General features: G+C 75.4%; 38 protein-coding genes and 2 pseudogenes (1 of these 40 only partly in view). 29 read left to right on the top strand and 11 right to left on the bottom strand.

Translation table 11 applies throughout. The features are described from left to right. Positions 1 to 187, bottom strand: a pseudogene (gene purH / locus QNH85_RS07140) (bifunctional phosphoribosylaminoimidazolecarboxamide formyltransferase/IMP cyclohydrolase); the annotation flags it as partial. A gap of 183 nt (positions 188 to 370) precedes the next feature. Here purH and QNH85_RS07135 point away from each other — a divergent pair. The 10 genes from QNH85_RS07135 to QNH85_RS07090 all read left to right on the top strand — a co-directional run bounded on the left by QNH85_RS07135 (position 371) and on the right by QNH85_RS07090 (position 11,971). Then, positions 371 to 1,819: an aminobutyraldehyde dehydrogenase gene (locus QNH85_RS07135; protein WP_282945497.1), complete on the top strand. Its 1,449-nt coding sequence runs from the start codon at positions 371 to 373 to the stop codon at positions 1,817 to 1,819. Between the two features lie 202 nt (positions 1,820 to 2,021). Continuing rightward, the gene (locus QNH85_RS07130; RefSeq protein ID WP_282945496.1) at positions 2,022 to 3,128 is read left to right on the top strand and encodes an ABC transporter substrate-binding protein; all 1,107 of its coding nucleotides are present in this window, start codon (positions 2,022 to 2,024) and stop codon (positions 3,126 to 3,128) included. Further along, positions 3,125 to 4,276: an ABC transporter ATP-binding protein gene (locus tag QNH85_RS07125; RefSeq protein ID WP_282945495.1), complete on the top strand. Its 1,152-nt coding sequence runs from the start codon at positions 3,125 to 3,127 to the stop codon at positions 4,274 to 4,276. Before QNH85_RS07130 ends, QNH85_RS07125 begins: the two co-directional genes overlap by 4 nt. Further along, a complete protein-coding gene (locus tag QNH85_RS07120) occupies positions 4,273 to 5,193 on the top strand; it encodes an ABC transporter permease (RefSeq protein WP_282945494.1) in 921 nt (306 codons plus the stop codon). Before QNH85_RS07125 ends, QNH85_RS07120 begins: the two co-directional genes overlap by 4 nt. 101 nt (positions 5,194 to 5,294) lie before the next feature. Then, complete coding sequence (locus tag QNH85_RS07115; protein ID WP_282945512.1) at positions 5,295 to 6,164, top strand: ABC transporter permease; 870 nt, start codon at positions 5,295 to 5,297, stop codon at positions 6,162 to 6,164. Then, entirely contained in the window at positions 6,068 to 7,204 is a 1,137-nt protein-coding gene (locus QNH85_RS07110) for a saccharopine dehydrogenase family protein (RefSeq protein WP_282945511.1), read from the top strand. The genes QNH85_RS07115 and QNH85_RS07110 overlap by 97 nt, the downstream gene beginning before the upstream one ends. Positions 7,205 to 7,293: 89 nt before the next feature. Continuing rightward, positions 7,294 to 8,502, top strand: a complete 1,209-nt coding sequence (locus QNH85_RS07105; protein ID WP_282945493.1) for a GGDEF domain-containing protein — start codon at positions 7,294 to 7,296, stop codon at positions 8,500 to 8,502. A 4-nt stretch (positions 8,503 to 8,506) separates the two neighbouring features. Then, on the top strand, positions 8,507 to 9,823 hold the full coding sequence (locus QNH85_RS07100) for a M50 family metallopeptidase (RefSeq protein ID WP_282945492.1): 1,317 nt from the start codon (positions 8,507 to 8,509) through the stop codon (positions 9,821 to 9,823). 76 nt (positions 9,824 to 9,899) lie between these two features. Then, on the top strand, positions 9,900 to 11,060 hold the full coding sequence (gene ispG / locus QNH85_RS07095; RefSeq protein ID WP_282945491.1) for a flavodoxin-dependent (E)-4-hydroxy-3-methylbut-2-enyl-diphosphate synthase: 1,161 nt from the start codon (positions 9,900 to 9,902) through the stop codon (positions 11,058 to 11,060). 5 nt (positions 11,061 to 11,065) lie between these two features. Next, positions 11,066 to 11,971 carry a GNAT family N-acetyltransferase gene (locus tag QNH85_RS07090; protein WP_282945490.1) on the top strand — a complete coding sequence of 302 codons (906 nt, stop codon included), beginning with the start codon at positions 11,066 to 11,068 and terminating at the stop codon, positions 11,969 to 11,971. On the opposite strand, the gene QNH85_RS07085 is transcribed toward QNH85_RS07090, so the two are convergent. After that, the gene (locus QNH85_RS07085) at positions 11,968 to 13,131 is read right to left on the bottom strand and encodes an LCP family protein (protein ID WP_282945489.1); all 1,164 of its coding nucleotides are present in this window, start codon (positions 13,129 to 13,131) and stop codon (positions 11,968 to 11,970) included. The two genes, QNH85_RS07090 and QNH85_RS07085, sit on opposite strands and share 4 nt — an antisense overlap. Before the next feature lie 94 nt (positions 13,132 to 13,225). Beyond that, a complete protein-coding gene (locus QNH85_RS07080) occupies positions 13,226 to 14,119 on the bottom strand; it encodes a DNA-formamidopyrimidine glycosylase family protein (RefSeq protein ID WP_282945488.1) in 894 nt (297 codons plus the stop codon). A gap of 54 nt (positions 14,120 to 14,173) precedes the next feature. Here QNH85_RS07080 and QNH85_RS07075 point away from each other — a divergent pair, with 54 nt between their 5' ends. Next, positions 14,174 to 15,985: a proline--tRNA ligase gene (locus QNH85_RS07075; protein WP_282945487.1), complete on the top strand. Its 1,812-nt coding sequence runs from the start codon at positions 14,174 to 14,176 to the stop codon at positions 15,983 to 15,985. Positions 15,986 to 16,021: 36 nt separating this feature from the next. On the opposite strand, the gene QNH85_RS07070 is transcribed toward QNH85_RS07075, so the two are convergent. After that, positions 16,022 to 16,765, bottom strand: a complete 744-nt coding sequence (locus tag QNH85_RS07070; RefSeq protein ID WP_282945486.1) for a DUF4439 domain-containing protein — start codon at positions 16,763 to 16,765, stop codon at positions 16,022 to 16,024. Further along, complete coding sequence (locus QNH85_RS07065) at positions 16,759 to 17,058, bottom strand: hypothetical protein (RefSeq protein ID WP_282945485.1); 300 nt, start codon at positions 17,056 to 17,058, stop codon at positions 16,759 to 16,761. The genes QNH85_RS07070 and QNH85_RS07065 overlap by 7 nt, the downstream gene beginning before the upstream one ends. Positions 17,059 to 17,352: 294 nt before the next feature. On the opposite strand from QNH85_RS07065, the gene QNH85_RS07060 reads away from it, so the two are divergent. The 5 genes and pseudogenes from QNH85_RS07060 to rbfA all read left to right on the top strand — a co-directional run bounded on the left by QNH85_RS07060 (position 17,353) and on the right by rbfA (position 23,097). After that, positions 17,353 to 17,940, top strand: a complete 588-nt coding sequence (locus tag QNH85_RS07060) for a ribosome maturation factor RimP (protein WP_282945484.1) — start codon at positions 17,353 to 17,355, stop codon at positions 17,938 to 17,940. A gap of 1 nt (position 17,941) precedes the next feature. Continuing rightward, complete coding sequence (gene nusA, locus QNH85_RS07055; RefSeq protein WP_282945483.1) at positions 17,942 to 19,057, top strand: transcription termination factor NusA; 1,116 nt, start codon at positions 17,942 to 17,944, stop codon at positions 19,055 to 19,057. Beyond that, a complete protein-coding gene (locus tag QNH85_RS19935) occupies positions 19,054 to 19,422 on the top strand; it encodes a YlxR family protein (RefSeq protein WP_346016298.1) in 369 nt (122 codons plus the stop codon). The genes nusA and QNH85_RS19935 overlap by 4 nt, the downstream gene beginning before the upstream one ends. Positions 19,423 to 19,599: 177 nt before the next feature. Then, positions 19,600 to 22,534, top strand: a pseudogene (gene infB, locus QNH85_RS07045) (translation initiation factor IF-2). Between the two features lie 101 nt (positions 22,535 to 22,635). Beyond that, complete coding sequence (gene rbfA, locus QNH85_RS07040) at positions 22,636 to 23,097, top strand: 30S ribosome-binding factor RbfA (RefSeq protein WP_282945481.1); 462 nt, start codon at positions 22,636 to 22,638, stop codon at positions 23,095 to 23,097. 111 nt (positions 23,098 to 23,208) lie between these two features. Here rbfA and QNH85_RS07035 read toward each other — a convergent pair whose 3' ends face one another. Next, positions 23,209 to 24,663 (bottom strand): MFS transporter, encoded by a 1,455-nt coding sequence (locus QNH85_RS07035; protein ID WP_282945480.1) that lies wholly within the window; start codon positions 24,661 to 24,663, stop codon positions 23,209 to 23,211. Positions 24,664 to 24,735: 72 nt separating this feature from the next. On the opposite strand from QNH85_RS07035, the gene QNH85_RS07030 reads away from it, so the two are divergent. The 9 genes from QNH85_RS07030 (at position 24,736) to QNH85_RS06990 (ending at position 34,068) form a co-directional block, all read left to right on the top strand. Next, the gene (locus QNH85_RS07030) at positions 24,736 to 25,434 is read left to right on the top strand and encodes a TetR/AcrR family transcriptional regulator (RefSeq protein ID WP_282945479.1); all 699 of its coding nucleotides are present in this window, start codon (positions 24,736 to 24,738) and stop codon (positions 25,432 to 25,434) included. Next, positions 25,431 to 26,390, top strand: coding sequence for a tRNA pseudouridine(55) synthase TruB (truB, locus tag QNH85_RS07025; RefSeq protein WP_282945478.1), 960 nt, complete (start codon positions 25,431 to 25,433; stop codon positions 26,388 to 26,390). Before QNH85_RS07030 ends, truB begins: the two co-directional genes overlap by 4 nt. Before the next feature lie 109 nt (positions 26,391 to 26,499). Then, on the top strand, positions 26,500 to 27,534 hold the full coding sequence (locus QNH85_RS07020) for a bifunctional riboflavin kinase/FAD synthetase (protein WP_282945477.1): 1,035 nt from the start codon (positions 26,500 to 26,502) through the stop codon (positions 27,532 to 27,534). A gap of 103 nt (positions 27,535 to 27,637) precedes the next feature. Beyond that, positions 27,638 to 27,907, top strand: coding sequence for a 30S ribosomal protein S15 (rpsO, locus tag QNH85_RS07015; protein ID WP_179685891.1), 270 nt, complete (start codon positions 27,638 to 27,640; stop codon positions 27,905 to 27,907). Between the two features lie 254 nt (positions 27,908 to 28,161). Further along, positions 28,162 to 30,399, top strand: a complete 2,238-nt coding sequence (locus tag QNH85_RS07010) for a polyribonucleotide nucleotidyltransferase (RefSeq protein WP_282945476.1) — start codon at positions 28,162 to 28,164, stop codon at positions 30,397 to 30,399. A gap of 1 nt (position 30,400) precedes the next feature. After that, the gene (locus QNH85_RS07005; RefSeq protein WP_282945475.1) at positions 30,401 to 31,729 is read left to right on the top strand and encodes a M16 family metallopeptidase; all 1,329 of its coding nucleotides are present in this window, start codon (positions 30,401 to 30,403) and stop codon (positions 31,727 to 31,729) included. A 139-nt stretch (positions 31,730 to 31,868) separates the two neighbouring features. Next, positions 31,869 to 32,741, top strand: coding sequence for a helix-turn-helix domain-containing protein (locus QNH85_RS07000; protein ID WP_282945474.1), 873 nt, complete (start codon positions 31,869 to 31,871; stop codon positions 32,739 to 32,741). Between the two features lie 11 nt (positions 32,742 to 32,752). Further along, complete coding sequence (gene dapB, locus QNH85_RS06995) at positions 32,753 to 33,526, top strand: 4-hydroxy-tetrahydrodipicolinate reductase (RefSeq protein WP_282945473.1); 774 nt, start codon at positions 32,753 to 32,755, stop codon at positions 33,524 to 33,526. A gap of 5 nt (positions 33,527 to 33,531) precedes the next feature. Further along, entirely contained in the window at positions 33,532 to 34,068 is a 537-nt protein-coding gene (locus QNH85_RS06990; protein WP_428830368.1) for a hypothetical protein, read from the top strand. Between the two features lie 198 nt (positions 34,069 to 34,266). Here QNH85_RS06990 and QNH85_RS06985 read toward each other — a convergent pair whose 3' ends face one another. From QNH85_RS06985 to QNH85_RS06975, 3 genes are all read right to left on the bottom strand, one after another. Continuing rightward, positions 34,267 to 35,997: a putative bifunctional diguanylate cyclase/phosphodiesterase gene (locus QNH85_RS06985; RefSeq protein ID WP_282945472.1), complete on the bottom strand. Its 1,731-nt coding sequence runs from the start codon at positions 35,995 to 35,997 to the stop codon at positions 34,267 to 34,269. 148 nt (positions 35,998 to 36,145) lie between these two features. Beyond that, positions 36,146 to 36,709, bottom strand: a complete 564-nt coding sequence (locus QNH85_RS06980) for a GNAT family N-acetyltransferase (protein ID WP_213283115.1) — start codon at positions 36,707 to 36,709, stop codon at positions 36,146 to 36,148. 5 nt (positions 36,710 to 36,714) lie between these two features. After that, positions 36,715 to 38,187 carry an NAD-dependent succinate-semialdehyde dehydrogenase gene (locus tag QNH85_RS06975; protein ID WP_282945471.1) on the bottom strand — a complete coding sequence of 491 codons (1,473 nt, stop codon included), beginning with the start codon at positions 38,185 to 38,187 and terminating at the stop codon, positions 36,715 to 36,717. Between QNH85_RS06975 and QNH85_RS06970 the strand changes: the two genes are divergently transcribed. Both QNH85_RS06970 and QNH85_RS06965 read left to right on the top strand, forming a co-directional pair. Then, positions 38,110 to 39,384, top strand: a complete 1,275-nt coding sequence (locus tag QNH85_RS06970) for a P1 family peptidase (RefSeq protein ID WP_346016297.1) — start codon at positions 38,110 to 38,112, stop codon at positions 39,382 to 39,384. The two genes, QNH85_RS06975 and QNH85_RS06970, sit on opposite strands and share 78 nt — an antisense overlap. Further along, a complete protein-coding gene (locus tag QNH85_RS06965; RefSeq protein WP_282945469.1) occupies positions 39,381 to 40,205 on the top strand; it encodes a thymidylate synthase in 825 nt (274 codons plus the stop codon). The genes QNH85_RS06970 and QNH85_RS06965 overlap by 4 nt, the downstream gene beginning before the upstream one ends. 4 nt (positions 40,206 to 40,209) lie before the next feature. On the opposite strand, the gene QNH85_RS06960 is transcribed toward QNH85_RS06965, so the two are convergent. Beyond that, entirely contained in the window at positions 40,210 to 40,530 is a 321-nt protein-coding gene (locus tag QNH85_RS06960; protein ID WP_282945468.1) for an AzlD domain-containing protein, read from the bottom strand. After that, positions 40,527 to 41,288 carry an AzlC family ABC transporter permease gene (locus tag QNH85_RS06955; RefSeq protein WP_282945467.1) on the bottom strand — a complete coding sequence of 254 codons (762 nt, stop codon included), beginning with the start codon at positions 41,286 to 41,288 and terminating at the stop codon, positions 40,527 to 40,529. Before QNH85_RS06955 ends, QNH85_RS06960 begins: the two co-directional genes overlap by 4 nt. A 240-nt stretch (positions 41,289 to 41,528) precedes the next feature. Here QNH85_RS06955 and QNH85_RS06950 point away from each other — a divergent pair, with 240 nt between their 5' ends. Both QNH85_RS06950 and QNH85_RS06945 read left to right on the top strand, forming a co-directional pair. Next, complete coding sequence (locus tag QNH85_RS06950) at positions 41,529 to 42,488, top strand: carbohydrate ABC transporter permease (protein ID WP_428830367.1); 960 nt, start codon at positions 41,529 to 41,531, stop codon at positions 42,486 to 42,488. Positions 42,489 to 42,540: 52 nt separating this feature from the next. Further along, positions 42,541 to 43,006, top strand: the 5' portion of a protein-coding gene (locus tag QNH85_RS06945; RefSeq protein WP_282945466.1) for a carbohydrate ABC transporter permease. The gene runs 461 nt beyond the window's last position; the window shows 466 of its 927 coding nt (coding positions 1-466); it begins with the start codon at positions 42,541 to 42,543; the stop codon falls past the right edge of the window.

The following is a 43,006-nucleotide window of genomic DNA, read 5'->3' as shown; positions in this document are numbered from 1 at the left end:
GCCGGATGTTCTTCTTGCGCTGCAGGACCTCCAGCGCCTCGGGCTCGTAGGCGGGGGCCACGACGACCTCGGTGAACACCTCGGCGATCTGCGCGGCCGCGGCCGCGGTGACGGTGCCGTTGGCCGCCCGCTGCCCAGGCAACGAGGAAACCGGCGCGGCCGCGGGGGCGGTGGCGCGGGGGGTCACGCGGTCGATCGTGACCCGGGAGGCGCCGTCCGCGCAAGTGATTCCGCGGCGAAGCCTGCCCTCGGTGACGGATTCACGCGTCGAAACACACTGTTTACAGGGATTTCGCGGTTGCGGTCTGTTTCGGCCGGCCCGCTCGCCGTTAGCGTGCAGCCACCGACGACGCCCTGAGACGGGAGCACCGTGAGCACCAGCACCTCCGGCGGACCGCTCGCCCTGCGGAACTTCGTGGGCGGCGTGGCCGTCGACGCGGCCGACGGTCGCACCTCCGACGTCCTGGACCCCACGACGGGTGAGGTGTACGCCGAGGCCCCCGTCTCGGGTGCCGCCGACGTCGACGCCGCCGTCCGGGCCGCCGCCGCGGCGTTCGAGGGCTGGCGCCGCAGCACGCCGCAGGAGCGCCAGCTCGCGCTGCTGCGGATCGCCGACGCGGTCGACGCCCGCGCCGACGAGCTCGTCGCGGTCGAGTCCCGCGACACCGGCAAGCCGCTGCACCTCACCGCCACCGAGGAGGTGCCGCCGTCGGCCGACCACTTCCGGTTCTTCGCCGGCGCCGCGCGGGTCCTCGAGGGCCTGGCGGCGGGGGAGTACCTGGCGGGGCACACGTCCTTCGTCCGGCGCGAGCCCGTCGGGGTGATCGGGCAGGTCACGCCGTGGAACTACCCGTTGATGATGGCGGTGTGGAAGATCGCCCCGGCGCTCGCCGCGGGGAACACCGTCGTGCTCAAGCCGTCCGACACCACCCCGGCGTCCACGCTGCTGCTCGCCGAGATCGCCGCCGAGTTCCTGCCCGCGGGCGTGCTCAACGTCGTCTGCGGCGACCGGGACACGGGGCGCGCGCTGGTCGAGCACCCGCGCCCGGACATGGTGTCGATCACCGGCTCGGTGCGCGCCGGCACCGAGGTCGCCGGGTCCGCGGCGCGGGACGTCAAGCGGGTGCACCTGGAGCTCGGGGGCAAGGCGCCGGTCGTGGTGTTCGCCGACGCCGACCTGGGGGCCGCGGCCGAGGGCATCGCCGCCGCCGGGTACTTCAACGCCGGGCAGGACTGCACCGCCGCCACCCGCGTCCTGGTGCAGGCGTCGGCGCACGAGGAGTTCCTCGCGGCGCTCGCCGCCCACGCGGCCACGCACCGCACCGGCATGCCCGACGACCCCGGCGTGTCGTTCGGACCCGTCAACAACGCCGCGCAGCTCGACCGGGTCGTGGGCTTCCTCGACCGGCTGCCCGACCACGCGGACGTGGTCGTCGGGGGCCACCGGCAGGGCGAGCGCGGGTACTTCCACGAGGCCACGGTGGTCGACGGGCTCCGCCAGGACGACGAGGCGGTGCAGGACGAGATCTTCGGTCCGGTGATCACCGTCCAGACGTTCGCCGACGAGGCCGAGGCGGTCGCGCTCGCCAACGGCGTCCGGTACGGGCTGTCCAGCTCGGTGTGGACGAAGGACCACGCCCGCGCGATGCGGCTGTCCCGCGACCTCGACTTCGGCGTCGTGTGGATCAACACGCACATCCCGTTCGTGTCCGAGATGCCGCACGGCGGGTTCAAGCAGTCCGGCTACGGCAAGGACCTCTCGATGTACGGCTTCGAGGACTACACGCGCGTCAAGCACGTGATGAGCGCCCTCGACTGATCCCGGCCCGCCCGGTCGCCGCCCGCGGCCCCCACCCCCAGGAGCACGATGTCCCCTCGCCGCCCCCTCCCGGCCGACCCGCGCGCACGCGCCTGATCGCCGCGATGCAGCGCCACGGGCGCCGGCGCCCGCCGGCCGCCCTCCCCGCGGGCCCCTCCCGACGGCAGTTCCTCACCGGCGCCGTCGGCCGCATCGCGCGGGCGTGCTGCTCGCCGCGTGCGGCACCGGCGGCAGCCCGTCCTCGGGGACCTCCGCGACCGCGGCGACCGACCTGTCGGACACCGAGAAGCTCGTGCGCTGGGCCAACTGGACGCTGTACCTCGACCAGGACGACGCCGGGACCGGGTACCCGACGCTCGAGGCGTTCACCGCGGAGTCGGGCATCGAGGTCGAGTACACGGAGGACATCGACGACAACGACTCGTTCTACGGCAAGGTCTCCGGCCAGCTCGCGAACGGCCAGGACATCGGGTACGACATCGTCACCCTGACCGACTGGATGGCGGCCCGGCTCATCCGGCTCGGCTACACCCAGGAGCTCGACCGGTCGGCGATCCCGAACGCCGACAACATCCTGCCGGGCCTCGCCGACGTCGACTTCGACCCCGGCCGCACGCACTCGCTCACGTGGCAGTCCGGGTTCGGCGGCCTGGCGTGGGCGAAGGACGCGGTGCCGTCGGGCATGACGGGCCTGTCGGACCTGTGGGCGCCCGAGCTCGCCGGCAAGGTCGAGGTGCTCTCGGAGATGCGCGACACGATCGGCCTCATCATGCTCGACCAGGGCGTCGACCCGTCGGGCGACTGGGGGGAGACCGAGTTCGAGGCGGCGCTCGCCGTGCTGCGGGAGAAGATCGGGTCCGGCCACATCCGCCAGGTGCGCGGCAACTCCTACGCGCAGGACCTCGTCAGCGGCGACGCGGTCGCGGTCATCGGCTGGTCCGGGGACATCACGGCGCTGAACTACGAGAACGACGACCGGTTCGCGTTCGCGATCCCCGAGGCCGGCGGCACCCTGTGGAGCGACAACCTGCTCATCCCGGTCGGCGCGACGCACAAGGCGAACGCCGAGGCCGTGCTCGACCACTACTACGACCCGGAGGTCGCGGCGCAGGTCGCCGCCTGGGTCAACTACATCACCCCGGTGCAGGGCGCTCAGGAGGCCATGGAGGCCATCGACCCGGAGCTCGCCGCGAACCCGATGATCTTCCCCGACGAGGCGACGCTCGCCACGGCGCACGTGTTCCGCACCCTCACGCCCGAGGAGGAGACCACCTACAACGGCGCGTTCCTGGACGTGATCGGGGCATGAGCGCCACGGCACCCGCCCGCGCCGGTGCGGCGCTCGAGATCTGGGGCGTCACCAAGACGTTCGGCGCCTTCACCGCGGTCGACGACCTCACGCTCACCGTGCCGTCGGGCTCGTTCTTCGCCCTGCTGGGCCCGTCCGGCTGCGGCAAGACCACGACGCTGCGGATGGTCGCCGGGCTGGAGCAGCCGACGTCGGGCGCCCTGTCGATCGGCGGCCGCGAGGTGACCGGGACCGGCGCGCACCAGCGACCGGTGAACACGGTGTTCCAGAGCTACGCGCTGTTCCCGCACCTGTCGGTGCTGGACAACGTGGCGTTCGGCCTGCGCCGCCGCCGCGTGGCCGACGCCGCGCGGCTGGCGCGCGAGGGGCTCGCGCTGGTCCAGCTCGGGCACCTGGCCGACCGGCGTCCCGCGCAGCTGTCCGGGGGGCAGCAGCAGCGCGTCGCCCTGGCGCGTGCCCTGGTGAACAACCCGGCGGTGCTCCTGCTCGACGAGCCGCTCGGGGCGCTCGACCTGAAGCTGCGCCGCCAGATGCAGCTCGAGCTCAAGCGGATCCAGACCGACGTGGGCCTCACGTTCGTGCACGTCACCCACGACCAGGAGGAGGCCATGACCATGGCCGACACCGTCGCGGTGATGAACCACGGGCGCATCGAGCAGATGGGCAGCCCGGCGGACCTGTACGAGCTGCCGCGCACGGCGTTCGTGGCCAACTTCCTGGGGCAGTCGAACCTCGTCGCGGGGGAGGTCGTCGACGCCCCCGGCGCGGACGGCACCATCGGCGTCGCGGTCGCGGGGAGCCGGGTGCGCGTCCCCGCCGACCGGGCCGTCCGCACGAGCGGCCGGGTGCTCGTCGGCGTGCGGCCCGAGAAGATCCGGGTCCTCGGTCCGGGGCAGGACCCCGCGCTCGTGGCGCCGGGGGCCAACGTGCTGGGCCCCGGGACCGTCACCGACGTCGCGTTCGCCGGTGTGAGCACGCAGTACCAGGTGGCGCTGCCCGGTGTCGGCACCTTCGGCGTGTTCGCGCAGAACCTCGTGGGCGGCGCCACGCTGTCCGTCGGCGACGAGGTCCGCCTCGCCTGGGCGGTGGAGTTCACGTTCGGGCTCGATGCCGACGGGGCCGCCGACGGCGACGCGGGGGCGGCATGAGCATCGCCGCCACCCTCACGGACGCCGCTCCGCAGGCACCGGCCCCGGCCCCCACCCGGCGCTCGCGGTCGGGGGCCTTCGGGCTGATGCTGCCGGGCACGGCGTACCTCGTGCTGTTCTTCGTCGTGCCGGTCGGCGCGCTGCTCGCCACGTCGCTGTACGTGCCGGTGCCCGGCGGCGACGTCGGGCAGTTCCAGCCGGCGCTGCACTGGCAGAACTACACCGAGGCGCTCGCGCAGTTCTGGCCGCAGATCGTGCGGTCGTTCGCCTTCGCGCTGCTCGCGACCGTCGCGGCGCTCGTCATCGGCTACCCGCTGGCCTACGCGATCGCGGTGCGCGCCCGGGGCCGGACCCTGCTGCAGGGCGTCCTGCTGGTGCTGGTCGTCGCCCCGTTCTTCACGAGCTTCATCCTGCGCACGATCGCCTGGAAGCAGATCCTCGCCGACGACGCGTTCGTGGTGCAGGCCCTGCGCTGGCTGCACCTGCTCCCGCCGGACAGGCGGCTCACCGCGACCGCGTTCGCCGTCGTCGCGGGACTGACCTACAACTTCCTGCCGTTCATGGTGCTCCCGATCTACGCCAGCCTGGAGCGGCTCGACCCGCGCCTGGTCGAGGCCGGCGGCGACCTGTACGCCCGCCCGGTCACGACGTTCCGCACGGTGACCCTGCCGCTGTCGATGCCGGGCGTCGTCTCCGGGACGCTGCTCACGTTCATCCCGGCGACCGGCGACTACGTGAACTCCAGCCTGCTCGGCAACAGCACGGACACCGCGATGATCGGCCAGGTCGTCGACGCGCGGTTCTTCAAGGTGCTCGACTACCCGACCGCCGCGGCGCTGTCGGTGGTGCTCATGGTGGCGATCCTCGTGCTGGTCGGGCTGTACGTGCGGCGGTCCGGCACGGAGGAGCTGCTGTGAGCGCGCCCGCGGTCGCGCGCACCGCGGCGCCGGTGGAGCGCGCCGTCGCACCGGCACCCGCGCGGCGGCGCCGGTGGCGTCTCGGCGGGGCGGTCGTCCCGGTGTTCGCCGGCCTGGGCTTCGTCTACCTGCTCGTCCCGGTGGCCTCCACGATCGCCTTCTCGTTCAACGACGCGGGCAAGACCAACCTCGTCTGGCGCGGGTTCACGCTCGACGCCTGGCGGAACCCGTGCGGGGCGCCGCAGGTCTGCGAGGCGTTCGCGCACTCGATCCAGGTGGGGCTGCTGTCCACGCTGGTGGCGACCGCGCTCGGCACGCTGATCGCGATCGCCCTCGTGCGCTACCGGTTCCGCGGCCGGGCGCTGGCGAACCTGCTGATCTTCCTGCCCATGTCCACGCCCGAGGTGGTGCTCGGTGCGGCCCTGCTCGCGCAGTTCCTGTCGCTGCGGGTGCAGCTCGGGTTCTGGACGGTCGTCGCCGCGCACGTGATGTTCTGCGTCTCGTTCGTGGTCGTCACCGTCAAGGCGCGGGTCGCGTCGCTCGACCCCCGGCTGGAGGAGGCCGCGGCCGACCTGTTCGCGACGCCCTGGCAGGCGTTCTGGAAGGTCACCTTCCCGCTGCTCGTCCCCGGGATCGCGGCCGCCGCGCTGCTGGCGTTCTCCCTGAGCTTCGACGACTTCATCGTCACGAACTTCACCTCCGGCAGCTTCGCCACGTTCCCGAAGTTCGTCTACGTCTCGGCGACGCGCGGCATCCCGCCGCAGGCCAACGTCATCGGGTCCTTCATGTTCGCCCTCTCGCTGCTGGTGGTCGTGGGGGTCCAGGTCGTGCGCAGCGGGCGGCGCGCACCGTGGCCGCCGCGAGCGGGCGGGACGTGGTCGGCGGGCGGTTCGTGGCCGCGGCCGTCGACGCCTCGGACCCGCGCTCGGTCGAGCGCCTGCTGCGGGAGCACGCCGCGACCCACGTGCTGAACGCGGTCGACCCGCGGTTCGTCATGCCGGTGTTCACCGCGGCGCTGGCCGCCGGGGTCGACTACCTCGACATGGCGATGTCGCTGTCCACCCCGCACCCCACCGCGCCGTACGAGCGGACGGGCGTGAAGCTCGGCGACGCGCAGTTCGCGGCCGACGCCGCGTGGACCGGAGCGGGCCGGCTCGCGCTGGTCGGGATGGGCGTGGAGCCCGGCCTGTCCGACGTGTTCGCGCGGTACGCCGCCGACCACCTGTTCTCCCGGATCGACGAGCTCGGCGTCCGGGACGGCGCGAACCTCGTGGTGCGCGGCGAGGACGGGGAGCCGGTGTTCGCCCCGTCGTTCTCCATCTGGACCACCATCGAGGAGTGCCTGAACCCGCCGGTGGTCTACGACGCGGCCCGCGCCCGGGCGGCCGGGGACCGCGACGCCGGCTGGCACACCGTGCCGCCGTTCCACGAGCCGGAGGTCTTCGACTTCCCGGCGCCGATCGGTCCCGTGGAGTGCGTGCACGTGGAGCACGAGGAGGTGCTGCTCATGCCCCGGTGGGTGGACGCCGAGCGCGTGACGTTCAAGTACGGGCTGGGGGAGGAGTTCATCGGGGTGCTGCGGACGCTGCACACCCTCGGTCTGGACTCGACCGCGCCGGTGCGGGTCGGCGGGGTCGAGGTCAGCCCCCGCGACGTCGTCGCCGCCGTGCTGCCCGACCCGGCGTCGATCGGGCCCAGGATGTCGGGCGCGACGTGCGCCGGGCTCCTCGTCACCGGCACGGGCACCGACGGGCGCCCGCGGGAGGTGTACCTGCACCACGTCGTCGACAACGCCTGGTCGATGGCCGAGTACGGCGCGCAGTGCGTGGTCTGGCAGACCGCGGTCAACCCCGTCGTCGCCCTGGAGCTGCTCGCCGACGGGCGCTGGGGCGGCACCGGCGTGCTGGGGCCCGAGGCGTTCGACGCCGTGCCGTTCCTGGACCTGCTCGCGGCCCCCGAGCCGGCCGGGTACGGGTCCGCGTGGGGGATGGACGAGCGCCTCAGCGGGTGATCTCCGGGTGATCCCGCCCCCCGGACGGGTCCGCGGCGGTCCGGCGGAGGTACCGTGCCAGCACCCGCCGACCCGGAACGCGAGCCGCCATGTCCGCACCGTCCCCGCCGCACCGGGACCTGCCCGTGGCCCGGCGGGCCGGTGACCCCACCCTGGGCCTGATCCGCCGCGTGCTCCTGGTGTGCCTGCTGGTCGGGGCCGTCGCGGTGGTCGCCGTGCTGGTGCTGCGCTGGGACGACCCGCTGCTGCGCGGCGTGTCCCCGGTCCTGCTCGTCGTGGTGCTGCTGTTCGCGTGGCTGGTGCTGCGCCACCCGCGCGCGACCATCCCCGTGTCCCGCGTGGTCCTGACCGGCCTGGACGTGCTGTGGCTGGTGACGATGGGCAGCCGGCTCGCGACCGACGTCGGGGGCGGCTGGTCCGCGCTGTTCCCGACGACGTTCATGGGGCTGGCGCTGTTCGTGGTCATCGGCTACCTCGTGTACCCGAACCGGGTGGCGGCCCTGCACGCGGCCGCCGTGGTGGTGCTCGTGGTGGCGGTCGGCTCCGTGGGGCTCGCGCTCGGTCCGGGGGACGGCAGCACCCGCGGGCACCTCGTCGACCTGGTGCGCTACGCCGTCTACCTGGCGGTGCTCGCGGCGATGGTGTGGGTGCTGTCGCGGACCAAGGAGCACGCGACCCGCGCGTTCCTGGTCGCGGAGCACGCGAGCGCCGAGGCCGCGTCGATGCGCGAGATGGCCTACCGGGACCCCCTGACCGGCGCCGCGAACCGCCGTCGGCTCGAGGACGAGCTCGCGTACCAGGCGGGGGTCGTCGGGTCGGGTCTCGACGTCGCGCTGGTGTACCTGGACCTCGACCGGTTCAAGGCCGTCAACGACGTGCACGGGCACGCCGTCGGGGACCGGGTGCTGGTCGCGGTGGCGCACGCCCTGGAGCAGCACGTGCGGTCCGGCGACCTCGTGGCGCGGCTCGGGGGCGAGGAGTTCCTGGTCGTGGCGCCGGGCATGGGGCTGGCGGACGCGGGCGCCCTGGCCGAGCGCCTGCGGGCCGCGCTGCCCACGGAGGTGCGCCGGGACGTGGCGGTCGACGTGACCGCGAGCCTGGGCGTCACGGCGCTGCGGCCGGGGGAGCAGCCGGCGGAGGCCCTGGAGCGCGTCGACACCCTGATGTACCGCGCGAAGCGCGGCGGCCGGGACCGCGTGGAGGTCGAGGACGCCGGACCCGCTGCGGACGTCCAGCCGCTCTTCAGGCTGAAGGGGCAGGATGGGGGGTCGGCCGTCCCGAGCAGAACGGAGCTGTGACCTGATGGCGTACGCGATCGGCGTGCTCGTCCTCGTCGTGGGCATCCTGGTGTCCATCGCCCTGCACGAGGTCGGCCACATGGTCCCCGCCAAGCGGTTCGGCGTGCGGGTGAGCCAGTACATGGTGGGCTTCGGCCCCACGCTGTGGTCGCGGACCCGGGGCGAGACCGAGTACGGCGTCAAGGCGATCCCGCTCGGCGGCTACGTCCGGCTGATCGGCATGTACCCGACGCCCGACGCGGTCGGGAACCCGCCGGTCCGAGGCTTCTTCAGCCGGATGGCGGCCGACGCCCGCGAGGCGAGCGCGGAGGAGATCCGCCCCGGCGAGGACCACCGGGCGTTCTACCGCCTCTCGACGCCCAAGAAGCTCGTGGTCATGCTCGGCGGGCCGGTGATGAACCTGCTGATCGCCGTCGTGCTGCTCGCGGTGCTGTTCGTGGGCATCGGGACCCAGACCGCGAGCACGACCCTCGCGTCCGTCAGCCAGTGCGTGCTGCCCGCGAGCTCGACCGCGACGGAGTGCTCCGCGTCGGACCCCGAGGCGCCCGGGGCCGCCGCCGGCCTGCGGCCCGGGGACACCGTGGTCGAGTACGACGGCGTCCCGGTCGAGTCCTGGGACCAGCTCAGCGGGATGATCCGCGGCACCGGCGAGGAGGCCGTGCCGGTGGTCGTCGAGCGCGACGGCGAGCGGGTGACCCTGTCCGTCACGCCCGTGGTGGCCGAGCGGCCCGTCACGGACGACGACGGTCAGCCGGTGCTGGACGACGCGGGCGACCCCGTGACCGCCGAGGTGGGCTTCCTGGGCGTGAGCCCCGGCACGGAGCTGCAGCGCCAGCCCGCGTCCGAGGTCGTCTCGGTGACGGCCGACGCCGTGTGGCAGACCGGCAGGGCCGTCGTCACCCTCCCCGCGAACCTCGTGGACGTCGCCCGCAGCGTGACCGGCGGCGAGGAGCGCGACGCGTCGGGCGTCCTCGGGCCGGTGGGCGTGGCGCGCCTGGCCGGCGACGTCGCGTCCTCGGACGCGCCGGGCGTCGGCGTGGTGGACCGGGTCTCCGCGATGCTCGGCCTGCTCGCGTCGCTCAACATCGCGCTGTTCGTGTTCAACCTGGTGCCGCTGGTGCCGCTCGACGGCGGGCACGTCGCCGCCGCGCTGTGGGAGGGGCTCAAGCGCCAGGTCGCCCGGCTGCGGAACCTGCCGCGGCCCCGGCCCGCCGACGCCGCGCGGCTGCAGCCGCTCGCCCTCGGGGTGTTCGTGCTGCTCGGCGGGATGGGGCTGCTGCTGGCGTACGCCGACATCGTCAGCCCCGTGTCCCTGGGCTGACCTCCGGCGGCTGAGAGCGGCCTGAGGCGCGCGCGGCGCAGGGTGCGACGGCGCGCTGCGGTGCGATGATGGCCGGGTGAGCATCCCGATCAGCCTCGGCATGCCCGAGGCCCCCGCCCCGGTCCTGGCACCGCGGCGACCCACCCGCAAGATCCGCGTGGGCAAGGTCGAGGTCGGGGGCGACGCGCCGGTCAGCGTGCAGTCGATGACGACGACGCTCACCTCGGACGTCAACGCCACGCTCCAGCAGATCGCCGAGCTCACGGCGGCGGGCTGCGACATCGTCCGGGTCGCCGTGCCGACCCAGGACGACGCGGACGCGCTGCCGGCCATCGCGCGCAAGTCGCAGATCCCCGTGATCGCCGACATCCACTTCCAGCCCCGGTACGTGTTCGCCGCGATCGACGCGGGCTGCGCGGCGGTCCGGGTCAACCCGGGGAACATCCGCAAGTTCGACGACCAGGTCAAGGAGATCGCCCGGGCCGCGCAGGGCGCCGGCGTCTCGCTGCGGATCGGGGTCAACGCCGGCTCCCTCGACCCGCGCCTGCTCGCCAAGTACGGGAAGGCGACCCCCGAGGCCCTCGTGGAGTCCGCCGTGTGGGAGGCCTCGCTGTTCGAGGAGCACGACTTCCACGACTTCAAGATCTCCGTCAAGCACAACGACCCCGTCGTGATGGTCCGCGCCTACGAGCTGCTGTCCGAGCGCGGCGACTGGCCGCTGCACCTCGGCGTGACCGAGGCGGGTCCGGCGTTCCAGGGCACGATCAAGTCCGCCACCGCGTTCGGCGCGCTGCTGAGCAAGGGCATCGGCGACACCATCCGCGTGTCCCTGTCCGCGCCGCCCGTCGAGGAGGTGAAGGTCGGCATCCAGATCCTCCAGTCGCTGAACCTGCGGCCGCGGAAGCTCGAGATCGTGTCCTGCCCCTCGTGCGGCCGGGCGCAGGTGGACGTCTACTCGCTCGCCGAGCGCGTCACCGCGGGGCTCGAGGGCCTGGAGGTGCCGCTGCGGGTCGCCGTGATGGGCTGCGTCGTGAACGGCCCGGGCGAGGCCCGCGAGGCGGACCTCGGCGTGGCGTCCGGCAACGGCAAGGGGCAGATCTTCGTCCGCGGCCAGGTGGTCCGCACGGTGCCGGAGCACGCGATCGTCGAGACGCTGATCGACGAGGCCATGCGCCTGGCGGACGAGATGGACGCGACGCAGCCCGGTGCGGGCGGCCCCGTGGTCACGGTGGGCTGACACCGGTGCGCGGCGTCTGGCAGGACGTGGCCGGCGGCCACCTGCGGGCCGGCCCCGGGTCGGCCCGGGTGCTCGGCGAGCTCGACGTGCCGCGGGCGCTGGCCGTCTGCGCGCAGGACCCGGTCGCGGCCGTGCTCGCCACCACCCGCCTCGAGCAGGCGGAGCGTGCGGGGCTGCGCCGGGTGGGCGGCCAGGTCTGGGGCTACGAGGTCGACGGCACGCTCGTCGCGATCTGCTGGGCGGGCGCGAACCTGGTCCCGGTCGTCCCCGACGCCGCCCACCGCACCGCGGCCCTCGACGCGTTCGCCGCGTTCGGCCGCACGCAGGGGCGCCGGTGCTCGTCGGTGGTCGGCGACGCGCCCGCGGTGCTGGGCCTGTGGGACCGGCTGGCGCCGACCTGGGGCTCGGTCCGCGAGGTGCGCGAGAACCAGCCCTCGATGGTGATCGACGCCGACCCGGTGGTGGCGCCGGACCCCGAGGTGCGGCGGTCCGCGCCCGAGGAGTACGACATCGTGCTGCCCGCCTGCGTCCGGATGTTCACCGAGGAGGTCGGCTACTCGCCGATCGGGGGCACCGGCGGGGCGTACGAGGCCCGGGTGCGCTCGCTGATCCGCGAGGGGCGGTCGTTCGTGCGCGTCGAGCGGGGCGACTCCGGGCCGCAGGTGGTGTTCAAGGCCGAGCTCGGCGCCGTGGCCGGGGGCGTCGCCCAGGTGCAGGGCGTGTGGGTCGACCCCGTGCGCCGCGGGGAGCGGCTCTCCGAGGGCGGGATGGCGGCGGTCGTCGCGGCCACGCGCCGGGACGTCGCGCCGACCGTGTCGCTGTACGCGAACCACTACAACGAGCGGGCGCTCGCGGCGTACCGCGCGGTGGGGTTCCGGCAGGTCGGCACGTACGCGACGGTGCTCTTCTAGGCGGTCGCGCCCGCGGTCGCCGCGCCGGTCGGGGACCCGGCCGCCGGCGCGTCCGTCAGCGGCCGGTCCTCGCGCAGCCGCTGCCACAGGTCCTCGGCCTCGTCGGTCCACACCACGCGGTACTCGTCCTGCGGCGCGGGGACGGTCGGCACGGTGACCGGGCTGAGCGACGCGGGGTCGACGTCCCGGAGCGTGAGCGCCAGGCCGGCGAGCGAGCGCACGTCCGCCAGGCCCTCGCTGATCGACAGGGACCGCGTCACGCTGCCGAGCAGGGGCATCAGCGCACCCGGGTCCGCGAGGACGTCCGTGCCCTGCACCTGCGCGGCCAGGGCGTCGAGCAGCTGCTGCTGCCGCTCGATGCGCCCGAGGTCGGACCCGGTCTCCAGGCCGTTGCCGGTCCCGGTGCGGGCGCGCAGGAACGCGAGCGCGGTCGTTCCGTCGAACACCTGCGGGCCCGCGGGGACGTGCAGGCCCGCCTTGGGCGAGTCCATCGCCTCGGGCAGGTCCATCGGGACGCCGCCCAGGGCGTCGATCACGTCCCGGACGCCGTCCATCTTCACGACGATGCTCTCGTCCGTGACCAGGCCGGTGTTCTCCTCGAAGGTGCGCCGCGTGCACGCCGCGGCGGCCGCGATGTTCTGCGTCTCGCCGGCGCCGGTCTCGAACGCCGAGTTGAACATCGCCGACTCGCGCGGCTCCGTGGTGCTGCCGTCCTCGAGGGTGCAGGCGGGCAGCCTCACCAGCGAGTCGCGGGGGACCGACACGAGGTCGACGCGGGTGCGGTCGGCGGACAGGTGCACGAGCACGGTCGTGTCCGAGCGCATGCCCTCCTCCTCGCCCGCCAGCGCCGCGTTCTCGCCGTCCCGGCTGTCCGTGCCCATCACCAGGATGTTCAGCGCCCGTCCGGCGTACCCGTCGCTGGGCGGCGCCTCCTCGACGGGCCGGTCGTCGGCGAGGAACGCGTCCACGTCGGCGCCCTCGATCCCGCTCTGCACCTGCCCGTACAGCGCGGCGGCGCCCGTCGTGCCGCTGAGGACCAGGACGCCGGCGGTCAGGGCCGCGGTGCGCGCGACCCGGCGCCCGGCGCGGGTGCGGCGGGCGTGGCGCGCGGGGCGCAGGACGGCACGGCCGTGACGGACGGCGCGGGTGGGGTGGGCCATGCCCCCACGGTAGGAAGTGCCGTGGTCGGGGCGCAGGCGGAGGAGGTGCAGCCTCCGGCCGGATCCTGTGCGCGAGCCGTGAACGCCGCGGGCCTCAGCGCAGCAGGCGGGACATCCGCCGGTCCGCCAGCGGGGTGCCGCCGGTCTGGCAGGTGGGGCAGTACTGCAGCGAGGAGTCGGCGAACGACACCTCGTGCACGGTGTCCCCGCACGGCACGCCGTCCCAGCCCGGGCAGGGCTCGCCGGTGCGGCCGTGCACCCGCATCCCGCGGCGCTTGGCGTCCTTGAGCTCGGCGGCGGGGCGTCCCGCGGCGGCGGCGATCGCCTCGGTGAGCACCGCGAGGGTGGCGGCGTGCAGCCGCGCGACCCGGTCGGCGTCGAACGACCGCGTCAGCGCGAAGGGGCTGGTGCGGGCGACCAGCAGGATCTCGTCGGAGTAGGCGTTGCCGATGCCGGCGATGGTGCCCTGGTCGCGCAGCAGGCCCTTGATCTGCTGGTTGCGGGCCTGCATGAGCGCGCCGAGTCGCTCGGGCGTGAACTCGGGCGACAGCGGCTCGACCCCGAGCGTCGCGATCGGCGGCACGTCCCGCGGGTCGCGCACCACGTGGACCGCGAGCCGCTTGCGGGTGCCCGCCTCGGTCAGGTCGAAGCCGGAGCCGTCGTCGAGCCGCACCCGCAGCGCCAGGGGGGACTTGCCGGGCCGCACGGGCGTCGGGGACAGCGCGTCGGACCAGCGCAGCCACCCGGCCCGGGCCAGGTGGAACACGAGGTGCAGCGGGTCGCCGCCGCCGGCCGGCCGCACCCCGAGGTCCAGCCACTTCCCGTGCCGGTCGGCGCTCACGACGGCACCGCCCTTCAGGTCCGCGGGCGCGGGGCTGAACGTCTTCAGGGCGCTGATCGCGCCGACCTCCACTCCCGCGACGGTGCGCCCCACGGCGCGCTCGCGCAGGAACACGGCCAGCGACTCGACCTCGGGCAGCTCGGGCATGCCCCCATCGTGGCGCACCCGGCCCTCCTCGCGCCGCCCACTAGGCTGCGGGGCATGCTGCTACGCCTGTCCACCCTGTTCGTCCGCACCCTGCGCGAGGACCCGGCCGACGCGGAGGTGGCCAGCCACCGGCTGCTCGTCCGTGCCGGCTACATCCGCCGCGCCGCCCCCGGGATCTACACCTGGCTGCCGCTGGGCCTGCGGGTGCTGGGCAAGGTGGAGCAGGTCGTGCGCGACGAGATGGCCGCCGCGGGCGCCCAGGAGGTGCACTTCCCGGCGCTGCTGCCCAAGGAGCCGTACGAGGCGACCGGCCGCTGGACGGAGTACGGGCCGAACATCTTCCGGCTGAAGGACCGTCGCGAGGCGGACTACCTGCTCGCGCCGACGCACGAGGAGATGTTCACGCTCCTGGTCAAGGACCTGTACTCCTCGTACAAGGACCTGCCGCTGGCGCTCTACCAGATCCAGACGAAGTACCGCGACGAGGCCCGCCCGCGCGCGGGGCTGATCCGCGGCCGCGAGTTCGTCATGAAGGACGCGTACTCGTTCGACGTCGACGACGCGGGCCTGGAGGCCTCCTACCAGGCGCAGCGCGAGGCGTACCAGCGGGTGTTCGACCGCCTCGGCCTGGAGTACGTCATCGTCGCAGCCACCTCCGGGGCGATGGGCGGCTCGCGCTCCGAGGAGTTCCTGGCGCCGATGGCCATCGGCGAGGACACGTTCGTGCGCTCGCCGGGCGGCTACGCGGCCAACGTCGAGGCCGTGACGACGGTGGTCCCGGACGCGCTGCCGTTCGACGACGCCCCCGCGGCGCACGTGGAGGACACCCCGGACACGCCGACCATCGACTCCCTGGTCGCGGTCGCGAACGAGCGGTTCGCGCGCCCCGACCGCCTCTGGACCGCCGCGGACACGCTGAAGAACGTCGTGCTCGCGCTCGTGCACCCGACGGGGGAGCGGGAGCTGCTCGTCGTCGGCCTGCCCGGCGACCGCGAGGTCGACCTCAAGCGCCTGGAGGCGGCCGTCAGCCCGGCCGAGGTGGAGCCCGCCGTCGAGGCGGACTTCGCGGCGCACCCCGAGCTCGTCAAGGGCTACATCGGCCCCGCGGCGCTCGGCCCCAACCCGGACGGTCTCGCGGTGGACGCCGAGGGCCGGACGGCCGTGCGGTACCTGCTCGACCCGCGCGTCGTGCCGGGCACCCGGTGGATCACGGGCGCGAACCAGCCCGGCAAGCACGTGTTCGACCTGGTCGCCGGCCGGGACTTCACCGCCGACGGCACGGTCGAGGCCGCCGAGGTCCGCGCCGGCGACCCCGCGCCCGACGGCTCCGGCCCGCTGGAGCTCGCGCGCGGCATCGAGATCGGCCACATCTTCGCCCTCGGCCGCAAGTACGCGCAGGCGCTCGGCCTGACGGTGCTCGACCAGAACGGCAAGTCCGTCGTCGTCACGATGGGCTCCTACGGCATCGGCGTCACCCGCGTGCTGGCGGCGCTGGCCGAGGCGAACCACGACGACCGGGGCCTGGCGTGGCCCGCGGGCGTCGCACCGGCGCACGTGCACGTCGTCGCGACCGGCAAGGACGCGGCGGTGTTCGAGGCCGCCGAGTCGCTGGCGCAGACGCTGTCGTCCCGCGGCATCGAGGTGCTGTACGACGACCGCCCGAAGGTCTCGCCCGGCGTGAAGTTCGCCGACGCGGAGCTCCTGGGCGTGCCGCTGACGGTCGTCGTCGGGCGCGGCCTGGCGGACGGCGTGGTCGAGGTGCGGCCGCGGGTGGCCGTCGAGGGCGGGCCGCAGGCCGAGCAGGTCCCGGTCGCGGACGCCGCCGACCGGGTGGCCGAGCTGGTGGACGGGCTGCTCGCGCGCTGAGGCCGGCCGCCTGAGCGTGTCGCGCTCAGGCCGTCGTCACTGCGCGGGCAGCCCGGGCAGGGGCGACGGCGCCGCGCCCCACGCGAGGCCCTCGACCGCCGCCGCGCGCAGGCCGTCGACGGCCGCGGTCCGGTCGGCCGTGCCCGCGGACGTCTCCAGCACGGCGTCGGCGTGCACGGCCGCGAGGTCGCTCAGCAGCCCCGCGCAGAACGCCGGGACGCCGGCCTCGCCGGTGAGGTCGCCGCCGACCGCGTAGGTGACCCGCCGGGGGTCGTCGGCGGTGCCGGCGACCCCGGCCGCCGTGGCCCACGCGGTGGCGGCGGCGCGGTGCGCGCGGGCCGAGTCGCGCGCGAGGGCCCGGGCGTCGCCGGACAGGCGCGCGGCGGCGACCTCGAACCCGAAGCCGGTCTGGTCCTCGGCGAGGGCGAGCGCGACGAGCGTCGTCCGGCCGAGGTCGCTGCCGGCGGCGGCGGCGGGCTCCGTGGGAGCGGGGGAGTCCGTGGTGGCCGGGGAGCCGGAGGCCGAGCCCGAGGGTGCGGGGCTCGCGGCGGAGCCGTCGCCCGACCCCGGGCCGTCGGCCGCGCCGCCCCCGGCCGCTCCCGCGTCGTCGGGGTCGGCGTCGACGGCCGGTGCGGGCGTGCCGAGCGCCGCGGCGAGCCGCTCGGCCAGCTGCGCCCGGGAGGCGGCCACGGCGGCGAGCAGCCGCGCCCGCCCGGCGTCCTCGGCGTCCCGGGCGTCGGCGCGCGCCCGGGAGGCGGCGGTGCCCAGCAGGGTCAGCACGTCGGCGGGGTGGCCGGCGCCGCGGTCGCCGTGGCGGTGGGGGTCGGCGTCGGGGTCGCGAGGCCGGAGTCGTAGACGCCGCCGAGCTCGTCGACGTGCGTGGCGGCCGCGGCGGGCACCAGCGCGAGGACCGCGGCGACGGGCTCCGGGGCGCCCGCAGCCGCCTCGGTCGCCGCGTCCGCGAGCTCGAGGGCGTCGTCGACGGCGGCGCGCCGGGCCGTCTCCGCCGCGTCCGGGCGGGGCTCCGTCGGCGCGTCGGTTTCCCAGCGCAGCCCGCAGCCGGACAGCAGCACGGCGGCGACCGTCGCGAGCGCGCCCGCGAGCAGGCGGGTGCCGAGCCGGTGGCGCGGAGGGCGGGGCGCGGGGCGGGACCGTGGACATCGGGTCGGATCCTCCCACGCCGGCCCGGCCGGGAGCCGTACGTCGGGTGCGCGCGGCGGGAGTCAGTACGCTGGTCGCAGCACACGGCCCGTCGCCGTGCGCCGCACCACGCGCAGGACCCGACAACCACACAGCGTCGACGTCCCCGGTGGGGCGTGCGCCCGACGGCGGGCGCACCCGACCGAGGACCGACACAGGAGGTCAACATGCCCGCGCCCACGAGTGCGCAGCGCATCCGGGAGACCATCGAGCCGGTGGTGACCACCGCCGGGCTGTGGCTGGAGGACGTCGAGCTGGCGCGCGAGGGCGGCCGGCCGGTCGTCCGCGTCGTGGTCGACGCGGTCGAGGACGCGGAGGACGCGCTCGACCTGGACGGCGTCGCGGAGGTCTCGCGCTCCGTCTCGGCGGCACTGGACGACCTGGACGGCCTGCCGGACACCTACTCCCTCGAGGTCTCCACGCGGGGCGCCGAGGCGCCCCTGACCGCCCGCCGGCACTACGTGCGCGCCGTCGGCCGCCTCGTCGTGCTGACGCTCGCCGACGGCGGGACGCTGGCCGGGCGGCTGGTCGACGTGGAGCGGGCGGACGCGGGGGCCGCGGACGACGCCGTGGTGGTGACGCCGGTGACGCCGGGGCTCAAGGGCCGGCCCGCGAAGACCGGCGACCCGGTGCGCGTGCCGCTGCAGGACGTGCGCGGCGGCCGGGTGGAGATCGAGATGGTCAAGGACAAGGGCGGGGACGCCGCCGGCGCCGGGGACGGCGCACTGGACGGGCCTGACGGCCGGGAGGACTGACGTGGACATCGACATGCAGGCGCTGCGGCTCATCGAGCGGGAGCGCGACATCAGCCTGGACGTGCTGGTCTCGGCCATCGAGCAGGCGCTGCTGTCCGCCTACCACCGGACGCCGGACGCGCAGCAGGACGCGCGGGTCGAGCTGGACCGGCGGACCGGGCACGTGACCGTGTGGGCGCGCGAGCGCACCGTGGTCCCGGCGCCCGACTCCGAGGGCGCGGACAGCGACGGCGCGGTGACCGCCGTGCCGCCCACGACGACGGTGACCGGCCCGGAGTTCGACGACACGCCGGCCGGCTTCGGCCGCATCGCCACCGCGACCGCCCGCCAGGTGATCGTCCAGCGGCTGCGCGACGCCGAGGACGACCAGGTGCTCGGGCAGTTCCGCGGCAAGGAGGGCGAGGTCCTCGGCGGCGTCATCCAGCAGGGCCGGGACCCGCGCGTGGTCCTGGTGGACGTGGGCGGCACCGAGGCGGTGCTGCCGGCGCACGAGCAGGTGCCCACCGAGGAGTACGTGCACGGCGAGCGGATCCGGGCGCTTGTCCTGGACGTGTCCCGCGGCTCCAAGGGCGCGCAGATCACGCTGTCCCGCACGCACCCGAACCTGGTGCGCAAGCTCTTCGAGCTGGAGGTCCCGGAGGTCGCCGAGGGCCACGTCGAGATCACCGCGCTGGCCCGCGAGGCCGGCCACCGCACCAAGATGGCGGTCCGGTCGCACGTGCAGGGCCTCGGGGCCAAGGGCGCGTGCATCGGCCCGCTCGGCGCCCGCGTCCGCGCGGTCATGGCGGAGCTGCACGGCGAGAAGATCGACATCGTCGACCACTCGGACGACCCGGCCGAGATGGTGGCGCACGCGCTGTCGCCGGCCCGTGTGCTGTCCGTCACGGTCGTGGACGCCGCGGCGCGCGCCGCCCGCGTCGTCGTGCCCGACTACCAGCTGTCGCTCGCGATCGGCAAGGAGGGCCAGAACGCCCGCCTGGCGGCGAAGCTGACGGGGTGGCGCATCGACATCCGGTCCGACGCCCAGGAGGCCCCGGCGGACTCCGGCGAGGCCCCCGAGGCCGCGATCTCGCCCGCCGCCGACGGTGAGGGCCGAGGTCCCGGTCGAGTCCGGTGAGCCCGCGCGCTAGACTGGACTCGGCTGGGCCGGACGCTCGGCTCTCCTCGCCGAGCAGGCGCCACCCCGACACCCACGCAGCGGATCCCGCTGCGGAGGCCGTCGCGGGTCCGGTGCGCACGTGCGTGGGGTGCCGGTCGACCGGTCCGAGGTCGGTCCTGCTGCGCGTGGTCGCGGCGACGACGGACGCGGGAGATCCCGCGGTCGTGGTCGACGTGCGCCGGGCGCTGCCGGGCCGGGGGGCGTGGCTGCACCCCGATCCTCGGTGCCTCGAGCTCGCCGAACGCCGTCGTGCGTTCCCGCGTGCCCTGCGTCTCGCAGGGTCGCTGGACACGTCCGCGGTCCGGCAGCACCTCGGGGTGTGAGGAGGACCGTCGCCGCCAGGGCAACCCGCCCGGGTGGCATGTGCACCGTCGAACAGGGAAAGCGGGTCGAAGAGCCGATGGCTGCCCGATGAGCACGCACCGATGAGTACCCAGCGATGAGTACCCAGCACTAACGACGGTCCGACCCTGTCCGGGCGGACCGAGACAGGGAGAGATGTGGCCAAGGTCCGCGTCTACGAGCTCGCCAAGGAGCTCGGAGTCGACAGCAAGTCGCTCATGACCAAGCTGAACGAGCTCGGAGAGTTCGTGCGTTCGGCGTCCTCGACGATCGAGCCGCCGGTGGTCCGCAAGCTGCGGGACACCTACCCGGCAGGTGGCGGCGCCAAGCCCGCCGCCCGCCCCGCCGCGCCTGCGGCGACCCCGGCGCCCGCGCCGCGCCAGGCGGCCGCGGCCGCCTGGCGCGGCGCCTGCGGCCCCCGCCGCCCCCGCGGCTCCTGCCGCACCGGCCCCGGCCGCGTCGGCACCCGCCGCGACCCCGCGTCCGGCGACCCCGGCCGCTCCGGCGGCTCCCGCCGCGCCGGCACCCGCCGCCTCGGCGACCCCGGCCCCGGCCGCCCCCGCGGCGCGCCCCGGTCCGGCCCGTCCCGCGGCTCCGGCCCCGCGCCCGTCCTCCGGCCGCCCCTCGGGCGACCAGGGTGGCGACTCCCGGGCCCCGCGGCCCGGTGGCGCACGTCCCGGCGCCCCGCGCCCGGGCAACAACCCGCTCGCCCCGTCGCAGGGCATGCCCCGCTCCGGCTGGCCCCGTCCGCCGCGCCCGCGCCACAACCCGTTCGCCCCGCCGCAGGGCATGCCCCGCTCCGGCGGGCCGCGTCCGCCGCGCCCGGGCAACAACCCGTTCGCCCCGTCGCAGGGCATGCCCCGCCCGGGCGAGCGCCGCACCGACGCCCCGGCCGCCTCGGCCGGCGGTCCCCGTCCCGCGGCGCCGCGTCCCGGCGGTCCCCGCCCCAACCCCGGCATGATGCCCGGCCGCTCCGCGAGCGGCGTCGGCCGTCCGGGCGAGCGCCCGGCCCGTCCGGGTGGCGGCGGTCGCCCCGGTGGCGGCGGTGGCGGCGGCTACGGCGGCGGTGGCCGTCCCGGTGGCCCCGGTGGCGGCGGCGGCGGCTTCGCCGGCCGTCCCGGCGGCGGTGGCCGTCCCGGTGCCGGTGGTCGTGGCTCGACGCAGGGCGCGTTCGGTCGCGCCGGTGGCCGTCCCGTCCGCGGGCGGAAGTCGAAGCGGGCGAAGCGCCAGGAGTTCGAGCAGATGCAGGCGCCGTCGCTCGGCGGCGTGCAGGTGCCCCGCGGCAACGGCACGACCGTCGTCCGCCTGCGCCACGGCTCGTCGCTGAACGACTTCGCCGACAAGATCGACGCCAACCCGGCCTCGCTCGTCACCGTGCTGTTCCACCTCGGTGAGATGGCCACGGCGACGCAGTCGCTCGACGAGGACACCTTCGGCACGCTGGCCACCGAGCTCGGCTACGTCGTGGAGATGGTCTCGGCGGAGGAGGAGGACCGCGAGCTGCTCGGGGCCTTCGACATCGACCTGGACGCGGAGCTGGAGGGCGAGTCCGACGAGGACCTCTTCCCGCGTCCGCCGGTCGTCACCGTCATGGGTCACGTCGACCACGGAAAGACCAAGCTCCTCGACGCCATCCGGTCCACGGACGTCGTCGCGGGCGAGGCCGGCGGGATCACCCAGCACATCGGTGCCTACCAGGTCCGGACCGAGCACGAGGGCCAGGACCGGGCCATCACGTTCATCGACACCCCGGGTCACGAGGCGTTCACCGCCATGCGTGCCCGTGGTGCGCAGGTGACGGACATCGCGATCCTCGTGGTCGCGGCGGACGACGGCGTGATGCCCCAGACCATCGAGGCGCTGAACCACGCCCAGGCGGCGAACGTGCCGATCGTGGTCGCGGTCAACAAGGTGGACAAGGAGGGGGCCAACCCCGCCAAGATCCGCCAGCAGCTCACCGAGTACAACCTGGTGGCCGAGGAGTACGGCGGCGACACCATGTTCGTCGACGTCTCCGCCAAGCAGCGGATGGGCATCGACGAGCTGCTCGAGGCCGTCCTGCTGACCGCGGACGCCGCGCTCGACCTGCGGGCCAACCCCGACAAGGACGCCCGCGGTGTCGCCATCGAGGCGAACCTGGACAAGGGCCGCGGCGCCGTCGCGACCGTCCTGGTCCAGTCCGGCACGCTGCACGTCGGTGACGCGATCGTCGCCGGCACGGCCCACGGCCGCGTCCGGGCGATGTTCGACGAGCACGGCGAGAACGTCACCGAGGCGGGCCCGGCACGTCCGGTGCTGGTCCTCGGCCTGGCGTCGGTGCCGAGCGCCGGCGACACCTTCCTGGTGGCGCCGGACGAGCGGACCGCGCGGCAGATCGCCGAGAAGCGTGAGGCCGCCGAGCGCGCCGCCCTCCTGGCCAAGCGCCGCAAGCGCGTCAGCCTCGAGGACTTCACGCTCGCGCTCCAGCAGGGCAAGGTCGAGACCCTCAACCTGGTCCTCAAGGGCGACGTGTCCGGTGCCGTCGAGGCGCTGGAGGACGCGCTGCTCAAGATCGACGTCGGCGAGGAGGTCGAGCTGCGCGTCATCCACCGCGGTGTGGGTGCCATCACGCAGAACGACGTCAACCTCGCGACGGTCGACAACGCCATCATCATCGGCTTCAACGTCAAGTACGCGGAGCGGGTGGAGGACCTCGCCGAGCGCGAGGGCGTGGACGTCCGGTTCTACTCGGTCATCTACCAGGCGATCGACGACGTCGAGGCCGCCCTCAAGGGCATGCTCAAGCCGGAGTACGAGGAGGTGCAGCTCGGTACCGCCGAGGTGCGCGAGGTGTTCCGCTCCTCCAAGTTCGGCAACATCGCCGGCTCGATCGTCCGGTCCGGGGAGATCCGTCGCAACACCAAGGCGCGGGTGCTCCGGAACGGCAACGTCATCGGCGACAACCTCACCATCGAGTCGCTCAAGCGGTTCAAGGACGACGCCACGGAGGTCCGCGAGGGCTTCGAGTGCGGTATCGGCCTCGGGTCGTACAACGACCTCACCGAGGGTGACGTCATCGAGACCTGGGAGATGCGCGAGAAGCCTCGCGCCTGACCAGCAGCGTGACCCGCGGGTCTGCCCCCACGCCGGTGTGCGTGGGGGTGGGCCCGCGGCCGTCTGCCCGCCGTCCGTGCGGGCTTCATGGAGGAGCAGACATGGTGGACCACCCGCGGGCGCGCAAGCTCGCCGACCGCATCCAGCAGATCGTCGCGCAGATGATCGACACCCGCGTCAAGGACCCGCGTCTGGGCTTCGTGACCGTGACCGACGTGCGCGTCACGGGTGACCTCCAGCACGCCGACGTGTTCTACACGGTGCTCGGCGACGAGGACGACCGCGCGGGCAGCGCCAAGGCGCTGGAGAGCGCCAAGGGCCTGATCCGCTCCGAGGTCGGCAAGCAGACCGGCGTGCGGCTGACGCCCTCGCTGGACTTCCACCTGGACGCCGTGCCGGAGACCGCCGCGCACCTGGACGCCGCGCTGCTCGAGGCGGCGCGCCGGGACGCGGAGCTCGCGCGGCTGCAGGAGCAGGCGCAGTACGCCGGCGACGCGGACCCGTACCGCAAGCCCGCCGACGCCGACGAGGACGAGCCGGACGACGAGGGCGCCGGTCGCTGACCGCGCGCCCGACCGCCGCGCTGCCGCGAGGTCGTCAGAACGGCACGAGGTCGTCACTCCTGAGTGACGACCTCGTGCCGTCGTGACGACCTCGTCGCCGGACGCCGTCGGCTAGGCGCGGGCCGGGGCGCGGCCCGTGCGGCGCGGCATCGCCAGGGACGCCACCGCCGCGGCGGCGATGACCCCGGCGCCCACCAGCACCGCGGGCCGGAGCCCGGCGGCGAACGCGTCGGGCGTGAGCGCGCCGTCGGCCGCCTGGAACACCGCGGTCAGCACCGCGACGCCGAGCGCGACGCCGATCTCCCGCACGGTGGAGTTGGTGGAGGACGCGGTCCCGTGGTCGTCGGGCGCCATGTCGGCCAGCACGGCGGTCGCGCTCGGCGCGAAGGTCAGGCCCATGCCGATCCCGGCGAGCAGCAGCCCGGGGACGAGCGCGCCGTAGCCGCCGGTGGCGGTGGAGACGAGCGCGAGCCACACCAGACCGACGGCCTGGAGGACCAGCCCGCCGGTGAGGAGCGGTCGCACGCCGACCCGCGGTGCGAGCATCCCGGCCAGCGGCGCGAACACCATCGGCGCCGCGGTCCACGGCAGCGTGCGCAGGCCGGCCTCGAACGGCGAGTGGCCCTGGACGACCTGCAGGTACTGGGCGAGCAGGAACACCGCGCCGAAGACGCCCAGCGAGAACGCGAAGCCGGTGACGTTGGCGACGGCGAAGCTGCGGGCGCGGAACAGCCGCAGGGGCACCAGCGGGGACGGCGTGCGGGCCTGGTGCCGGACGAAGAGCGCGAGGGCCGCGAGCCCGGCCAGCACCGGGCCGAGGACGCCGAACGAGGTCCAGCCGTCCTCGTTGCCGTGCACGACGCCCCACACCACGCCGAGCACGCCGGTGCCGACCAGCAGCAGCCCGACCAGGTCGAGGCGCTGCGCGCGCCCGCGCTGCTCCGGCAGGGCGCGGAGCACCAGGGGCACGGCCACCAGCGCGACGGGCACGTTGATCCAGAACATCGCCTGCCAGGAGATGCCCTCGACGACCGCGCCGCCGACCACCGGCCCCAGCGCGACGCCGAGCCCCGAGACGCCGCCCCAGACGCCGATCGCCATCGCCCGGCGTGCCGCGGGCACCGCACCCGCGAGCAGGGTGAGCGACAGCGGCATGACCGCCGCGGCGCCGACGCCCTGGACGGCGCGCGCCGCGATGAGCGTGGCGGGGGAGTCGGCCAGGGCGGCACCGACGGAGGCGAGCGTGAACACGGCGATGCCGCCGAGGAACGTGCGGCGACGTCCCCACCGGTCGCCGACCGTGGCCGCGGCGATCATCAACGTGGCGAACGTCAGCGTGTAGGCGTTCACGACCCACTGCAGGTCGGTGATCGAGGCGCCGAGCTCGCTCTGCAGGACGGGCAGCGCGCTGGTCACGACGAGGTTGTCGAGCGTCGCCATGAACATGGGCAGCGAGGCGGCGACCAGCGCCACGGCCACGGGGACCGCGCGGCGGGCCGGGCGCGCGACGGTGGCGGCGCGCGCGGGCACCGGCGGTGAGGGCGGTGCGGGGGTCTGCGTCGACATGGCGGGCTCCTGTATGCATCGACTGATAACTCGTGGATGCGACGCTAGTTATCCGCTGATAACCTGTCAACCGTGACTGCCGACGACCCCACCGCCACCACGGGACCGACGCCGGCCCCGTCGCCGACCGCCCGTGCCCCGCGGATGTCGGGGGAGCAGCGGCGCGAGCAGATCCTCGCCGCCGCCCTGCCGGTGTTCGCCGAGGGCGGGTACGCGGGGACGACGACCGACCAGGTCGCGCGCGCCGCCGGGGTGTCGCAGCCGTACGTGATCCGGCTGTTCGGGTCGAAGCAGCAGCTGTTCCTGGACCTGTACCGCGGTGTGGCGACGCGGATCATCGGGGTGATGTCCGCCGTCGAGCCGGGGCCCGGTGCGGCGGACCGGACCGGGCGGGCCTACGTCTCCCTGATGGCGGACCGCGACCTGCTGCGGGTGCTGATGCACGGGTTCACCGCCGCGTCCGACCCGCAGATCGGCACCACCGCCCGGCACACGCTCGGGGAGGTGTTCGCCTTGTTCCGGGAGCGGGTGGAGCTGCCCGAGGGGGTGGACGACGCCGCCCTCACCGAGGCGGAGCGGTCCGCCGCGCTCGACGAGGTGGCGCGCCGGTTCGTCGCCGACGGCATGCTGATCAACGTGCTGCTCGCCGCCGACGCGTTCGCGCACGTCCGCGAGGACCGGGGGCTGGACGCCCTGCTCGCGTGCGTCGGCGTCGAGGCCGGCGCCGCGGCGGGTGCCGAGATCGCGTCCCGCGCCGGGACCCCGGCATGAGCGCGCCGGAGCGGCCCCGTCGTCCCCGCCGGCCCACCGCGCCCGACGGCCTGCTGGTCGTCGACAAGCCGGCCGGGTGGACCAGCCACGACGTGGTCGCGAAGGCCCGCGGGCTCGCCGGGACCCGGAAGGTCGGGCACGCCGGCACGCTCGACCCGATGGCGACCGGCGTGCTCGTCCTGGGGGTCGGCCGGGCGACCCGCCTGCTGACCTACGTGGTCGGCGCGGACAAGGAGTACACCGCGACGATCCGGCTCGGCGTGGCCACCACCACGGACGACGCCGAGGGCGAGGTGCTGGGGCGCACGGACGCCTCCGGGGTGGCCCGCGCGGCGCTCGACGCGGGCGTCGCCGACCTGACCGGCGCGATCAGCCAGGTGCCGAGCGCGGTGAGCGCCATCAAGGTCGACGGGCAGCGCGCGTACGCGCGGGTCCGCGCGGGCGAGGACGTCGAGCTCGCGGCCCGGCCCGTGACGGTGTCCCGGTTCGACGTGCACGACGCGCGTCCGGTGCCGGACGCGGACGGCTCCGGGGCGGCCGCGCTCGACGTGGACGTCACGGTCGTGTGCTCGTCGGGGACGTACATCCGCGCCCTCGCGCGGGACCTCGGGCGGGCCCTCGGTGTCGGCGGTCACCTCACCGCGCTGCGCCGCACCCGGGTCGGCGGCTACGGCCTCGACGTGGCGCGGGACCTCGAGCAGCTCGACTCGTGGCCCGCCGACGTGCCGCTCGACACGCTGCCGCTGGCGGACGCCGCCCGGGCGACGTTCCCCGTCCGGGAGCTGAGCGAGGCCGAGACCCGCGCGCTGTCCTACGGGCAGCGGATCCCGGCGACCGGCGCCGGGGCGGGCGTGACCGTCGCGGCGCTGTCGCCCGACGGCGTGCTGGTCGCGCTCCTCGAGGACCGCGGGCCGCACGCCCGCCCGGCCCTGGTGTTCGCCCCCGCGTCGGCCTGAGGCCGCGCGGGCCGGGGCACCGGTCGCGGCGTGGCAGGCTTGTCCCCGCGCCGCGGGGGACCGCGGCGCGCCGAGCGCGCCGCGAGGCGCCGGACCGACGGGAGTGCGAGTGCATCGCTGGACGGACCTGGCGCAGGTCCCCGCGGACTTCGGGCCGTCGGTGGTGACGGTCGGCAACTTCGACGGGGTGCACCGCGGTCACGTCGGGGTGCTGACCCGCATGGTGGCGGACGCCCGGGCGGCGGGCGCGCGGTCGGTGGCGGTGACGTTCACCCCGCACCCCCAGCAGGTGCACCGGCCGGAGCAGGCGCCCCCGCTGCTCACCGGCGACACCGACCGCCTGGAGCTGCTCGAGCAGACCGGCCTGGACGCGGTGCTCCTGCTCACCTACACGCTGGAGTTCGCGCAGCAGACGGCCGAGGAGTTCGTCCGCCGGTACCTCGTCGAGGGCCTGCGCGCGCGCACCGTCGTGGTGGGCCGGGACGTGCGGTTCGGCCGGGGCAACGCCGGTGACCTCGCGACGATGGTCGAGCTGGGGGAGCGGTTCGGCTTCGCGGTCGAGGTCATCGAGGACGTCGCGCCCGACGGCGGGGACGAGGACCCGGCGGGCGCCGGCGGGGCCGACCCGCTGGCCGACCCGCTGCGCCGGCGCTGGTCCTCGACGTGGGTGCGCGAGCTGCTCGCCGCGGGCGACGTCCGGCAGGCCGCGCGGGTGCTGGGCCGGCCGCACCGGATGCGCGGCACGGTCGTGCACGGCGACAAGCGCGGCCGGGACCTGGGGTACCCCACGGCGAACCTGTCGCCGGACTCGGCGGGCATGGTGCCCGCGGACGGCGTGTACGCCGGCTGGCTCCGCCGACCGGGCGTCGAGCCGGGCGCGCCCGACGCGGTGCTGCCCGCCGCGGTCTCCGTCGGCACGAACCCCACCTTCGACGGGGTCCAGCGCCGCGTGGAGGCGTACGTCCTCGACCGCACGGACCTCGACCTGTACGGCGAGGAGGTCGTGCTGGACTTCGTGGAGCGGCTCCGGCCGACGCTGCGGTTCGACTCCGTCGACGAGCTCGTCGAGCAGATGGACCGGGACGTCGAGGGGGTCCGCGGGGTGCTGCGCCCCGTCGCCGACCAGGCCGACCAGCAGGACTGAGGTCGGCTGCTAGACTCGGACAGCCGTCAGAACGGCCGCGGACCGAGAGCGCCCGGGTGGACCTGCCCCGGAGCACCGCGCAACGAGACAAACCGGGAGAGTCGTGCCCCTCGACAGTGCCACCAAGCAGTCCATCATGACCGAGTACGCCACCCACGAGGGTGACACCGGTTCCCCCGAGGTCCAGATCGCGATGCTCACGCAGCGCATCAAGGACCTGACCGAGCACCTCAAGACGCACAAGCACGACCACCACAGCCGCCGTGGGCTGCTGCTCCTGGTCGGCCAGCGCCGCCGGCTGCTCGGCTACCTGCAGAAGGTCGACATCAACCGCTACCGCAGCCTCATCGAGCGGCTCGGCCTGCGCCGTTGATCGCCTGACCAGCCCGGACCCCGATCGGGGTCCGGGCTGGTCCTGCGTCGGGGCCCCGCGTCCCGGCACGCACCACCGCACGACCCAGCACCACCCCAGCACCACCCCAGCACCATCCAGCACCACTTCTCACTCCGCGCCGGTCGACGCGTCCGGTCCTCGGTAGTGGCGCTCGGAACGCCTCGGCGCTCCGGGTACCTCGATCGAAGACCGCCGTGACCGGTCCGGCGCCTTCGAGACAAAGGAGGGCACCCGTGGAGGGTCCCGAGATCCAGTTCGCCGAGGCCGTGATCGACAACGGTCGCTTCGGCACCCGCACCGTCCGCTTCGAGACCGGCCGCCTGGCCAAGCAGGCCGCCGGTTCGGCCATGGCCTACCTCGACGGCGAGACCGCCCTGCTGTCCGCGACCACCGCGGGCAAGCACCCCAAGGACCAGTTCGACTTCTTCCCGCTGACGGTGGACGTCGAGGAGCGGCAGTACGCCGCCGGCAAGATCCCCGGCTCGTTCTTCCGCCGCGAGGGCCGCCCGTCGACCGACGCGATCCTGGCCTGCCGCCTGATCGACCGCCCGCTGCGCCCGCTGTTCGTCAAGGGCCTGCGCAACGAGGTCCAGGTCGTCATCACCGTCCTGGCGATTCACCCGGACGACGCGTACGACGTGCTCGCGATCAACGCGGCGTCCATCAGCACGCAGATCTCCGGCCTGCCGTTCTCCGGCCCGGTCGGTGCCGTGCGCATCGCGCTGATCGACGGCCAGTGGGTCGCGTTCCCGCGCTACACCGAGCGCGAGCGCGCCACGTTCGAGATCGTCGTGGCCGGCCGTGTCGTCGGTGACGACGTCGCGATCGCCATGATCGAGGCCGAGGCCCCGGAGAAGTCCTGGAACCTCATCAAGGACGAGGGCGGCGTCGCCCCGACCGAGGCCGTCGTGGCCGAGGGCCTGGAGGCGTCCAAGCCGTTCATCCGCGCCCTGGTCGAGGCGCAGCAGCAGCTCGCCGCGCAGGCCTCCAAGGAGACCCGCGACTTCCCGACGTTCCCGGACTACCAGCCGGACGCGTACGAGGCCGTCGAGGGCGCCGCGCAGGCGAAGATCCACGAGGCGATGCAGATCGCGGACAAGCAGACCCGCGAGGGCCGCCTGGACGAGATCAAGGCCGAGGTGCTCGACGAGCTCGGCGCGTCGTTCGAGGGCCGCGAGAAGGAGCTGTCCGCCGCGGTGCGTGCGGTGACCAAGAAGGTCATCCGCCAGCGCATCCTCACGGACGGCTTCCGCATCGACGGCCGCGGCCTGCGGGACATCCGCACGCTGTCGGCCGAGGTCGAGGTCCTGCCCCGCGTGCACGGCTCGGCGCTGTTCGAGCGCGGCGAGACCCAGATCCTGGGTGTCACCACGCTGAACATGCTCCGCATGGAGCAGCAGATCGACTCGCTGTCGCCCGAGACGCGCAAGCGCTACATGCACAACTACAACTTCCCGCCCTACTCGACCGGTGAGACCGGCCGCGTGGGCTCGCCGAAGCGGCGCGAGATCGGGCACGGCGCTCTCGCCGAGCGCGCGCTCATGCCGGTGCTGCCGAGCCGCGAGGAGTTCCCCTACGCGATCCGTCAGGTCTCCGAGGCGCTGGGCTCCAACGGCTCGACCTCGATGGGCTCGGTCTGCGCGGCCACGCTGTCGCTGCTGAACGCCGGTGTGCCGCTGCGCGCGCCGGTCGCCGGCATCGCGATGGGCCTCGTGTCCGACACGGTGAACGGTGAGACCCGCTACGCGGCGCTCACCGACATCCTGGGCGCCGAGGACGCGTTCGGCGACATGGACTTCAAGGTCGCCGGTACCCGCGAGTTCGTCACGGCCATCCAGCTCGACACCAAGCTCGACGGCATCCCCGCCTCCGTGCTGGCCGACGCGCTGACCCAGGCCAAGGAGGCCCGCCTGGCGATCCTCGACGTGCTCAACGAGGCGATCGACGTCCCGGACGAGATGTCGCCGAACGCCCCGCGCGTCATCACGGTGAAGGTGCCGGTCGACAAGATCGGCGAGGTCATCGGCCCGAAGGGCAAGATGATCAACCAGATCCAGGAGGAGACCGGCGCCGACATCTCCATCGAGGACGACGGCACCGTCTACATCGGCGCGACCGACGGCCCGTCGGCCGAGGCGGCGCGGGCCGCGATCAACGCGATCGCCAACCCGCACATGCCGGAGATCGGCGAGCGCTTCGTCGGCACCGTCGTCAAGACGACCACGTTCGGCGCGTTCGTCTCCCTGTCCCCGGGCAAGGACGGCCTGCTGCACATCTCGCAGATCCGTCGCCTCGTCGGCGGCAAGCGCGTCGACAAGGTCGAGGACGTCCTCGGCGTGGGCCAGAAGGTCCAGGTCGAGATCGGCGAGATCGACCCGCGCGGCAAGCTGTCGCTGCACGCGGTCGTGGCCGAGGACGCCGAGGGCGGCGAGGGTGCGGCCGAGGCCGCCGCTGAGCCGGCCGACGCCTGACGTGCCGCTGGACCTCCCTCTCGTCGCGCCCGGTGAGCCGGGCAGCGACGTGACCGCCGGGCAGGCGGGCGACGGCGACGTCCGTCGCTCCGTCCTGCCCGGCGGGGTCCGCCTCCTCACGGAGCACGTCCCCGGGATGCGGTCCGCGTCCGTGGGGGCGTGGGTCGGCGTGGGTTCCCGGGACGAGAGCGACGGGCACCACGGCTCGACGCACTTCCTCGAGCACCTGCTGTTCAAGGGCACCGCGCGGCGCACGGCGATGGACATCGCCGAGGCGTTCGACGAGGTCGGCGGCGAGGCCAACGCCGCCACGGGCAAGGAGCACACCTGCTACTACGCCCGGGTCCTGGACGAGGACCTGCCGATGGCGGTCGACGTCATCGCGGACATGGTGACCTCGGCGCGGCTCGACGCCGACGAGCTCGAGACCGAGCGCGGCGTGATCCTCGAAGAGCTCGCCATGAACGACGACGACCCGAGCGACGTCGTGCACGAGCGGTTCGCGACGGTCGTCCTGGGCGACCACCCGCTCGGCCGTCCCATCGGCGGCACGCCCGACACCATCCGGGCCGTGCCGCGGGACGCCGTGTGGGAGCACTACCGCCAGCACTACCGGCCCGCCACGCTCGTCATGACGGCCGCCGGGAACGTCGACCACGACGCCCTCGCGGCGCAGGTCGTGCAGGCCCTCACCGACGGCGGCTGGGCGCTGCCCGAGGGGGGTGCCCCCGCCGGCCGGCGGGACGTCCGGGACGCGGTCGCCGTGACGGCGCAGGCGGAGCGGGTCACGGTGCGGCGCTCCACCGAGCAGGCGAACGTCATCGTCGGCGGCACCGGCCTCACCGCCACGGACCCCCGGCGGTTCACCCTCTCGGTCCTGAACGCGGCGCTGGGCGGCGGCATGTCGTCGCGGCTGTTCCAGGAGATCCGCGAGAAGCGGGGCCTGGCGTACTCGACGTACTCGTTCGCGTCCGGCCACGCCGACACGGGCGTGTTCGGGCTGTACGCCGGCTGCGCGCCGGGCAAGGTCGACCAGGTCACCGACCTGCTGGTCGCCGAGCTCGAGCGCCTCGCGGACTCGGGTCTCACCGACGCCGAGCTGCGCCGGTCCGTCGGGCAGCTGTCCGGCAGCCTGGTGCTCGGTCTCGAGGACTCCGGCTCCCGGATGTCGCGGCTCGGCAAGTCCGAGCTCGTGCACGGGGAGCTGCTGTCCACGCAGGAGTCGCTCGACCGCGTCCGCGCGGTCACCGCGCGCGACGTCCAGGAGCTCGCCGCCGACCTCGCGTCGCGGCCGCGCTCGGTGGTGCGCGTGGGTCCCTTCGGGGACTGAGCCACCCGCGGGCCGCCTGGCCCGCGTCGACCGAGCAGGAGCCGGGTCCCCGTCGCGGGGGCCCGGTTCCTGCCGTCGGGGGCCGATCCGGGCCCGAGGTCCCGTTCCCCGCGGCGACCCCCGGGCGGATCATGGACCCATGGCCGCCGTCACGCTCACCCGTCGCTCCGTCGCCGTCCCGCCGCGCTCGCCGGGGCTGGTGGAGGCGCTGTGGGCGGCGCGGGGTCCGCACGGCGCGCCCCCGCGCGTGGCGCTGCCCGACGGGCGCCCCGCGGCCGTCGTGCGCATGGGCGGGCCGGTGCGGTGGGTGGACCCGCTCACCCGCGAGACCGAGGTGATCGGCAGCGTGCTGCGCGGGCCGCGCAGCGTGCCGCAGGTGGTGCTCCCCGACGACCCCGCCGCCCCGTCGTGGGAGGTCGGCGCCCGGCTCGCGCCGTGGGCGCTGTCCGCCCTGCACCCCGAGGGGTTCCTGGTCGACGACCACCGGCCGCTGGGCGAGGCGCTGGGCCTGGGCGCAGGCGTGCTCGAGGACCGGCTGGCCGCGGCGTGGACCGCCGCTGCGACGGCGCCCGGAGCCGACGAGGACGCCGGTGCGCGGGCCGCGGCGCGGGCGCTCGAGGAGGCCCTGGTGGGCGCGGTGCGCCGGCCCGTGCCCGTGGGCGACCGCGACGACCTGGACCGGGTCGTGCGGCTCGCGGACGACGAGCGCGGCCTGCTCCGCTCGATCGACCTGGCCCGCTCCGTCGACCGGTCGCTCGCCTCCCTGCACGCCCTGACGACCCAGCACCTCGGCGTCACGCCCGCCGCGTTCCTGTCCGCGGTGCGGATGTCGTGCGCGGTCCGCGAGCTCGGCGTCGACGACCGCGGGGACGCCCTGCGCGTCGTCGACGTGCTGCGCGCCTACTGCGACGCCGGCTACCCGCAGCGGGAGGTGGAGCGGTTCACCGGTCTCAGCGCGCTGGAGCTGCGGCGGGCCGTGCGCGGCATGGAGGAGGTGCTGGCGACCGTCTAGGGTGACGTCCCGTGACCTCACCTGACGGCAGCATCGACACGACACCGGTCGCCGTGCTCGGCGCGGCCGGACGGATGGGCCGCGCCGTCGTGGCGGCGGTCGAGGCGGCGCCGGACCTGGAGCTGGTGGCCGCCCTCGAGCACGGCGACGACGTCGGCGCGGTCGCCGCGACCGGCGCGCGGGTGGCCGTCGACTTCACCGTCCCCGCGGTCACCGAGGCGAACGTCCGGTCGCTCGTGGCGCAGGGCGTGCACGTCGTCGTCGGCACCACCGGCTGGACCCCCGAGTCGCTCGGCCGGGTCGCGGCGGACCTCGAGCAGCGTCCGGGCGTCGGGGTGCTCGTCGCCCCGAACTTCGCGCTCGGGGCGGTGCTCGCGATGGCGTTCGCCGCGCGCGCCGCCCGCTGGTTCGAGTCCGTCGAGGTGGTCGAGCTGCACCACCCCGACAAGGTCGACGCGCCCTCCGGCACCGCCCGGCACACCGCGCAGGCGATCGCCCGCGCCCGCCGCGACGCCGGGCTCGGCCCCGTCCCCGACGCGACGACCACCGCGCTGGACGGCGCGCGCGGCGCGGACGTCGACGGGGTCCGCGTGCACGCGGTGCGCCTGCGCGGCCTCGTCGCGCACGAGGAGATCCTGCTCGGGAACCCGGGGGAGCAGCTGACCATCCGGCACGACTCGTTCGACCGGGTGTCGTTCATGCCGGGCGTGCTGCACGCGGTGCGGACCGTCGGCGGGCGACCCGGGCTGACCGTCGGGCTCGAGCACTATTTGGACCTGGGCTGACGCGCGTGACCGGCCCCACGGACCCGGACCGGACCGGCCGGCCCGAGCGGCCCGCGGGCGGTGAGCGGCGGCGCCGCACCCCGCTGGTCGCGGCCCTCGCGCTGACGGCCCTGCTGGCGCTCTACGTCTGGGTGGTCGCCGGCCGGGCGCTCGCGCTGATCCGGACGGGGGAGCCGGTCGGCATCGCGCTCGGCGTCGCGTTCGCGGTGCTGCCGCTGCTGGTGCTCGTGCTCGTCGCCCGGGAGTGGCTGCTGGCGATCGACGTGCAGCGGATGGCCGACGAGCTCGCCGACCGGGGCGAGCTGCCCGTGGACGACCTGCCGCGGAGCCCGGGCGGCCGGATCGACCGGGCCGCCGCCACCGCCGCCTTCGACGGCGCCCGCGCCGAGGCGGAGGCGGCCGACCCGGACGACTGGGGCGCGTGGTACCGGCTGGCGTTCGCGTACGACGCCGCGGGGGACCGCCGCCGGGCCCGCGCGGTCCTCCGGCACGCCAGCCGCCTGCACCGCGGCCGCGGCACGGGCGCCCCGCCGTCCCTCTGACGGCCCGTCCGGCCCCCGTCCCGTCCCGTCCCGTCCGTCACCCGACGGCCCGCCCGCGCCCCCGCGCGGGCAGCCGACGCTGCCCCGCGGGGGGCGGGGGCCGCGCCCTCTGCCCGCTCGGCCGCGCGGGGGCGGTGGGCGGCGGGTGAAGGCGGGGTCGGTCGGGCGGGCTGGGGGTGCGGGAGCAGCCGGGGCGGGTCAGGCGGGGGTGAGGTAGCGGGTCAGGGCGTCGGCGGGCATCGGTCGCGCCACGAGGTAGCCCTGGACCAGCGGGATCCCGGCGGCGCGCAGGGCGTCGAGCTGCTCGGGGGACTCCACGCCCTCCGCGACGACGGCCATGCCGCGGTCGGTCGCCATCCGGTGCACGAGCTCGACCAGCAGGGCGTCCATCGGGTCGTCGAGCATCCCGGCGACGACGGAGCGGTCGATCTTCACGACGTCCACCGGCAGGCGGGTCACCTGCCGCAGGCCGGACATCGCGCCGCCGAGGTCGTCCAGGGCGATCGGGACGCCGGCCGCGCGCAGCGCCCGCAGGGCCGGGTCGGCCCGCACGATCTGCGCCTCGGTCGCCGCCTCGGACAGCTCCAGGCGGACGGCCCCGGGCGCGGTGCCGGTGGCGCGCAGCACGGTCAGCACCCGCTCGGCGAGCTGGAGCTCGTCCAGCGCCCAGGGCGACAGGTTCACGTTGACCACCTCGGGCGCGCGGACCGCGGGGTCCGCCTGCCACGCGGCCAGGTCGCGGCAGGCCCGGTCCAGCACCCACAGGTCCAGGTCGAGGGCGCGCCCCGCCCGCGCAGCGCGGCCCAGGGGCTCGACCGGGCCGCCCAGGGTGCCGTCGTCCGCGCGGTTGCGGAGCAGCGCCTCCACCTCGCGGACCGAGCCGTCGGCGGTCGCCGCGATGGGCTGGTAGTGCACCTCGAGGCCCGCCCACGCCGCGGTCTCGACCTCGGGGGGACCGGTGTCGGCACCCGCGAGCCGGACGCGGTCGCCGCCGGACTTCTTGGCCCCGTACATCGCCAGGTCCGCCTCGCGCAGCAGCCGGTCGCTGTCGACCAGCGACCCGGCGCCGATCGCCAGCCCGACGCTGACGCGCGAGTGCGCCGGCACGGGCAGCGCCGGGTCGTGCGCCGCGATCGCCGCGCGCAGCTGCTCGCCCAGGCCCAGGGCGTGGACCCGCCAGGTGTCGTCCGGCGTCTGCGGCGGCAGCAGGCGGGCGAGCGCGAACTCGTCGCCGCCGAGCCGGCCGACCACGTCCCCGGGCCGGGCCGTCGCCCCGAGGCGCGTCGCCACCGAGTGCAGCAGCGCGTCGCCGAACGAGTGGCCGAGCGTGTCGTTGACCTCCTTGAGCCGGTCCAGGTCCAGGAAGGCCAGCACGACCGCGCCGCGGCCGGACCGCGCCGCGTCGCACAGGTCACGGAGCCCGTCGACGAACCGCGCGCGGGACGTGACGCCGGTCAGGTGGTCGTGCGAGGCCTCGTGCGCGAGCTCCGCCGCGAGGGCCTCCATCAGCGTCGTCGGGTCGAGGATCCCGACCGGGGCACCGCCCGGGCCGGTGACGACCATGTCCGAGTAGCTGTCGCCCGCCGCGAGCCGCTCGGCCGCCTCCGTCAGGGAGGCACCGACGTCGACCCAGGGCACGTCCCACCGCGCGACGTCCGCGACCGGGCGCCGGGCCCACAGCGACCGCCCGAACCCGTACCGGCCGGTCATCGTCGTCAGGAAGTCCTTGCGGGCGACCATGCCGTGCGGGCCGCCCGCCTCCCGCGGCGCGACGAGCACGGAGGAGCCGGTCCACCGGCTGCGGAACCCGACGTCCACCGCCTCGCACGAGTCGGTGGGGGCGACGACGACGGGCGTGGACACGAGGTCGGCGAGCGCCCGGCCACGGTCGGCGCGCCGCCAGGGCGCGCGGGTCTGAGGGGCAGCCACGTCCGTGACCATCGCCCTCCGGCGCGCTGACCTGAGGGTCCGCCGCGCCCCGCCGCCGGGTGTTCGCCGGCCGTTCACCGGCCGCACCCTCCGGTCACCACGGCCGGGTGACGGCCTCACCCGTGCGCACCAGCGGGCCGGCGCCGGGTCAGATCGAGGCGCCCCAGAGGTGCTCGGTGATCTCGCGGGGGTCGTCCTCCTCGCCGAGGACGCGCCGCGCGCCGACGTCGCCGAGACCCGCCGAGCCGAGGAACTGCTCGCGCGCCGTGTCGCCCTCGACGACCCAGGTCTGCACGCTCGTCGCGCGGTCCTCGTCGCGGAGCAGGTCGACCACCGCGGCCAGCAGGCGGGACCCGTGCCCGAGGCGCCGCTCGCCCGGCTCGACCTCGAGCGCCAGGATCTCCCCGCCCGGGGTGTCGTCGCCCGACCCGGGCGGCGCGGTGACGGGGACGACCGACGCGAACCCCACGAGCCGCGGGCCGTGCACGGCGACGAGCACGCGGTAGCCGCGGCCCGGCGGGGCGGTGATCGCGGTCGCCCACTGCTCGGTGAGCCGGGCGGGGTCGATCCGGTCGAGCACCCCGGCGCCCAGCGTCTCGCCGTGGGTGGCGCGCCAGGCGGCGAGCTGGACGGCGGCGATCGCCCGCTCGTCACCGGGGACGGCGGGCCGCACCGAGACGTCGGAGGTCGAGGGCAGGAGGGGTCCGGGCATGCGGGTCACAATGCCACGTAGCGGGTCTCCAGGTACTCCTCGATCCCGGCCTCGCCGCCCTCCCGCCCGATGCCCGAGTGCTTGACGCCGCCGAAGGGTGCGCTGGCGTCCGACACCATGCCGCGGTTGACGCCGAGCATGCCGGCCTCGACCTGCTCGGCCAGGCGCATGACCCGGCCGACGTCGCGCGTGTAGGCGTACGCGACCAGCCCGTACTCGGTGGCGTTGGCCAGCCGGACGCCGTCCGCCTCGGAGCCGAACGTGACGACGGGCGCGACGGGCCCGAAGATCTCCTCCCGGACGGCGCGCGCGTCCTCGGGCACGCGGTCCAGGACGGTCGGCTGGTAGAAGTACCCGCGCCCCGCGGGGCGCTCCCCGCCGGTCCGCACGCGGGCGCCCGCGTCCGCCGCCTCGGCGACCAGGTCGGAGACCCGCTCGACGGCGGACCGCTCGATCAGCGGGCCCACGGTCACGCCGGGCTCGGTGCCGTGGCCGACGACCAGCGCGTCGAACGCGGCGGTGAGCCGGTCGGTGAACTCCGCCGCGACGGACTCCTGCACCAGGAACCGGTTCGCCGCCACGCAGGTCTGGCCCGCGTTGCGCATCTTCGCGGCGACGGCGCCCTCGACGGCCGCGTCCAGGTCGGCGTCGTCGAACACCAGGAACGGCGCGTTGCCGCCCAGCTCCATCGACGTGCGCAGGATGCCGTCGGCGGCCTGCCGCAGCAGGGTCCGGCCGACCTCGGTGGAGCCGGTGAACGACAGCTTGCGCAGCCGCGCGTCGGCGAGCACCGGTTCGGTCAGGGCGCGGGAGGACGACGTCGGGACGACGTTGACCACGCCGGCCGGCAGGTCCCGCGCGTCGAGCTCCTCGCGCAGCAGCTCCGCGAAGTAGGCGGTGGTCAGCGGCGTGAGCTGCGCCGGCTTGATCACCACGGGGCAGCCGGCCGCCAGCGCGGGGGCGACCTTGCGGGTGATCATCGCGATCGGGAAGTTCCACGGCGTGATGAGCAGGGCGGGACCGACCGGCCGGCGCAGGACCAGCTGGTGGTGCGTGCCCGCCGGGGCGCGCCGGGTCAGGCCGTCGAGCCGGACCGCCTGCTCCGAGTACCAGCGCACGTACTCCGCGGCGTAGGCGACCTCCGCGCGGGACTCCGCCAGCGGCTTGCCGCCCTCGGCCGTGACCAGGGCGGCGAGGTCCTCGGCGCGCGCCGTCATGGCGTCGAACACGGCCCGCAGCACGTCCGAGCGCGTCCGCGGGGACACGTCGCGCCACACCGGGAACGCCCGGTGCGCGGCGTCCAGGGCGGCGAGGCCGTCGTCCGGCGTCGCGTCCGCGACCTCGAACAGCACCTCGGTGGTCGCCGGGTCCGCCACGGGGAACGTGCCGCCGCCCGAGGCGTGCCGCCAGTGCCCGTCGATCAGCAGCCCCGTCGGGGTGTGCGCGGCGACGTAGGGCGGCAGCGGCGAGGACGACATGGGCCCAGTGTCGCGCTCACCCGGCGCTGCGGCACCCCCTGCGCCGCAGCGCCGTGCCGCGGCAGCCCGGCGGCGCCGTGGCGCGGGGGGGCGGGGGCCGCCCGCGCCCCGCGGCCCGCCCCCGGGCCCGCTCCGGGGCCCGCCCCGGGGGCGGCGCCGGCCGTCCGGCGGGGGGCGGAGCCCGCCCCGCCGGGAGCCGGGGCCGAGCGGCTGCGGGGGATCACCGACGTGCCCGGCGTCCGCGTCGGGCACGCGCAGCGCACCGGCGACGGGTGGCTGACCGGCGTCACGGTCGTGCTCCCGCCGCCGGGCACGGTCGCCGGCGTGGACGTCCGCGGCGGCGGGCCGGGCACGCACGAGACGGACGCGCTCGACCCGCGCACGCTCGTGCCGACCGCGGACGCCGTCGTGCTCACCGGCGGGTCGGCGTACGGGCTGGTGACGGCGCACGGGGTGCAGCGGTGGCTCGCGGAGCACGACCGCGGCTACCGCGTGGGGAGGCGCGGGGCGAGGTCGTGCCGATCGTGCCGGCGGCCGCGGTGTTCGACCTGGGGCGCGGCGGGCGGTTCGACGCGCACCCGGACGAGCCGCTGGGCTACGAGGCGGCGGTGGCCGCGGGGGCGAGCGCGGAGGGCGCGGACGTCGAGCGGGGTCCGTCGGGGCGGGCACCGGGGCGGCCATCGCGATGCAGCGGCGCAAGGGCGGGGTCCGGCGGGGCGGGCGCCCGCCCCGCTGGACCACGTGGTGGTCGGGGCGCTCGCGGTGGTGAACGCCGCCGGGGCTCCGGTCGGCGCGCCGTGGCCGGACGCGCCGGTTCCCCCGGGGGAACCGGCCACCAGCACCGGCGCGCCGCTCAACACGACGATCGCCGTGGTCGCCACGAACGCCGCGCTCGACCCCGCCGAGACGTCCCGCACCGCCACCGCCGCGCACGCCGGCCTGGCGCGCGCCCTCGACCCCGTGCACACGCTGGTCGACGGCGACACCGTGTTCGCCCTCGCGACGGGCGCCGCGCCGCTGCCGGCGGGTCCGGCGGAGCGCGCGTCCCGGGTCGGTGCCCTGGTCCAGGTGCAGGCCGCGGCCGCCCGGGCCCTGGAGCTCGCCGTGATCGACGGGATCCGCAGCGCGCAGGGCGTGCGGACACCCCGGGTCGACCTGCCGGCGTGGGACGGTCCGCTGCCTACGATGGGGGCATGACGTCCGGCCTGCCCGACACCCGCCCCTCCGCCACGCCGTACGAGGAGCTGCTGCGCCTCGTGCTCGAGACGGGCACCCCGAAGGGCGACCGCACCGGCACCGGCACGCGCAGCGTGTTCGGCCACCAGATGCGGTTCGACCTGACGCAGGGCTTCCCGCTGGTCACGACCAAGCGCGTGCACCTGAAGTCGGTCGTGGGGGAGCTGCTGTGGTTCCTGCGCGGCGAGTCGAACGTGCGCTGGCTGCAGGCCAACGGCGTGAGGATCTGGGACGAGTGGGCCGACGAGGACGGCGACCTCGGCCCGGTGTACGGCGTGCAGTGGCGGTCCTGGCCGACGCCGGACGGCGGCACGATCGACCAGCTCGCGCAGGTGCTGGACGCGCTGCGCGCCGACCCGGACTCCCGGCGGCACATCGTCTCGGCGTGGAACGTGGCCGACATCCCGTCCATGGCGCTGGCGCCCTGCCACGCGTTCTTCCAGTTCTACGTGGCGGACGGGAAGCTGTCCTGCCAGCTCTACCAGCGGTCGGCGGACCTGTTCCTCGGGGTGCCGTTCAACATCGCGTCCTACGCCCTGCTCACGCACATGGTGGCCCAGCAGGTCGGCCTCGAGGTCGGCGACTTCATCTGGACCGGCGGGGACTGCCACATCTACGACAACCACGTCGAGCAGGTCCGCGAGCAGCTGACCCGCGAGCCGTACCCGTTCCCGACGCTGCGGCTGACGAAGGCCGCCTCGCTGTTCGACTACACGTTCGAGGACGTCGAGGTGCTGGACTACCAGCACCACCCGGCGATCAAGGCGCCCGTCGCGGTCTGACCCGTCAGGGCATCCCCAGCCGGCGCAGCAGCGCGGCGGTCGCCGCCGCGAGCAGCACCACGAGCACGAACGGCGCGCGCAGCAGCAGGGCGACCGCGGCGACGACCAGCGCCACGACCCGGGCGTCCAGGACCAGCGCGCCGTTCGACGTGCCGACCTGCACCGCCACGAGGGCGGCGAGCAGCGCGGCGGTGGCGAGCGCCGCGGTGCGGGTGACGCGCGGCCGCGCGAGCACCCGCTCCGGCACCACGTGCCCCAGCACCTTGGTCGCGAGCACGACGACCGACGCGGCGAGCACCGCCCACCACACCGCGACCCGGCTCACGGGGTCACCACCGGGGCGGCGCCCGGCCCGTCGCCCGCGCCGTCCGGTCGCTCCAGCGCACCGACGACGACGGCGAGCGCCGCGGCCGCCAGCACCGGCACACCCGCGGGGACGACGGGCGTGAGCGCCAGCGCGACCACGGCGGCCGCGACGGCGACCACCCGCACGGTCCGCACCTGGCGCGCGTCGGTCCCGGAGAGCCGCGGCCACAGCAGCGCCAGGAACGCCGCGCCGGCGGCGGCGTCCAGCCCGTAGCGGCGCGGGTCGCCCAGCGCGTCGCCCAGGAGCGCGCCCAGCAGCGTGCAGGCGTTCCACAGCACGAACACCCCGACCCCGGTCCACCAGAACCCCGCGCGGGTGGCCGCCCGGGTGGGCTGCGCGGTGGCGACGGCCGTCGACTCGTCGATCGTGAGGTGCGCCGCCAGCAGCCGCCGCCAGCCGTGGGCCCCGAGCAGGGGAGCGACCTGCACGCCGTACAGGCCGTTGCGGGCCCCCAGCAGGCCGGCGGTCGCCACGACGGCCCCGACGGCTCCGCCGGCCCCGATCACGCCGACGGCGGCGAACTGGGAGCCGCCGCTGAACATCAGCAGGCTCAGCGCCATCGTCTGCGGCAGGTCCAGGCCCGCGGCGACCGACAGCGCGCCGAACGAGACCCCGTACAGGCCCGTCGCGACGGAGACCGACAGGGCGGTCCGGACCGCCGCGCGGACGGCCGGGTCGGGGGCCCGACCCGTGCGGAGCGGAGGGAGGGGAGGCACGGCGACGAGCGTAGGACGGCGGACCGACGTCCCGGCGGGCGTGCCCGGATGCTGTCCGCCGCGCGGCCTGCCGGTGGACGGGTCGAACCGCAGGTGAACGCCACGGGAAGGCTCGCGGAACGTCCCCGCGGAACGCTCCGATCTGCTCGATCCGGGTCGCGGGAGCGGCGCAGAGTGTGCAGGGCCGCGACGGAGCGGTCCGCCCGCCACCTGCCCCCTGAACGAAGCGGATCTTCCCCCGTGTCCACTGCTGACGTCCTCGCCCCGCCGCCGGCGGCCGTGCCCTCGGGCACGAGCCCCCGCCGGCGCGGGGCCCTGCAGCAGCGCCGCCGCCGGTCGGCCCTGCTGTGGTTCCTCCTGCTCGCCGGGCCGAACGTGGCCCTGCTGCTGGTGTTCGTCTACCGGCCCCTGCTGCAGTCGTTCTACCTGTCCACCCTCCAGTGGAACCTCGGCTCGCCCGTCGCCCGCCAGATCGGCCTGGGCAACTACGTCGAGCTGTTCAGGTCGCGCGGGTTCGGCCAGATCGTCGGGACCACCGTGGTGTTCACCGTCGCGACGGTCGGCGGCGCGATGCTCCTCGGCCTCGGCCTCGCGGTGCTGCTCAACCAGAAGCTGCGGGGGCGGGGCTTCGCCCGGACCGTGGCGTTCGCGCCGTACGTGCTGTCCGGGTTCGCGGTCGGCATCCTCTGGCTGTTCATCTTCGACCCGCGGTACGGCCTCATGCGGGAGGTGCTGAGCTGGGTCGGCGCCACCTCGCCGCAGTGGTACACCGAGCGCCCCTGGCCGCTGGTCATGGTGATCGTGGTCTACCTCTGGAAGAACCTCGGCTACGTCGCCCTCATCTACCTGGCGGGCCTGCAGTCGGTCCCGCAGGACCTCAAGGACGCGGCCGCCCTCGACGGGGCGTCGTCCTTCCGGACGCTGCGGTCGATCATCCTGCCGCTGCTCACGCCGACGTCGTTCTTCCTGCTGGTCACGATGATGCTGGCCTCGCTGCAGTCCTTCGACATCATCAAGGCGATGACGCAGGGCGGGCCGCTGGGCTCCACCACGACGCTCATGTACTCCGTGTACCAGGAGAGCTTCGTCAACGGCCGCGCCGGGTACGCCTCGGCCGTCGCCACCGTCCTGTTCCTCGTGCTGCTGGCGGTCACCGCGGTGCAGATGCGGTTCGTCCAGCGAAAGGTCCACTACGCATGATCACACCCCACGACCTCGCTCGCTGCGCTCCCGAGCCCGCGGGGGCCCCGAGATGAGCGTCCTCACCTCGCCTCGCCCGGCGGCCGGCACGGCGGCGACCCCGCGGCCGTCGGACGGCGTCGGCGTCCGCCCCACCGCGGCCTCCTCCCGCCCCGGCCGCCGCAGCCGCCCGCACGTCGCCAGCTACGTGACGATGATCCTGGCGACCGTCGTGCTCGGCGCCCCGCTGCTGTGGCTGCTCCTGGCGAGCCTGAAGACGCCCGCCGAGCTCTACCAGTTCCCGGTGCAGTGGCTGCCGGGCGCGCCCAGCCTGGACAACTACGCGCAGGCCGCGCAGACCGTGCCGCTCGGCCGGCTGCTCGCCAACAGCGTCGGCCTGACGGTCGTCGGCGCGGGCCTCAAGGTCGTCCTGGGCCTGACGTGCGCGTACGCGCTGGTCTTCCTCGACTTCCCGTTCAAGAAGGTCGTGTTCGGCCTGGTCATCGCCACCCTGATGATCCCGCCGCAGGTCACGATCA

It is taken from the genome of Cellulomonas endometrii, assembly GCF_949769265.1.
GTDB classification, from domain to species: Bacteria; Actinomycetota; Actinomycetes; order Actinomycetales; family Cellulomonadaceae; genus Cellulomonas; species Cellulomonas endometrii.
The sequence above is the reverse complement of the archived record's forward strand: the minus strand, read 5'-3'. Positions and strand labels throughout refer to the sequence as shown.

Excerpts from the sequence above, each read along its gene's own strand:
- QNH85_RS07125 (WP_282945495.1), top strand. The coding sequence starts at position 3,125 with ATGAGCGCCACGGCACCCGCCCGCGCCGGTGCGGCGCTCGAGATCTGG.
- QNH85_RS07120 (WP_282945494.1), top strand. The coding sequence starts at position 4,273 with ATGAGCATCGCCGCCACCCTCACGGACGCCGCTCCGCAGGCACCGGCC.
- QNH85_RS07105 (WP_282945493.1), top strand. The coding sequence starts at position 7,294 with ATGTCCGCACCGTCCCCGCCGCACCGGGACCTGCCCGTGGCCCGGCGG.
- QNH85_RS07100 (WP_282945492.1), top strand. The coding sequence starts at position 8,507 with ATGGCGTACGCGATCGGCGTGCTCGTCCTCGTCGTGGGCATCCTGGTG.
- QNH85_RS07085 (WP_282945489.1), bottom strand. The coding sequence starts at position 13,131 with ATGGCCCACCCCACCCGCGCCGTCCGTCACGGCCGTGCCGTCCTGCGC.
- QNH85_RS07080 (WP_282945488.1), bottom strand. The coding sequence starts at position 14,119 with ATGCCCGAGCTGCCCGAGGTCGAGTCGCTGGCCGTGTTCCTGCGCGAG.
- QNH85_RS07075 (WP_282945487.1), top strand. The coding sequence starts at position 14,174 with ATGCTGCTACGCCTGTCCACCCTGTTCGTCCGCACCCTGCGCGAGGAC.
- QNH85_RS07060 (WP_282945484.1), top strand. The coding sequence starts at position 17,353 with ATGCCCGCGCCCACGAGTGCGCAGCGCATCCGGGAGACCATCGAGCCG.
- rbfA (WP_282945481.1), top strand. The coding sequence starts at position 22,636 with ATGGTGGACCACCCGCGGGCGCGCAAGCTCGCCGACCGCATCCAGCAG.
- QNH85_RS07035 (WP_282945480.1), bottom strand. The coding sequence starts at position 24,663 with ATGTCGACGCAGACCCCCGCACCGCCCTCACCGCCGGTGCCCGCGCGC.
- truB (WP_282945478.1), top strand. The coding sequence starts at position 25,431 with ATGAGCGCGCCGGAGCGGCCCCGTCGTCCCCGCCGGCCCACCGCGCCC.
- QNH85_RS07000 (WP_282945474.1), top strand. The coding sequence starts at position 31,869 with ATGGCCGCCGTCACGCTCACCCGTCGCTCCGTCGCCGTCCCGCCGCGC.
- QNH85_RS06980 (WP_213283115.1), bottom strand. The coding sequence starts at position 36,709 with ATGCCCGGACCCCTCCTGCCCTCGACCTCCGACGTCTCGGTGCGGCCC.
- QNH85_RS06975 (WP_282945471.1), bottom strand. The coding sequence starts at position 38,187 with ATGTCGTCCTCGCCGCTGCCGCCCTACGTCGCCGCGCACACCCCGACG.
- QNH85_RS06965 (WP_282945469.1), top strand. The coding sequence starts at position 39,381 with ATGACGTCCGGCCTGCCCGACACCCGCCCCTCCGCCACGCCGTACGAG.